Here is a 56,042-nt window from a genome sequence, read left to right as displayed (position 1 = left end):
CCCTGCTGTCGCGCGCGCGCCTGCTGTTTGCCGTGCTGGCGCCGCACCGCTTCGGCGACCGTTTCTTCGTGCCGCTGGCCGGCATCACGGACGCCAACGGCCAGTCGCCATTCTGGGATGCGCTGGGCCGCAAGTTCTTCCAGATGGATTTCCTCGATGCCGAAAAAGTCATCGGCGGTGCGCGCAACCGTACCCTGATCGTCGAACTGATGCCGCATTACCCCGTGTATGTGCCGCTGTTGCCCGGCGACGCGCAGGCGGCCATGGGCCAGATCCACCCGAGCGGTGAACTGGCGTTCAATTTGCTGACGGAAGAAGGTTTCGAGGCAGACGACTACATCGATATCTTTGATGGCGGCCCGATTCTGCAGGCGCACAAGCATGCGCTGCGCTCGTTTACGGGTTCGCTCACGCGCCGCGTCGTCGCAGGCGTCACGCCCAGCCGTACGGGCCTGAAAGTGCATTACGCGGTCGCTTCGGGCGCGGAGCGCAACTTCCGCGCCGTCACCTTTACCTGCGATGCGCTTGAAGCACAGGACACCGTCGGCTTGCCGGCCGAGCTGCTTGAAGCGCTGGCCGTGGCCGAAGGCGACAGCGTCATTTGCGTGCGCATTTAACAGAGAGAACATTATGCTAGTAGTACGCGCCATCAACGCTTCTGACCTGGACGCCCTGTACGGCTTGGCCAGCCAGGTCGGCACCGGCATGACCACCCTCAAGCCGGACATGAAAATGCTGGGCGACCGCCTGGCCATCGCCTGCGCCTCGTTCGCCGAAACCATCGCGCCCGAAAAGCGCGACTACATGTTCGTCATGGAGGATACCGACACGGGCCGCCTGGCCGGCGTGTGCGCCATCAAGGGCGCCGTGGGCCTGGAAGAACCGTTCTATAACTACCGCATCGGCACCCTGGTCCATTCGAGCCGCGAGCTCGACGTGTTTACGCGCATGGAAACCCTGTACCTGTCGAACGATCTGACGGGCAGCACGGAACTGTGCTCGCTGTTTTTGCACCCCGATTACCGCAGCGGCAACAATGGCAAGCTGCTGTCGAAAAGCCGTTTCCTCTTCATCGCCCAGTTCCCGCACCTGTTCACGGAAAAGCTGATCGCCGAAATGCGCGGCTACCAGGCGCCGGACGGCAGCTCGCCGTTCTACGAGGGCCTGGGCCGCCACTTCTTCAAGATGGATTTCCACCACGTCGACGACTTGACGAGCCTGGGCAAGAAATCCTTCATCGCCGAATTGATGCCGCGCCAGCCCATGTACGTGGCCTACCTGCCCGACGAGGCGCAGGAAGTCATCGGCAAGGTGCATCTGAGCACGGCGCCCGCGCGCCGCCTGCTGGAACAGGAAGGCTTGCACTTCGAAGGCTATGTCGACATTTTCGACGCAGGTCCCGTGCTGCAGGCGCGCGTCTCCGAGCTGCGCGCGATGCGCGACAGCATGCCGGCCGTGCTGGACGCCGACGTTGTACCCGATGCCTGCGACGATGCGGCGCAAACCGAACCGTACATGGTGTCGAACACCGACTTGAAAGATTTCCGCATGATCGTCACCAGCGCCAACCCGCACAGCGGCAAGATGGCGCTGGACGACGATGAACTGCATCTGCTGCGTTGCCACAACGGCGACACCGTGCGCACGCTGTCACTCAACCCGAGAAAGCATCCCCATGTCTAATTCGAATACAACGCAATCGAACTTCATCAACGGCGCCTGGCTGCCAGGCACGGGCCGTGAACTGCTCACTATTGACCCATCGAACGGCAAGCAGACCTGGGCCAGCCTGGAAGCGACGGAAAACGAAGTCGAACAGGCTTGCCAGGCCGCCCGCGCCGCTTTCGAAGCGTGGGCCGATACGCCCGTCGAAGAACGCATCGCCATCTGCGTGCGCTTTCGCGAACTGCTCAAGGAACATGCCGAAGCGCTGGCGCTGCTGATCTCGGAAGAAGTGGGCAAACCGCTGTGGGAGTCGCGCACGGAAGTGGCTACCATGGCCAACAAGATCGATATCTCGGTACAGTCGTACAACGCGCGCACGGGTATCACGCAAAGCAGGATCGCCGATGGCGACGCCGTGCTGCGCCACCGCCCGCACGGCGTCTTCGGCGTCTTCGGCCCGTATAACTTCCCCGGCCACCTGCCCAACGGCCACATCGTGCCGGCCCTGATCGCCGGTAACACCGTCGTTTTCAAGCCCAGCGAATATGCGCCGCGCACGGCCATCAAAACCGTGCAGCTGTGGCAGCAGGCTGGCTTGCCAAATGGCGTCGTCAACCTCGTCAACGGCGGGCGCGACACTGGCGTGACGCTGGGCGCGAATGCCCTGCTCGACGGCGTGCTGTTTACGGGTTCCTGCCAGACGGGCATCAGCCTGCACCGCCAGTTTGGCGGCCAGCCGGGCAAGATGCTGGCGCTGGAAATGGGTGGCAACAACGCCCTGGTCATATGGGATGTGAAGGACGTGGACGCGGCCGTGCACCACGCGATCTTCTCCGCCTTTGTCTCCGCCGGCCAGCGCTGCACCTGCGCGCGCCGCCTGGTGGTGCAGGACAACGCCGCGGGTTCTGCTTTCGTCGCGCGCCTGGTGGAAGTGGCCGCGAAACTGGGCATTGGCGCCTCCGACGCCCAGCCGCAACCCTTCATGGGCCCTGTGGTGTCCAGTGCCGTGGCCGCGCGCCTGGTGCAGGCGCAGGCAGATATGGTTGCCAAGGGCGGCACCACCCTGCTGCAGATGCGCCAGTTGAATCCCGAAGCGGGCTTTGTCACGGCCGGCATCGTCGACGTGACCGATGCCGCCGGCATCCCCGACGAGGAATGGTTCGGCCCACTGCTGCAAGTGATCCGCGTGGCCGATTTCGATGCAGCCCTGAAGGTCGCCAACGCCACCGAATTTGGCCTGGCCGCAGCGCTCCTGTCCGACGATCCTGCCCTGTGGCAAACGTTCCAGACGCGCGCGCGCGCCGGCATCATCAACTGGAACCGTCCCACCACGGGCGCGGCCAGCACGGCGCCGTTCGGCGGTATCGGCAAGTCGGGCAACCATCGTCCGAGCGCCTATTACGCGGCCGATTACTGCGCCTATCCGGTCGCATCGATCGAGAACAGCGTATTGGAAATGCCGGCCAAGCTGTCGCCCGGCCTGAATTTTTAAGTTTTAAAGGACATACCCATGCACAGCACGCGCGAATACAATTTTGACGGCCTGGTCGGCCCATCGCATAACTATGCGGGGCTCTCGTTCGGCAACGTGGCCTCGTTCAGCAATGTGAAAAGCGCATCGAATCCGAAGCAGGCCGCCTTGCAAGGCCTGGCCAAGATGCGCGCGCTGGCCGCGCGCGGCTTTGCGCAAGCCTTGCTGCCACCGCAGGACCGGCCCAATTTCAGCCTGCTGCGCGCTATCGGTTTCACGGGCACGGACGCCGAAGTGCTGGCGCGGGCCTACAAGGAGTCGCCCGTCATCCTGGCCTGCGCCTATTCCGCCTCGCCCATGTGGACGGCGAATGCCGCCACGGTCAGCCCGTCGGCGGACACGCAGGATGGTCGCGTGCATTTCACTGCCGCCAACCTGAATAACAAGCTGCACCGCGCCTTCGAGCACGCGCAGTCGGCGCGCAGCCTGCGCGCTATTTTCAGCGACGACAAGCACTTTGCCGTGCATGACGCGCTGCCGTCGACGCCCGCCTTTGGCGACGAGGGCGCGGCCAACCACACGCGTTTGGGTGCGAACCACGGCGCGCCATCGGTGGAGTTGTTCGTGTATGGTCGGGTGGAGTTCGATCCTTCCGCGCCGTCGCCGAAGCGCTACCCGGCGCGCCAGACCCTGGAAGCGTCGCAAGCCGTGGCGCGCCTGCATGGCCTGGACGCCGGGCGCACCGTGTACGTGCAGCAGAATCCGGATGTGATCGACCAGGGCGTATTCCATAACGACGTCATCGCCGTCGGCAATGGCAATGTGCTGTTCTATCACGAGCAGGCGTTTGCCGATGAAGAGGAGAGCCTGTCGCAGCTGCGCCGCGCCGTTGCCGCCACGGGTGCGCAACTGGACGCGCTGCGCGTGGATACGGGTCAGGTGCCGATCGCGGATGCCGTCAGCAGCTATCTGTTCAACAGCCAGTTGCTGACGAAAGAGGGCGGCAAGATGGCGCTGGTGATACCGCAGGAGTGCCAGGAAAACCGCGCCGTGTCGCGCTACCTGGAAGGCCTGGTGGCCAGCGGTGGCCCCATCGATGAACTGATTCATTTCGACCTGCGCCAAAGCATGCGCAACGGCGGCGGGCCTGCCTGCCTGCGTTTGCGCGTGGCCCTGACGGAAATCGAAGCGCGCGCCATGCACCAGGGCGTGATCATGACGGAAGCGTTGTACCATCGGCTGGTGCAATGGGTGGAGAAACACTACCGCGACCATCTGGAGCCGGGTGACCTGGCCGACCCGCAACTGGCGCTGGAAGTGCATGCGGCGCTTGAAGAATTGACGATCATCCTCAACTTACCTGGATTGTACGACTTGTAGGCGATAGAAAAAACACAGAAAAAAATTCGAGACAGACTATCTGCAACACAGAATTGGACGGGCGACCCCCGTCTCTTGACACCGCTGCCGCCCAGCCACAAGCCCGAACGACAGCGTTGGACATTCACATTACCGTAATGGAGATGCAAGATGAATCACACGCCACAAGATTTGCGCACACAAACGCTGGAGCTGATTAACGCGGCTGGCAGTGCGAACAAGGCGGCAGCGCCTGTCGTGCAGCTGGTGCAGGCATGGCTGGACTCGCTCGACGCCGAAGACCTGGCCGATATCGCGCCCGACAGCCTGGCGCCCGTGCTGGTCGACGGCTTCACGCAAGCGGCCAAGCGCACCGGCGGCGGTTGCCAGATCGCCACCCTGCGTTATGCGGATGGCCGTGGCGGCATGGCGAGCGCCTTGCTGATCCTGAACGAAGACATGCCGTACCTGGTCGACTCCATCGTCATGGCCATGCGCCGCCAGCACCTGGCCGTGCGCGGCGTGATGAATACCGTGCTGCCGGTGCGCCGCGCCGCTGACGGCAGCGTGGAGGCGGTGCGCCAGCCGGGCGACCCGCTCGAATCGTATGTGCTGGTGCTGCTCGATGAAGAATTGGCGCCGGAAGCCCTGGCCGCGTTGGTCGCCGCATTGGAGATGGTCGCGCGTGACGCCGCCGTCGTGCGTCGCGACGCCGCCGCCATGAGCGAGCGCCTGGCCACCGTGGCCAAGGTTGTTGACACGGCCGCCGCCCAGCATGGCGAAGAAGGCGCAGAAGTCGCCGCCTTTTTGGAGTGGGCCCGCAGCGGCGGCTTTGAAGTGTTCGGCTACGCCTATTACCGCGTCAAACCGGGCGTGCGCGAACTCGAGCGCGATGTTCCTAGCCGCGTCGGCGTGTTGCAGGATACGGCGCACCCTGTGTATAGCACCTGCCTGGCGAATATCCCGGGTGACTTCGACACGCTGGCCAAGCGCCAATCGGCGCTGTCCATCGTCAAGGCCGACGTGGCAGGCACCCTGCACCGCGACCAGCAGCTGGACTTCATCGGCGTGCGCGACATGGATGCGCAAGGCGCGATCCTGGGCGAGCATTGCTTTGTCGGCCTGTTTACCCGTGCTGGCAACTCCACTCCGCTGGCAGCGCTGCCGTTTGCGCGTGGCCGCGTGGCCAAGGTATTGAGCCTGGCCGGCGTGCGCCAGCAAGGCTTTCGCGCCGAGAAATTCCGTGAAATCCTCGAATCGCTGCCGCGCACCGAAGCGCTGGAAGCGGACCTCGACTGGCTGGCGCAAGTATGCGGCGCCGTCGTCTCGCTGTACAAGCAGCCGCGCACCAAGGTCTTCGCGCGCCGCGACGTGTATGCGCGCCACTTGAATGTGCTGGTTTACCTGCCGCGCGAGCGCTACAGCGCCAGCGTCGCATCGAGCCTGGCGAAAGCCCTGCAAGCCAGTTCCGGCGCCACGCATGTGAGCACGCAAACCCTGGTGGCCGACGGTCCCCTGGCGCGCGTCTACCTGATCGCCCACGCCGCCCGTTACCCGCTGGACCTGGAAACGGATATCGAACAGCCGCTGCTGGGCGTGCTCGATGGCTGGCATAACGGCTTTGCCGCCGTGGCCGACGCCGTGCCCGACGTGGCCCTGCGCACCAGCCTGCGCAAGTTGTGCGCCACACTGCCGCTCGATTATGTGGCAGCCACCGCGCCGGCTGTCGCCTTCCGCGACCTCGACACCATCCTGCGCAACACCGATCCATCGCATGTGGCCGTGCGCATCGAGACGGGTGCCGTCACCACGATTCGCCTGTATTCTGCCAACAAGGTGCCGCCGCTGTCGGCCATCCTGCCGGCCCTGCACAATGCGGGCGTGGCCATTGACCGCGAACAGGCGTATTCGGTTTCGCTGTTCGACGGCACGCGCTATTTCGTCACCAGCCTGACGGTCGATGCCGCCAGTGCGGTGAAACTGGCGCAGCCATCCGTCGTCGCCGTGGCGCAGGAACTGTTTGCCGCCCTGTTCAACGACACTGCCGAAGATGGCCGCCTGAATGGCCTGGTCATCGAAGGCGGCTTGTCGACGCGCGAAGTGCAACTGGTGCGCGCCTACACCAGCTACTGGCGCCAGACGGGCAGCCGCTTCTCGGTGCGCTACATTGCCGAAAGCCTGCGCAAGCAGCCGGCCCAGGTCAAAGCCCTGGTCGAGGCTTTCCTGCAGCGTTTCGATCCCTCGCTGTCCGACGCACAGCACGCGGCCGCCCTGGAGGCGATCGCCACCATCAAGGCCGGCCTGCCATCCGTGAACCATGCCGATACCGAGGAAATCCTCGGTGCGCTGGCCGACCTGATGGCTGCCACCCTGCGCACCAGCTACTTCCAGAACAATCAAGAAGGCGACAAGATTATCTTCAAGTTCGACACCAGCAGCCTGGCGCTGGTGCCGGAACCGCGTCCTTACCGCGAGATTTTCGTCTTCTCGCGCCGTTTTGAAGGCGTGCACCTGCGCGGCGGCCCTGTCGCCCGTGGCGGCTTGCGCTGGTCCGACCGCATGGAAGACTACCGCACCGAAGTCCTGGGCCTCGTCAAAGCGCAGATGGTGAAGAATGCCGTCATCGTGCCGGCCGGCGCGAAGGGCGGTTTTGTCTGCAAGATGATGCCGAAGGACGCCGTGCGTGAAACCATCGCGGCCGAAGGCGAAGCCGTGTACCGCCTGTTCATTTCCAGCCTGCTGGAAGTGACAGACAACCGTTCCTTGGGCAATATCGTCCCGCCAGTCGATACCGTGTGTTTTGACGACGCCGATCCTTACCTGGTGGTGGCGGCCGACAAAGGCACGGCCACGTTCTCGGACATCGCCAACGGCATCGCCGTGCAGCGCGGTTTCTGGCTGGGTGACGCGTTCGCCTCGGGCGGCTCGAATGGCTACGACCACAAGAAACTGGGCATCACCGCCAAGGGCGCGTTCGAAGCCGTGAAGCGCCACTTCTATGAAATGGACCACGACCTCAATACCACCCCGATCACAATGGTCGGCGTGGGCGACATGTCGGGCGACGTGTTCGGCAATGGCGTATTGCTGTCGCGCCAGCTGAAACTGGTGGCCGCATTCGACCACCGCCACATCTTCCTCGACCCGACACCGGACGTCGCCGTCTCGTTCGACGAGCGCGCGCGCCTGTTTGCCTTGCCGCGTTCCTCGTGGGACGACTACAACAAGGACTTGATCTCGGCAGGCGGCGGCGTGTATCCGCGCTCCGCCCGCACGATCGAACTGTCGCCGCAGATCCGCGCCGCGCTCGATATTGCCGAGACCTCGCTGGCGCCGGAAGAGCTGATGCACCGCATCCTGAAGTCGCCCGTGGACCTGTTCTACAACGGCGGTATCGGCACCTACATCAAAGCTTCGACCGAGACGCACGCGCAAGTGAAGGACCGCGCAAATGACCATATCCGCGTCAGCGGCAATGAGCTGCGCGTAAAAGTCGTGGCCGAAGGGGGGAATTTGGGTGCGACGCAGGCAGGCCGCATCGAGTTCGCGCTGGCGGGCGGGCGCATCTTCACCGATGCGATCGACAACTCGGCCGGTGTGGATTGTTCGGACCATGAAGTGAACGTGAAAATCTGGCTGGACGTGGAAGTCAATGCCGGCAAGCTGACGGAAGCAGAACGCAATCGCGAGCTGTATGCGATGACGGATGACGTCGAGCGCCTGGTCTTGCGCGACAACACGCAGCAGACGCATTTGCTGGTGCGCGAGCTGCAGGCGCAAAGCGAGAGCGCCGTGCAGGATGGCTATGCTGCCCTGATTGCCAGCCTGGAAGAAGAAGGCGCCCTGTCGCGCGAACTGGAACAATTGCCGTCGGTGGCCGAACTGGCGCGCCGCAAGCTGGATAACCGTGGCTTGACCACGCCGGAACTGGCGGTGGTAATCGCCAACGTGAAAAACCGCTTCAAGCGCATTCTTTCCGCGCTGCCGTTGACGGATGAAACGTGGGCCGAGCCGGTGTTGAAACCGTACTTCCCGTCCTTGCTGGTGGAAACACGTTCGGCGCTCGACCACCCGCTGGCCAACGCCATCCTGGCGACCGTGCTGGCCAATGAAGTGATCAACCGCTGCGGCCCGCTGATGATCCGCAACCTGGCGGCAGAACATGGCGTGGACGAATCGGCCGTGATCCTGGCCTGGGGCCAGGCATGGGTGGCGCTGAACCTGGCACCCGTGTTTGACGCACTCGATGCCGATGCGCTGACGGTGCCGCGTGGCGTGTCGATCAAGGTCGATGCGCAAACGCGCGTGCTGCAGCAGACGATGATCGCCGGCGTGCTGTCCGTGCCGGCCGAGCAGCTGCGCGGTGCCGGCCTGGCCGAACTGACGCGTTTGTTTGGCGCGGAATCGAAGCGCGAGCTGCTGCAAGCCGTTGGCATTAAATCCGAGGCCGCGCTGGTACCTGGCCTGAAACCTGGCTTCGTGCAGGCGTGGGATGCGGTCGACGCGCTGGAAGTCGTGGCCGGCTTCCTGTTCCCGGCCCTGTCCGTGCCGCGTCCTGCCTCGATGGACCTGGCCGCCTTCCTGCAAGTGGGCCTGGCCCTGCGTAGCCAGGCAGGCATCGACACGCTGGAACGTGGCCTGAAGCTGGCCGCGCAAGGCAAGTCGCAGGAGCAGTTGCGCAACTACGCGCAGCAAGCCCTGCGTCGCACGCAACAGCGTCTGCTGACGCAGGTGCTGGCGCGTGCCGAGCAAGGCAATGCGGGCCAGGCCGTCGATGCAGTGACGGGCGCGCTGGGCTTGTCGGCCTATGTGGCGGCGACGGAACTGGAGCAAGCCATGCTGGACGTGTGGACGCTCTCCGAGGCTGTGAATAAAGTGACAGTGGAAGCGACGGTGTAATGACGCAAGAAGTACTACAAGTTGGACAGGGCGCTGGCGGCTTGCCGCCAGCCGTGCAGGCGCTGGCGCAGGCCGATTTCAGCGGCGTGGCGCAGCTGTTTGCCAACGCCGGTTTCACGGTGGCCTTGCCGGCGCCGGGCATGCTGCAGGTTGTCAAACCGCAGGCCGATGCGGGCCGCGCCAGCGTGGCCGTCTCGGTGGGCGTGCATGGCGACGAGACGGGGCCGATCGAAGTATTGGCGCATTTGCTCGACGCCCTGTCGCGCGATGCGGCGAAGCTGGCCGTCGACTTGCTCGTTTGCGTGGGCAATGTCGATGCGATCCGGGCCGGCAAGCGTTTTATCGACGCCGACCTGAATCGCATGTTCCGTCCCGTGCGGGGGAGTCTGGCGCAAGCGGCGGAAAGCGCGCGCGCCGATGAAATGATCGCTGCGACAAAAGCGTTCTTTGAAGCGGCGGGCCCCGTGCGCTGGCATCTGGATTTGCACACGGCCATCCGGCCTTCCGTGTACCCCACGTTTGCCATCGTGCCGGACCTGGTGGCCGACGACGCCAAGGCGCAGCTGATCGATTGGCTGGGTCAGGCGGCCATCGGCGCCATCATCATGAATCCGCAGTCGGCCGGTACGTACAGCTATTACTCGGCCGAGCATTTCGGCGCGGCCGCCAGCACGGTGGAGCTGGGCCGCGTGGGCACCCTGGGGCAGAACGACCTGAGCTTGTTCGACGATGTGTCGCGGGCGCTGGATGGCTTGCTGCGCGGCTTGCCCGCGCAGCCCGTCAAGGCGGCGCCGCATGTGTTCAAGGTGGCGCAGGAAATCATCAAGCACAGCGATGAATTCCGCATGGCGTTCGACCGCAGCACGCAGAATTTCACCTCGCTGCCGCAGCACGCGGTGATCGCCAGCGATGGCGATCATGTGTACACGGTGCAGCACGCGGAAGAGCTGGTGGTGTTTCCGAACCCGGACGTGCGCGTGGGCTTGCGCGCGGGGCTGATGGTCGTGCGTACCTCCTGATCGTCCAGCCATCACGCAGTATCAGGCGCCAGCCGGGGAAACCCGATTGGCGCTTTTTTTATGGAAAAAATGCCTCACAGAAATAATTATCCATTAAGCAATCAACTGGTTTAAAATATTTGCCCTTTTGCAATTTCTTGGACCGATCATGTTGAAACGCCTGCTGACAGCCCTGCTGTGCCTGACCCTCTCCGGTCTGACGGCTGCCGTCCCTGTCGATGAGAAGGCATCCGCGCCGGAAATGACAGCCGAGCAATTCCTTGCCCAGTTGCACCTGCAACGCGGCAAGATCACCTTGCCGGGCGGCATCGCCACCCTGGATTTGTCCGCCAACTTCCGTTATTTGTCGCCAACGGACGCCGAGCGCGTGCTGGTCGATGCCTGGGGCAATCCGCCTGGCATGGTATCGCTGGGCATGATCGTGCCGGCCAAGACCAGCGTGCTGGAGCGCGATAGCTGGGGTGTCATCGTCACGTATGAAAAGGAAGGGCATATCAAGGATGACGATGCGGACAGCATCAAGTATGACGAATTGCTCAAGGATATGCAGGCGTCCGTGCTGGAAAACAATGCGGAGCGCAAGAAGCGGGGCTATCCCGGCATTCAGCTGATGGGCTGGGCGGAAAAGCCCGGCTATGCCAAGGATACGCACAAGCTGTACTGGGCCAAGGACTTGATGGTCGATGGCGGCGAGCACTCGCTGAACTACAACGTGCGCGTGCTGGGCCGCGAAGGCGTGCTGAACCTGAACGCGATTGCCAGCATGCAGCAGATCGAGGCGATCAAGAAAGAAATGCAGCAAGTGACGGCATTCACGGAATTTACCGAGGGTAACCGCTACACGGATTTCGACAGCAAGACGGACAAGGTGGCCGAGTATGGTTTGGCGGCGCTGGTGGCGGGCGGCGTGGCCAGCAAGCTGGGCTTGTTTGGCAAGTTGCTGGCCCTGCTGCTGGCCTTCAAGAAAGTGTTGCTCCTGGCCGTGGTGGGCGGCGGTGCAGCCATCGTCAAGTTCCTGGGCGGCAAGCGCAAGAATAAGCAGGCGCCGCAGGCAGAACCGGTGGCACAGCCGGAGCGTGCACCCGATGGCAAGGTGAATCTGGACAAGTAAGAGCAACTGGGCCGCTCGGTGCGCTGGCGCACAGGAGTGGCATTGCGCGCGCTGCCGGAAAACAGCGCCTCGGGTACACTGGCGCATCGTTCACTAACAGGAGTTCGCCATGTCCGTGTCCATGTATCAGGCAACCATTCCCGTCTTCGTCCGCGGCTTGCGGGTCGTCTCGGCCCTGCTGGAAAAAGCGCAAGCGCATGTGGAGGAAGACGGCATCGTGCCCGAGATTTTACTGGGTGCGCAGCTGGCGCCCGACATGTTGGACTTGACGGCGCAGGTGCAGCGCGCCAGTGATACGTCGAAGATGTCGGTCGAGCGCCTGAGCGGCGTGCCGGCGCCGAAGTTCGAGGATAACGAAGCGTCGTTCGAACAGTTACAAGAGCGTATCGCCAACACCGTCGTCTATATCGACAGCGTGAATGCGGGCCAGATGGCGGGCAGCGCGCAGAGGGAAGTGGTGCTGAACTGGACGGACGAGGGAACGACATTCTCGGGCGACAATTACCTGCTCAGCTTTGCCTTGCCGAACTTCTATTTCCACGTCTCCATGGTCCACGCCATTTTGAGAAACAATGGCGTGGCCGTGGGCAAGCTCGACTATCTTGGCCCGTACGACTGACCTGGTTTAACGTTGTGGCGGCTGCTGGACCTGGTTCTGTACCGCATTGCCCAGCATGCCGCCGCCGATCACACCGGCCACCGTCGCCAGCGCCTTGCCGCGACCGCCACCCACCTGATTGCCGATCAAGCCGCCGATGACGGCGCCCGTGCCGATGCCCACGTAATTCGGTTGTGCCGGCGCCGGTGCTGGCACTGGCTGCTGCTGGCGTACGGGTTCGCGGTAGGCTGTCTCGCGGTAGCCATCATTGTTGTCATCGTAGGCGCGGCGCGCCGGCGCCACTTGCGTGTGGTGCACGACGCGCTTGTGCACGACAGGTGCCGGGGCCGGAGCGGGGGGCGCTTGCGCGACGACAGGCGCGGCGACCGGTGCTGCCACGGGAGCAGCCAGGGCTGCGGCGTTCGCCGGCGTCATGGCGGCTACATCGGCAGGTACATTCGCCCGCGAATTGGGCAGGATGCCGGCGATGGACGCCGCGCCCACCAGGCACAGGACTGTCACGGAAATGGCGGCGCCGGCCATCAAGGGGTGGATGCGGCTGGCGGTAGTCGTCGTGTTCATGTGTTCTCCTGGGTGGTAAGGTGTTGCCGTGTTGTTGATGTGTCCAGCTGATGTGTCCATTGATGTGTCCACATTAACGGCCGCGCCTGCGCAAGGCTAGCCCTTGCGCTGTATCAAACGTAAGCAGGTGTAAGCCGCGCTTTCCAAAGCACAGTAGAATCGGTGCTTCCCCTTTTCCGGAGTCCGCCATGAGCCAGCTATTCACGCCGTATGCACTGGGGCCGCTGCTCGTGGCCAACCGCATCGCCATCGCGCCCATGTGCCAGTACTCGGCCGACAACGGCAACGCCACCGACTGGCACATGATCCACCTGGGCCACCTGGCTCTGTCCGGCGCGGGCTTGCTGATGACGGAAGCGACGGCCGTCTCGCCCGAGGGACGCATCTCGGCCGAGGACCTGGGCCTGTGGTCGGATGCGAATCAAGCTGCGCTGGGAAACGTGGTGCAGGCGATCCGCCGTCACGCGCCGATTCCGCTGGTGGTGCAGCTGGGCCATGCGGGACGCAAGGCGTCGAGCCGCGCGCCTTGGCAGGGCGGTGCCTGCGTGCACATGGCCGACGGCGGCTGGCAAACGGTGGCGCCGTCGGCCATCGCCCACGCGCCCGGTGAAACGGTGCCGATCGCCCTGGACGAGATGGGCTTGTTGCAAATCAAGGGCGCCTTTGTGGCCGCCGCCCAGCGCGTGCATGCGCTGGGCATCGAGGGTATCGAACTGCACGCCGCGCATGGCTACCTGCTGCACCAGTTCCTGTCGCCCCTGTCCAATCACCGCACCGATGCGTATGGCGGCAGCCTGGACAACCGCATGCGTTTTCCGCTGGAAGTCTATGAAGCCGTGCGCGCCGCCGTACCCGCCAGCGTGGCCGTGGGCGTGCGCCTTTCCGCCACCGACTGGGTCGAGGGCGGCTGGGAAATTGAACAAAGCGTGCGTTTCGCGCAGGAACTCAAGCAGCTGGGCGCCGACTTCATCCACGTCTCCAGCGGCGGCATTTCGCCGCAGCAGCAAATTCCCGTGGGACCCGGCTACCAGGTGGCGTTTGCCGAACGCATCAAGCGCGACAGCGGCTTGCCGACCATCAGCGTCGGCTTGATTACGGAGGCGCAGCAGGCGGAAGACATCATTGCCAACGGCCAGTCCGACATGGTGGCGCTGGCGCGGGCCATTTTGTTCGACCCGCGCTGGCCCTGGCATGCGGCGGCCCAGCTGGGCGCGCAAGTGTCGGCGCCACCGCAGTACTGGCGCTCGCAGCCGCGCGAGTACAAGAACCTGTTTGGCGACACGACTCTGGGTCAGCGCTAAAGGACCTCGTCTGCTACACTGACGCCTCTTCCCCATTTCTCCAGGACGCTTCGACATGCGCCATTGATACTGCCGTGCTGTGCACGGCCTTGCCCTTCCCGCCAGCGCATCATTGCGCCGCGCGGGTTCGCCAGCCCTGTCTGCACGTACAAGGAGTATCCATGCCCGCATTCCTACAACTCGACCGTCTTTCCTTTGTGCTGCCCGATGGCCGCGCCTTGTTTTCCGATTTGCAATTCACTTTTGCCTCGCAACGTATCGGCCTCGTCGGCGATAACGGCGTGGGCAAGAGCATCTTGGCGCGCCTGCTGGCGGGCCAGGTGCAGCCGTCTTCTGGCGCCGTGCGCTGTGACGGGGCCATGCATTACGTGGCGCAGGAACTCGATCCGCAACACTATCCCAGCGTGGCAGCGCTCGCCGGCATGGAGGACTTGCTGGCCGCGCTGGCGCGCATCGCCGCCGGCAGCATCGACGAGGCTGATTACGCACTGGTGGGCGAACGCTGGGATGCCCACGCCCGCCTGCGCCAGGCGCTCGATGCGCTCGATTTACGCCATGTCGATGCCGATACCCGCTCGGCTAGCCTCAGCGGCGGCGAACGCCAGCGCATCGCCCTGCAAGGCGCCTGGCTGTCGCAGGCGGACTGGCTGGTGCTCGATGAACCGAGTAACCATCTCGATGCGCAGCAGCGCGCCCGCCTGGTGGCGCAGATGGCGCGCTGGCCGGGCGGCTTGCTGTTGATCAGCCATGACCGCGCCCTGCTGGAGCACGTCGATGCAATCGTCGAGTTGTCGCCGCAGGGCTTGCGCAGCTATGGCGGCAATTACCCCTTGTATGCGCAGCAGCGCGCGCTGGAGCAGGCTGGCTACGCCGCCGCCCTGCAGGCGGAAAAGGCCGGTGCCAGACGCGAACAGCGCGAGGCGCAGCAGCAAGCCGAGCGTCAGCAGCGCAGGATCGGACGTGGAGAGCGCGAGGGGCGCGAAGGCAATCAAAGCAAGCTTTTGCTCGATGCGAAAAAGGAGAAAAGCCAGGATAGCCAGGGCAAGCTGCGCCTGCGCGCGCAGGAGGCGCAGCAGGCGCGTCAGCAAAGGGTGATGGATGCCAGCGCCCGCTGCGCGCCCGAGGCGGAACGGCTGCTGCTGGCGCCCGAGAGCCTGGTGCCCAACGGCAAATTGCTGCTGGAATTGCGCGATGTGGTCTTGCCGCATGGCCAGGCGCACGCCATCAACTTGCTGCTCAGCGGGCCGCGCCGGCTGGCCGTGACGGGTGACAATGGCAGCGGCAAGTCGACCCTGCTGCGCGTGATCGCCGGACAGCTGGCGCCAGCCAGCGGCGAGCTGCGCTGCCATGCGCAGGTGGCCTGGCTGGACCAGCATGCGGGACTGCAAGATGGCGAGTGGAGCGCCGTGCAACGCTTGCAAGCACGCAATAGCACTGTGGCGGAAGGGGCCTTGCGCACGCGGCTGGCGCTGCTGGGCATTGCCGGTGCGCGCGCCACCATGCCCAGCCGTTTGCTCAGCGGGGGCGAGCGCATGAAGGTGGCCTTGGCGGCCGAACTGTATGCGCAGGCGCCGCCGCAACTGCTGCTGCTTGACGAACCCGACAATCATCTGGACCTGGCCAGCCTGCAGGCGCTGGAGCAGATGCTGCTGCAATATCAGGGGGCGTTACTTGTGGTATCGCACGACCGCGCATTTCTGGATGGCCTGAACCTTGACCCAGAGGGCTTGACAATGCATAAAAGATAATCAAGTGAAAAAAGTCACGCTCAATGCCTGTAGAGCATGCTTTATGAACCGATGCTGAATTTTGTTTGATTGTCGGTATAATCCACTGAATAACCGGGCCTATTTGTGAACTAAAACTGCTGGTTCACCAATATGATGACGTTTAATCTGGCGCTGTTGTCGCTCACTACCGCGCGACCAGGGTGCCGTCATCCCGCCATCATCCTTTTTCTGCTGCTGATGAATTTCGGTTTCGTTTATATTGTTTTCTTGGAGAAATAGCATGTCGTTTTACGAAAAACTCAAGGCCCTCGACATCGAATTGCCAGTCGTTGCTGCGCCAGCTGCCGCCTACGTGATGCATGCCCGCACGGGCAACACCGTCTTCCTGTCCGGCCACCTGGCCAAGAAGGATGGCAAGGTCTGGGTCGGTCAACTGGGCAAGGACGTCACCACGGAAGAAGGCAAGATTGCTGCGCGCGGCATCGCCATCGAACTGATTGCCACCCTGCAAGACGCATGCGGCGGCGACCTGAACAAGGTCAAGCGCATCGTCAAGGTCATGAGCCTGGTCAACTCCACCTCTGCATTCACGGAACAGCACCTGGTGACCAATGGCGCCTCGGAGCTGTTCGTCGAAGTCTTCGGCGACAGCGGCAAGCATGCCCGCTCCGCCTTCGGCGTGGCGCAAATCCCGCTGGGCGCTTGCGTCGAGATCGAGCTGATCGCCGAACTGGCCTGATCATCTGAGCATGCTGGCGATTGCCGCCGGCTCGCCCTTTCTTCCTGTCCAGCAAGAGCGGAACCGCCATTGGGGTGGAGGGATTGGTGTATTCAAGAAAAAAACGGAGACATGTAATGAAAACGAGTGAACAAGGCTTGCACCGCGGCCTGGGCGAGCGGCAGATACGCCTGATGGCGCTGGGCGCTGCGATTGGCGTGGGCCTGTTTTTGGGTTCTGGCAACGCCATCAAGATGGCCGGTCCCGGCATCATGCTGTCGTATATCATCGGTGGCGCGGTCATCTTCATGATCATGCGCGCCCTGGGCGAAATGGCCGTGCACAATCCCGTAGCCGGCTCTTTCAGTCGCTATGCCCAGGATTACCTGGGCCCCCTGCAAGGCTATCTGACGGGCTGGAATTACTGGTTCCTGTGGCTGGTCACGTGCGTGGCGGAAATTACCGCCGTCGCCATCTACATGGGCATCTGGTTCCCCGACGTGCCGCGCTGGATCTGGGCCCTGGCGGCCCTCGGTTCCATGGGCGCCATCAACCTGCTGGCCGTGAAAGCCTACGGCGAGTTCGAGTTCTGGTTCGCCCTGATCAAGGTCGTCACCATCATCCTGATGATCGTCGGCGGTACGGGCATGATCATCTTCGGTCTCGGCAACGACGGCGTGGCCATCGGCATCTCGAACCTGTGGACGCATGGCGGTTTCTTCCCGAATGGCGCGCAGGGCGTGCTGATGTCGCTGCAGATGGTGATGTTTGCCTACCTGGGCGTGGAAATGATCGGTCTGACAGCCGGCGAGGCGGAAAACCCGAAGAAATCGATTCCCGACGCCATCAATTCGGTGTTCTGGCGCATCCTGATTTTCTATGTCGGCGCGCTGTTCGTCATCCTGTCGATTTACCCATGGAATGAAATCGGCACCACCGGCAGCCCCTTCGTGATGACGTTTGAACGCCTGGGCATCAAGACGGCCGCCGGCATCATCAACTTCGTCGTGCTGACGGCAGCTCTGTCGTCGTGCAATGGCGGTATCTTCAGCACGGGCCGCATGCTGTACAACCTGGCGCTGCAAGGCCAGGCACCGAAGGCGTTTGCGGAAACCACGGCCAGCGGCGTGCCGCGCCGCGCCATCCTGGTGTCCGTGTTTGCCCTGCTGCTGGGCGTGTTGCTGAACTACCTGGTGCCGGAAAAAGTGTTTATCTGGGTCACGTCGATTTCCACCTTCGGCGCCGTCTGGACCTGGGGCGTGATCCTGGTCACGCATATCCAGTTCCGCAAGACCTTGAGCCCGCAGGAAATCAAGAACCTGGCCTTCCGCATGCCGTTCGCGCCGTACGGTTCCTGGATTTCGCTGGCTTTCCTGGCGCTGGTGATCGGCCTGATGGCGTATTTTCCCGATACGCGCATCGCCCTGATGGTGGGACCAGCCTGGCTGATCCTGCTGACGGTGCTGTACTACGTGCTGGGCCTGGCGCCGAAAGAGCGCCGCGATGACGTGCCGCAAGGCTACGAGGCAGGCTGGCCGGCGGCCGATGCGCCACACGTCAAGAAGTAAACCAGCGTAGTTGAGCTGAGACAGAAGCGCGCCGCTGCCCCTGCAGCGGCGCGCTTTTTATTTCATGAAAGCAATTTCTTCTTCGCCAGCACGCTGGCGGGTTTACCGGCGCACGTCTGGCGTTGTTTCCTTGCATCAAAGTTCTGTTTAGTTGAGCCGATGAAAGCCCTATAATCGCTTAGTTTTGAAAATGGACGCGATCTTTCCGGTTTTTTTCCAGGTAGGGCCGGAGCGCTATTTGTTTTTACCCGTCATGTTCCTAACAACACCTGACAAAACCGTAGCGAGCGGAAGTGAGTTGTGGCTAAGAAGCGCAGCTGTGCGAATGCACAGTGAGCATCGCAGGCCGCGAATCGCGACGCGCAGTAGGTTTTGGCAGGTGTTCAAGTGCATGCCTCATAAAGGAATGCTAGTGAGCCAAACCCTGGTCCAGAAACTTTGCCGCACCAAGCCGATCAATACCACGGTCGAATATGGTGAAGGCCTCAGCAGCAGTGGCTTGAGCCGGTCCATCGGCCTGTTTTCCCTCACCATGATCGGCGTTGGCGCCACCATCGGCACGGGCATTTTCTTTACCATGGTCGAAGCCGTGCCTAAGGCGGGCCCATCGGTCATTCTGTCTTTCCTGATCGCCGCCATCACGGCCGGCTTGACGGCCTTGTGCTATGCGGAATTGTCGTTCCGCATTCCCGCCTCTGGCTCTTCGTATTCGTTTGCTTACGCCACCGTGGGCGAGTTTCTTGCCTTTATCATGGCTGCCTGTTTGCTGCTTGAATACGGTTTGGCGGGCAGTGCCGTGGCCATCGGCTGGTCGTCCTACCTGAATAACTTCCTGGAAAATGCCTTCGGCTGGCATATTCCCGAGATGTTGCGCACGCCGATGATCGTTTCCGGCCCGCATGGCATGGAGTTTCATGCCGGCCACATCAACCTGCCGCCGATCTTTTTGATCTGCATGTGCGGCTTTTTGCTGCTGCGCGGTGCCAAGGAATCGGCCCTGATGAACGCCATCATGGTCATCATCAAGCTGGCGATCCTGGTGTTTTTCATCGTCATCGCGTTTTCCGGTTTTAATGCCGACAATTTCTTCCCCTTCTTCAATTCCGACAACAGCAAGGGCTTTGCCGGCATGACGGGCGTGACGGCCGCCGCCGGCACTGTGTTCTTCTCCTTCATCGGTCTCGATACGGTGGCGACGGCGGGCGATGAAGTGAAAAATCCCACGCGCAATGTGCCGCGCGGCATCCTTGGCGCCCTGCTCATCGTGACCGTGTTTTATCTGTTGGTGGCCGTGGCCGCCCTCGGTGCGCAACAGGCGAAATTGTTCGAAGGCCAGGAAGCTGGCCTGGCGGTGATTCTGCAAAACGTCACGGGCAAGACCTGGCCCGCGCTGGTGCTGTCGGCCGGCGCCGTCATTTCCGTCTTCAGCGTGACCCTGGTGACGATTTACGGCCAGACGCGCATCCTGTTTGCCGTCAGCCGCGACGGCCTGATCCCGAAGTCGTTCCAGAAGATACACCCGCGTACCCTGGTGCCGGTCAACAATACCATCATCGTTTGCCTGGTGGTGGCCGTGGTGGCCGGCTCCGTCGATGCCACTTACTTGTGGGACATGGTCAGCATCGGTACCCTGACAGCCTTCATGGTGGTGTCGATCGCCGTGCCCGTGCTGCGCCACAAGCAGGGCGCCAACCGCATCGAAGGCTTTAGCGTGCCGTTCGGACCGTACGTGATTCCTGGCCTGAGCATATTGGCTTGCCTGTACATCATGCGCGATTTGCCGCATACGACGTTTGTCGTGTTCAGCGTGTGGATGGCGGTGACTGTGGCCATTTACTTCTTGTACAGCATGCGGCATTCGCACTTGGGCAAGAAGGCCCGCTAATGCAGTCTGCTCCATCCAAAACCGCCGCTCTTGCCGGCGGTTTTTTTTATTCTTAACCGGAATTTACATGATGAAAATAACTGATCTGGCCGCCTGCGGCTTGCTGGCAAGCAGCCTTCTGGGGAGCGTGGCGCAGGCCGCCCCTGCAACCGAGCCGGCATTGCGCGATTACCGCGCCGTGGCCCTGTCGGCCAATGGCCAGCGCATCGCCGCCATCGAATCGAGCAAGGTGGGCGAACAGCCGCAGCGTCCGCATGCAGCCATCGTCGTGCGCGACGCCGCCAACGGCGCCATCGTGCAGCAATTCGACCCGTGTGCCATGTGCTCCTATGACAAGCCCAGCTGGTCGCCCGATGGCAGGCAGCTGGCCTTTGTCGGCTACGACGCCAAGGCGGGCATGGCGCATCTATACCTGGCCACGATGACACAGGCGCAGGCGCGGGTGTTGACCAGTATTAAAGGCGTGGCCAGCACGGCGCGCTGGTCGCCGGACGGCAAGCAGCTGGCCCTGCTCGCGACGGTGGGCGCGCGCAAGCTGGCCGGCGCCGTGGAAGCGGGTGTGCGCCAGGTGGGTGAAGTGGGCAGCGAAGACGATGCCCAGCGCATTGCCGTCGTGCCTGCCAGCGGCGGAGAAGCGCGTCTGCTGTCACCAAACGACACCTATGTGTATGAATACAGCTGGACGCCCGATGGCCGTGGCTTCGTCGCCACCAGCGCGCAGGGCAATGGCGACAGCAACTGGTGGGTCGCCAAGCTCAGTCATATTGAGGCGGCCACGGGCGCCCTGCGCGTGATCGCCGCGCCAGCCATGCAGTTGAACCTGCCTTCCGTCTCGTCGGATGGCAAGACGGTGGTGTTCATCGGCGGCCTGATGAGCGACTTCGGCTCCATCGGCGGCGACCTGTACACGGTGCCCCTGGCCGGCGGCACGCCGCGCAATCTCACACAAGACTATCGCGGCACCTTCAATGGCGTCGTCTGGCGCGGCGCCGGCTTGCTGGCAACGGCCCTGATCGATTCGCAGCTGGCGCTGGTGCCTGTCGATGCGCAAACTGGTCCGGCTCAACCGGTAATGCTTGGTGAACTCAGCAGTAGCGGTAGCGATGGCCGTCTGTCGTTCAGCGCCGACGGCTTGCAAGCCGCTGCCGCACAGGAAGACTTTACGGACGCCAGCTACCTGGTGGCGGGACCGGTGGGCCAACTGAAAAAGATCACGCGCGACAATGACGGCTTTGCGCCGCAGCTGACGGTGCAGAACGTGGGCTGGAACAACGAGCAATACAAGGTGCAAGGTTGGCTGCTGGGGCCGTTGAAGGTGGAGGCCGGCAAGCGCTACCCGATGATCGTCAACGTGCACGGCGGCCCAGGCGCCGCCGCCTCGCCCCGTTATGTGGCAGCGAGCACCGTGATCGAGGAATTGACGCAAAAAGGCTATTTCGTCTTCCTGCCCAATCCGCGCGGCAGCTTTGGCCAGGGCCAGGCATTTACGCGTGCCAACATGGCCGACTTTGGCGGCGGCGACTGGCGCGACATCCTGGCCGGCATCGATGCGGTGGAAAAAGTGGCGCCCGTCGACGGCCAGCGCCTGGGCCTGATTGGCCATTCGTATGGCGGCTTCATGACCATGTGGGGCGTCACGCACAGCGACCGTTTCAAGGCGGCCGTGGCGGGGGCGGGCGTGTCGAACTGGATCAGTTACTACGGCCAGAACGGCATCAACCAGTGGATGATCCCGTTCTTTGGCGCCTCCGCATATGACAATCCGGCCGTCTACCGCAAGGCTTCGCCCATCGAATCGATCAAGGCGGCCAAGACGCCCACACTGATCTATGTGGGCGAGCGCGACGTGGAAACGCCGGCCGCCCAGTCGTTGGAATTCTGGCACGGCTTGCGCGCCATGGGTGTGCCGTCCAGCCTGTTCATCTACGATGGCGAAGGCCATTCCTTCCGCAAGCCCGAGCACCAGCGCGATTTGCAGCGGCGCACCGTGGGCTGGTTCGAGCAGTATCTGAAGTAAATCGCAGGTATTTAGCGCGGTGTCACAATATGCACGATTGCCGCGCTATGTATCACGATCTTGTCGGCATCTGCATGCAAAAGGCGGATGCGTCTTTTGACCAGCGGCCAGCCCGACCAGGCCACGTCGCTGACGGGTGGTGCGGCAGGGGCGGCCAGCGGGGCGCTGATGCTGGCCTTGTTGTCGAGCTGCTCCAGCGCGCGCGACAGGGTCAGGCACACTTGCGTGTGGCTGTGGCTGAGCAAGGCGTTGACGGGCGCGACAGGCAGCTGGCTGGCATGGCGTCCCAGGATCGAACGCAGCGCCGCCACGTGGGCGACCAACAGGTAATTTTGCACGATGAACAGGTTGATGTCTTCCACGGCCCGCTGCTTGCTGGCCGGTTCATCGAGCATGCGCACCAGTGCCGAGCTGAGCGCGGCCAGACTGTCCATCAGGCGCTTGCGCTCGATGCGGTAGGCGAAATCATCGAAGCATTTCCCCTGCAGCAGCGCGAAGCTGGTCTGCATATAGCTGAGGTTCACATTCAGTACCTGGCGCACGAGGCGCGGCAGGCTCTGGTATTCCCAGTTGGCCAGGACAAAGCTGAAGATGGTCGCCACCGCGGCGCCGATCAGGGTATCGATCAGGCGCTCACTGACCAGGTTCGGGTTGCTGGGCGCCACCAGGTGCATTTGCAACAAGATCATCAGGCTCACGGCGATGGCCGTGTAGCGGTAGCGCAAATAAATGAAGGTGGGCGTGGCCACGATGGAGAGAAATAAAATGGCCATCAGCACGATATTGCTGTGGATGAAGCGGATCACGATGGCCGTGATGACGCAGCCGATGATGGTGCCGATGATGCGGTCGGCGCGGCGCTGGCGCGTCATGCTGAACGTGGGGCGCAGGATGATGACGATGGTGAGCACGATCCAGTAGCTGTGCGCTGTGTACGGCAGCCAGTGGCCTACAGCCAAGCCCACGGAAATGGCCATCGAGACGCGCAGGGCGAAGCGGAACACGGGCGAGTCCAGGCGCAGATTCGACAGCAGGGTTTTCAGTTCGTATTTTTGCTGCGACAAAAACGGCGCCATGTCCGCGCCGCTCCAGAACGGCACGTCGGCGTAGACTGTTTGCGTGGCCAGGTGCAATTCGACTATCATTTTCAAGATGGCACGGATCTTGTTGCGCTGCGCGCGCAAGGTGGCCAGCGCTTCTTGCGTGTTGTTTCCCTTCGTTTGCAGGCGGGCAATTTCTGCTTCAATCTCGGCCCATTCCTTGTCATAGCTGATCTGCGCATACGAGGCGCGCTTGCGCGTGACGGCGTAGGCCACGGATTCGATATCGCGCGCCGCCTTGTAGGCCAGGTCGTGCAAGGATTTGAGCACGTCGGAGTCGGCCAGGTGCTGGCGCAGCAGCGCGTAATCCGTGTGCGTGGAGAGAATCAGTTCATATAAATCCAGCATGCACACATGGACCTGCACGACGATAGCATCCTTGCTGTTCTTGTGGCTGCGCAAGATCAAGTCGCGCGACGCTTGCTGGCGGTCGGCCAGGATGCTTTGATGGCGCACCAGCTTGTTGAACTGCTCCGTCAAATTAAAACGCGTGTCGTAGAAATCGGCCTTGATGTCGATGTAGGCGGCTAACTCGAACAGAGCTTCGGCCAGCACTTGCTGCTTGATGCGGTGGCGCAAGACCCAGGCGATGGCCATGGCATAGGCCAGATAAATCAAGCCGCCCAGCATGAACAGGCCTGCGTGGTGGAACGATTGCTGCCACGTCATTTGATGCTCCATCGACATGGTCATGATGAACAGGGCGGCCAGTTGCAAGGGCATGGATTTCTTGCCGTACACCACCATCATGCTGGCGAGGAAACTCACGAGCACAAGTACCGTCATCAAGAGCCACTGCACGGGGCCGCACAGGCTGATCAATAAAGTGACGGCGCTGCACAGCAGCACGGAAGCCAGCATTTCGTTGAATTTGTGGCGCAGCGGGCTGGGCATGTCCATCAGGGTCGTGCACAGGGCGCCGATGCACACCGTCATGGCGGTAGTGCTGTCGCTGATTTCCAGGGTCAGCAAGGTCAGGCCGACCAGGCCGATGGCCACGCGCAAGCCCAGGTAAAAATAATGGCTGTAAATAAAGGTGCGCAGGTTCAGTGCGTAGTGCATGGGTTTACCTTGTGGGTAGGGCACAGAAAGAGGCGCCGCACCGGGGTCTCCGATGCGGCGCCAGGATGTTGCATTCGCTACAGCCCCGAGTTACATGAGGGCAATGACGGGATAGCGCCGCCATTCCGGCTCGGCGAAGCGCTGGCAGTTGGCGAAGATGAAATTGAGCACGGCTTCCTGATCGCTCAGCAAGGCCGGGTTGGCTGCCTTCCAGTCGGCAAACTTGGCCGCCAGCGCTGGTTCGTCGCGCAGCAGTTCGGACGCCATGTCTTCGAACACATAATCGGAAAACGCTTCTTTCTTCTCCAGCACGCTGTTGAAGAAACCCCAGCGGAAGAAGCTGTCGTGCGCCTGCGGCTCCAGGGTTTCCACGGCGTAGCGGGCATTGTCTTGCTCCAGGCTGATGACATAATCGCCCGCCTGCACGGTGAATTCGCCCGTGCGCGCTTCGAGTTCGAGCGTGTCGTGGAGCATGTGGCCTTCGTAAGCCGTGGCGCGCGTGCCGACGGAAACTATGTGGTAGTAGCGCGCCGTTAGCGTCTGTTCGGCGGTGATGCGGCTCATTTCCACGCCGTTCCAGCGTAGACGCTCGATCACTTCGCGCCAGGCTTGCGGCACCACATAGGCTTTCGGCGCGGTGACGGTGACGTCCGCATCGAAGCGGTTGTAGTAGGCGATATCGCGTTCCCACGGCTGCGAGCGGTCGTACGACAGGCGCTGGTAGTCGCCCAGCACGCTCGGCGTGTATTGGGCTGCATAACCCTTGAAGGGGAAGGTCGACGGCTGTTCTTCATTCATGGTCCAGTGGATCGGCCACTCGGCTTGCGTGCGTCCGGCAGCCTTGGCCTGCGCGCGCAGCTGTTTGATCTGCTCGCCATGCTCGATGGTAAACGCCATGGTGATGTCGAGCAGGGCGCGCATGGAGGCGTAGCGGTCGGCAAACGGTTTTAGCATATGCGTTTCCGGCATGAAACCGATGACGTGATGCAGGGCCGCAAAACCGGTCGAGAAACGGGGCACTTCGAGGAATTCGGCGATGCCGTGGTCGGGGCTGTCCTTGACGGGATTCACATATGGGCAGGTGGGCCAGCCAGCGTTTTCCATGCGCGCAAAGATGTGCGGCAGCATGGTGTCTTGCAGGAAGGGGCCCAGGCCATTGCCCAGCTTATCCGTCTGCGTATGGATCAGGGTCATCGTGTACGGGTAGTCGGCGCCGTTCGACGTATGCGTGTCGACCATCACGTCCGGGTCCCAGCTGGCCAGCAAGCGGTTGAACACTTGCGCGTTCAGGCTGTCGCACTTGATGAAATCGCGGTTCAGGTCCAGGTGGCGGCTGTTGCCGCGGAAACCGAATTGCTCCGGGCCATCCTGGTTCACACGCGATGTATTGGCGCGGTTCAGGCTGCCATCGACGTTGTAGATCGGAATGAACAGCAGGACGGTGCTGCCCAGCGCCGCCAGGCGCTCCGGCTGCGTGCAGAGGTCGCGCACGATGGCCATGCAGGCGTCGATGCCTTCCGGTTCACCCGGGTGGATGCCGTTGTTGTTGAAGAAAACGGTGCGGCCTTCGCGCTTGATCTGCTCACGGTCAAACACGCCGTCCGCGCTGACGACGCCAGCGTGGATGGGCACGCCCGAATCGGACAGGCCGATCTGTTCGAAATGCAGCACCTGCGGGTAGCGTGCGGCGAGTTCCTGGTAGAAAGTGATGCATTCCAGCCAGGTCGTGGTCTGGTTGTGGTTACCGAGTTCGTAGGTCGTGCGCAAGTCTGGTGGCATAGCGGTCTGAGTCTGGGAGGGGGAAGGCGCGCTGGGTAAGTACGCCCGCTAGGGGCCAATTGTAGCACCGGCGCTCCTGCCTTGATGCGCAGCAGCGGGCGAATGCCGGACTTGTGTTATGAATACGTTTCACGCGCAAGGGGAGGCAGCATGGGCAAGACGGCGATGGCGGCGCTGGTGTGGTGGGCTTGCCTGGCGGCACAGGCGGCGCCATTGCGCTTGCCGGCGGGCAAGGAGCCGGTGGCGCAGGGCGGGTCCGTCACGGCCGCCGCGCAGGGTGCATTGATACGCTACCGGGGCTGGCTGCTGGCCGTCGATGGCGCAGTGCCGGAAGAACGGCCCGACGTCTTGCTGACGTCGGCCGATGCGGGCCACGCGCCGCAACTGCAGATCGGCTCCACGCAGCGCACTTTGCCCCCGTGGTCAGCCTTGGAGCTCGTCAAGGGAAGCACGCGCCTGCGCATCACGGCGCTGCCGGGACCGGAGGCTCCCGCGCTGCTGCTGGACTTTGGCGATGCCGATTACCGCATCGTGATTCCCGCCGCTACCATAGCCCGGCCAGCCTATCGGCTACTGGCGCAGCGCTTTCCCGGCGCCGACCTGGCCTTGCTGCTGCGGGATGGCCGGCGCGTGATGCTGCCTTTGGGAGGCAGTCGAGCGCAGGTGTTTGGCGCGGAGCAAGCCGTGCCTTACCGATTTTCAAAGATCAAACGCCAAACGAAAAAAAGCCACTCCCGCAGGAGTGGCTCAGCTGACAAGCGCCCGTTGCCGGGTTATTGCTTCTTGTTATTCAGCGCCCATTTCTTTCAGCAGGTTATCTGCGTGGTCGATGTGTTTCATGTTCCACAGCATGTAGCGCAGGTCGACCTGGATCGAACGGGTGTTGGCCTTGTTGTAGTCCCAATCGGAAATGATCGAGTCCAGCGTGCCGTCGAAGGCCAGGCCGATGAATTCGCCTTTGGCGTTCAGGGCAGCCGAACCGGAGTTGCCGCCCGTGATGTCCAAAGTGGCCAGGTAGTCGACCGGTACGGTTTTCAACTTCGGATCGACGAATTTACCGAAGTCCTTGGCTTTGATCGCGGCCAGTTGATTCGCCGGTGCATTGAACTCGCCCTGGCCCGTGGCTTTGGCAACGACGCCATTGACGGTGGTGAAGGCGGTCCAGGTGGTGCCGTCGGCGCCGTGGTCACGGCCGGCAACTTTGCCGAACGTCACGCGCAAGGTGCTGTTGGCGTCAGGATACACAGCTAGTCCTTTGCTCTTCATGAAGGCGATCTTGGCTTTCATGTAGTTGGCGTAGGCTTGCTGGATCTTGCCTGCCAGTTCTTCGTCTTCCGCTTCGTTTTTCAGCGAATCCGGATACATGGCGACGGCTGCCTGGATGAAGCTGTCCTTGCTGGCCTGGAATTCGGCTGGCGTGCGTTTCAGCCATGCTGCGCGCTCGGCCTTGTCGCCCAGCTTGCTGCCCGCATACAGTTTGTCCAGGGCGGCGGACAGGTCGGCTGGCGACATGCCATCCTTGATGCCGATGGCGGCGTCGAAGCTGGCGCGGCGTTGTGCAGCTGGTTGCGCGGCGTACTTGGTCAGGCTGTTCAGTACCAGCGCCTTGTCGACTTTTTCATCGTAGGTGCGCTCGACCGAAGTGATGCCCGCTTCCATGCGTGGCAAATCGCGCGTCTGGTAGCCGGACTTGCGTTCCGTATCGGCCTTGGTGCTTTCGTTGGACAAACGATACAGGCTGCGTGCCGTGTTCAGCAGGCGTGGCTGTGCGTAGCCCAGGAAGAAGTCGCGCTTGGTGTCGGCATCGCGTTCGGCGATCAGCTTTTCCACTTGCTCGATGTCGCCGGCAAATTCAGCCTTGCGTGCTGGCGTGGCGTTGACCCATGCTTTCAAGGCGTCGTGTTCCGTCGTCTTGCGCGCCAGGAAATCGCTGCCGGCGTAGGAATCGAGCATGCCTTGGCGGTTCTTGTAGTAATTGTTGACGCCAGCAACTTGACCCGCGTATTTCAGGGCAACATCCTTGTTGTCTTTGGTTTCGCGCGCGATGATGGCCAGGGTTTCGCCCGACGCTTTCACGAAGGCCGGGTAGTTCCAGTCAAACGTGTACGCCACTTCCGATGGCAGACGGTGACGGTTGGTGCGGCCAGGGTAGCCCAGGACCATCACGAAATCGCCTTCTTTCAAGCCATCCTTGGCCAGTTTCAGCACATGTTTTGGCTGGTAAGGCACGTTGTCCTTGCTGAAGTCGGCAGCTTTGCCGTCGCGGCTGACGTAGGCGCGGTAGAAACCGTAGTCGCCCGTGTGGCGTGGCCACATCCAGTTGTCGGTGTCGCCGCCGAACTTGCCCACGCCCGCTGGTGGCGCGTGTACCAGGCGCACGTCGCGGATTTCCAGTTGCTTGATCAGGTAGAACTCCAGGCCGCCGTAGTAGGCCGACACGGTGCAGCGGAAACCAGCTTCTTTTTCGCATTCGGCGACCAGTTTTTTCTGGTTTTTCTCGATCGCGTCGATGCGTGCCTTGCCTTGCAGCTTGGCTACGTCGGCGGTGATGATCTTGTCGCTGACATTGGTCACGGCCGAGGTGACGAAGATGCGGCTGCCTGGGGCGGCCGGCAATTCTTCAGCGAAGGTCTTGGCCAGGAAGCCGTTGGCCAGCAAATCGCGTTCCTTGGTCGAATTGACCGCCACGCTGTTGTAGACGCAATGGTGGTTGGTGGCAACCAGGCCTTGTGGCGAGACGAACGAGGCCGAGCAACCGCCCAGGCTGACGATGGCGCCCATCGGGAACTCGGTCAGTTTGGTCAGAGTGGTCGGATCGAGTTTCAGTCCGGCCGCTTTCAGTTCCTTGGCTACTTGTGGCAGCTGTTGGGGCATCCACATGCCTTCGTCGGCGTGTGCGAAGTTGCTCAGGATGGCGAGCGCGATTAAAGATTTTTTCATTCGAGTTCTAGTCTTTTTACATGGTGGGAAGTCGGAACCAACGTGTACCCAGTGTTTTTCTCAGCGGGCGACCTAGAGTATCCTTATCGAACTCGCACTAGTCAATCACATTTTCCGGGCGGCATATTTGTATATCATTGCTTAAATAACATAATTTTCAGTGATGCAGGGACAGGAACTGGCTGCCAGCGCGCATTTTTCCGTGCGGCGGCTGTGGTATTTGTCCATACATGTCTTGGCGGTAATGAAAAATGGCCGGGCGCTTGCGCGGCCCGGCCACCTCGTGAGGCACGGCGTGTTGCCGCTCTAGCGTATTTTGCCGCGGCGCAAAAGATTCACGATGCCCAGCAGGACCACGGCGCCCAGGAACGAGACCAGCAGCGAAGACACGCTGAAATTGTCGCTATTGATGGTGCCCGTGCCGAACAGGGGCGCCAGCAGCCAGCCGCCCAGGAAGGCGCCTACGATGCCGACGACGATATTGAGAAAGATGCCCTGTTGTGCATCGGTTTTCATGACCATGCTGGCTAGCCAGCCGATGACGCCGCCAATAACGATCCAGATAATGAAATTCATGTGGTCCTCCGCGCGATGGGTGAGTGGGGTGTCATGTTAGAAAAACATCATGCCCAGTGATACTGATGCCGCACGATAGAAAAGTCCAGCGGATTCGCGTCGAGCATGCAAAAGCCCGCCTGGCTGCGGGCAGCGAGGCGGGCTTGTCAGGCGGCAAGGCCGTGTTTAGTCGGCCTTGATCGCTTCGACCTGGATGGCCAGCTTGACTTCCGGCGAGAACGCCGGCATGCCGTAGTTCAGGCCAAAGTCGCTGCGCTTGAATTCTGCCGTGGCATCGGCGCCGCACACTTCGCGCTTGTAGCGCGGGTGCATGATGCACTTGAATTTGCTCACGTTCAATTTGATGGGCTTGGTCACGCCCAGCAGGGTCAGTTCGCCATCGACTTCCACCAGCTGATCACCGTTGAACTTGAACGACTTGCTCTTGTAGGTGATTGCCGGGAATTTTTCCACATTGAACATGTCTGCTTTTTTCGCGTGCGTGTTCATGGCGTCGAGGCCGAAATCGATCGAATCGGCATCGATTACCAGGTCCAGGCTGCCCGTCTTGGCGGCACGGTCCAGGGTCACGGTTCCCTTGGTCTTGTTGAACTTGCCGCGCCAGACTGACATGCCCATGTGATCGGCTTCAAAGCTGGGGAAGGTGTGCGTCGGGTCGAGGTTGTAGGTGTCGGTAGCGGCCATGGCCGAACCCGCGCCGGCGGCTGCCAGCACGGCGATCATCAAATGCTTGAATTTCATTGAGTTCCTAGAGTTAAACAACGAGAAATAAAACGATTATTGGGTTGTGACGTGGAATTTGATGGTGACTTCATCGGCGACCATGCTCGTGTCTTTCCATTCGCCTTCGCCGATGTTGTAGGTCAGGCGTTTGATCGGCAGGGCGCCGTCAAATGCATATTTGCCGCCGTCGGCTTTCACCGTCAGGGGGAAAGTCACGTCGGTGGTCTTGCCTTTGATGCTCAGCTTGCCGCTTACCGTCAGCTTGCCCGCGCCGGCGGCCTTGATGCTGCTCGAGACAAAGGTGGCTTTCGGGAACTGGGCCGCGTTGAACCATTCTTTCTTGGCCACTTCCTTGTTGTACTCGGGGTCACCGATATCGATACTGGCCGTGTCGATTTCCACCGACGCTTTCGAGGCGTCTGGCGCGGCCGGGTTGTAATCGATGGCGATATTGAATTTCTTGAACTTCGCTTCCACGGGCACGTTCATTTGCTTGAACACGGCCGACACGCTGGTCTTGGCGGGATCGACTTTCAGCAAGGTGGCGGCGGTGGCGGCCACGGACAGGCCCAGCAGGGAAGCGAGGACGATGCGTTGGGTGGTTTTCATCTTATTTTTCCTGTGTTTCAGTGAGCAAGGGAGACGTTAAGGCAGCATGCGCTTGAGCACGCCATCGCGGTCGATGAACTGGTGCTTCAGCGCCGCCAGCACATGGGCAGCCACGGCGGCGGCCATCGTCATGTTCAGAACATAATGAATCTCTTTTAAAAGTGGCTTAAGTTCCGGGTTCGGCGCCATGATGACCGGCAGCTGGAACAGGCCCAGATAGACCACCGGCACGCCGGCGGCCAGGGTGTACAGGTAGCCGGAGATGGGCACGGCGAAGATCAGCAGGTACAGCAGCACGTGCATGGCGTCGGCCGCCTTCTTTTGCCAGACAAGCATGCTGGCCGGGTGCGGCGGCGGCACGTTGGCCTTGCGCCACAGCAGGCGGATGGCGGCGATGGTCAGCACGGTCACACCCAGCCATTTGTGCCACGAAAAATATTTGAGTTTGGTGGGCGTCAGGCCGGGAATGTCGGTCATGACCAGACCCATGACAAAGGCGCTGATGATCAGCAGGGCCGTCAGCCAGTGCAGGATGATGGCGGTGGTGGTGTAGCGTTGCATCGGCGGCTTTCTTGAAAGTAGTACGCATTAGGACTAATTCGGCCTAATATACCAAAGAAAAGCAAATTGCGCTGCGTGCTGCAGATTCTACAAGAAAGATTGCCGGAAAAACCGCGGGGCGGGCAGCATTTGTGTGCTGGCCGCCCCGCGGGAGTGGATCTGCTTGATCCAGGTACAGATTGTGGCTTAGATTGCCTTGGCCAGTTGCGCTGCGATACCGATGTAGTTGCCCGGCGTCATGGTCAGCAGGACTTCCTTGGCATCCTGTGGGATGGCCAGGCCGTTGACGAATTCCTGCAGCGCTTCTTTCGAGATGCCCTTGCCGCGCGTCAGCTCTTTCAGTTGCTCGTACGGATTTTCGATGCCATAGCGGCGCATCACGGTTTGTACAGGCTCGGCCAGCACTTCCCAGGTGGCATCCAGGTCTTGCGCCAGGCGCGCGTGGTTCACTTCCAGCTTGTTCAAGCCGCGCAGGCAGCTGTCATAGGCCAGCAGGGTGTAGCCCAGGCCCACGCCGATGTTGCGCAGCACGGTCGAATCGGTCAGGTCGCGCTGCATGCGCGAGACGGGCAGTTTTTCCGACAGGTGTTTCAGGACGGCGTTGGCCAGGCCCAGGTTGCCTTCCGAATTTTCAAAGTCGATCGGGTTGACCTTGTGCGGCATGGTTGACGAGCCGATTTCGCCCGCTTTCAGCTTTTGCTTGAAGTAGCCCAGCGAGACATACGTCCAGATGTCGCGGTTCAGGTCCAGCAAGATCGTGTTGGCGCGCGCGAAGGCATCGAACAGTTCGGCCATGTAGTCGTGCGGTTCGATCTGGATGGTGTACGGGTTGAACACCAGGCCCAGGCGCTGTTCGATGACGGCCTGGGAGAATGCCGGCCAGTCGAAGCCTGGGTAGGCCGACAGGTGGGCGTTATAGTTGCCGACGGCGCCATTCATCTTGCCGAGGATTTCCACTTGCTCGATGCGTTTTACCGCGCGCTGCAAGCGGGCCACGACGTTGGCCATTTCCTTGCCCAGGGTGGTCGGGCTGGCCGTCTGGCCGTGCGTGCGCGACAGCATCGGCACGTCGGCATTGTCGTGCGCGATCTGCGTCAGCTTGGCTACCAGGCCGTTCAATGCCGGCAGCATCACGCCATCACGTGCGGCTTTCAGCATCATGCCGTGCGAAGTGTTGTTGATATCTTCCGAGGTGCAGGCGAAATGGATGAATTCCGACGCTGCTACCAGTTCCGGCACATCCGCCACTTGTTCCTTCAGCCAGTATTCGACAGCCTTGACGTCATGGTTGGTGACCGCTTCGATGGCCTTGATGCGGGCCGCGTCGGCTTCCGAGAAATCCGCCGCCATCTTGTCGAGCAGGGTGCTCGCTTCTGCCGAGAACGGCTTGATTTCAGCGAAACCGGCTTGTGACAGCGCTTGCAGCCAGGAGATTTCCACTTTCACGCGGTGGTGCATGAAACCGGCTTCGGACAGGATCGGGCGCAGCAGATCGGTCTTGCTGGCGTAGCGGCCATCGAGCGGAGACAGGGCCGACAGCGTGGAATACGGAGTAGTAGAAGTCATGAGAGCGGACGCAAGTTAAAGAAACGGTTGGCGTGTGGCGCGCGGGGAGGGCAGGGTTATTGCAATACAGCAACACTGACGGCGCCACAGTAAAGGGCGATTTTACCACCGCTGGCCGCTGGCCAGCCGCCCGTTGGCCGCCGGCACGCCGCATTTTGACCGAATCCGGCCCCGATGCGGCGTGCCTGCCACACCCTGGGGACCGCAGGGCGCGTGCTGCCAAACGCCGCTGCCGCCGATGCTATACTGCTTGCTGCTCCTTTACCTTAAAGTACCTATGAAACTGATCGGTTCCCTCGCCAGCCCGTATGTCCGCAAAGCCCGTATCGTGCTGGCGGAAAAAAAGCTCGACTATGTCTTCGAGCTGGAAAACGTGTGGGTGCCGGAAACCCGCATCGCCCAGGCCAATCCGCTGGGCAAGGTGCCCTGCCTGGTAATGGAAGATGGCAGCACGCTGATCGATTCGAAAGTCATCGTCGAATACCTCGACACGCTCACGCCCGTGTGCAAGCTGCTGCCGGCCGGCGGCAATGGCCGCGAGCGGGCCGACATCAAGAACTGGGAAGCGCTGGCCGACGGCATTCTCGACGCGGGCGTGCTGGTGCGCCTGGAGCGCACGCAGCGCCCGCCCGAGCAGCAAAGCGCGGCCTGGATCGCGCGCCAGCTCGACAAGATCACGCTGGGCCTGGCGGCGCTGGAAGCACGCCTGGGCGAGAGCGCGTATTGCGCCGGCAAGAACTACACCTTGGCCGACGTGGCCGTGGGTTGCACGCTCGGCTGGCTCAGCTTCCGCTTCCCGGAAATCGACTGGCGCGCAGACCATTCGGCGCTGGCGCGCCTGTTCGACAAACTGTCCGAGCGGCCATCGTTCAAGGACACCGTGCCGCAATAAGGCACAGACGTAAAAAAACCGGCACACATGCCGGTTTTTTTTCGATGCTGCGAAAGGATTACTCTTCCACGGCCATCTGGCTCTGCAGGTAGTTCTGGATGCCGACTTTGGCGATCAGGTCGATCTGCGTTTCGAGCCAGTCGATATGCTCTTCCGTGTCTTCCAGGATCATCAGGAACAGGTCGCGCGAGACGTAGTCGCCCGCTTTTTCGCTGATGGCGATGCCTTCCTTGACGGTGGCGTGCGCGGCGCGTTCCAGCTTCAAGTCGCATTCCAGCATTTCCGGCGTGTTCTCGCCGATCAGCAGCTTGTGCAGCGCTTGCAGGTTAGGCAGGCCGTCGAGCATCAGGATGCGGTCGATCAGCTTGTCGGCGTGTTTCATTTCGCCGATCGATTCTTCGTACTCCTTCTTGCCCAGCTTTTCCAGGCCCCAGTGCTTGTACATGCGCGCATGCAGGAAGTACTGGTTGATGGCCGACAGTTCGTTGGTGAGCTGTGCGTTGAGCATGCGGATGACTTCTTTATCGCCCTTCATGGGATGTCCTTTGTTCTGTGTTGCGTTCGATGATGAAACCGGAGGCTGCTGGCGTTCACTGCCGGGTGGCGCAGGCTGCCTGGTGGCGCGCAGGTTGCCGGTTTCGCTATGCCCGCATGATAGCGCAAAATATGGGCGCTTTTTGCTGCAAAACGGTGTTTTTCCGTCTTTTTAACGTAAATATCGTGCGAATAAAACCCATTCTCAAATGGATTGCCACAATTTTCCGTTTTTTATTTGTTAAGGAAAATGAAGGCCATTCTCATTCGCGTTCCCGGTGCTATTTTGCTGCCGCTGGCGCGCGCGTGGCCGCTCTAAAAAGGCGGGAAATGTTTGGCCGTTCTTGCTTTTGTGTCTTCTTGGCCGCTGGCGGCGATGCGATAATTAGCGGGGAACTCACTACAAAGGATAGCAAGATGATGCTGCATATACCCGGCGTACTGACGCCGGAACAGGTGACGCAGTTTCGCCAGCGCCTGGCGCAGACGGACTGGGTCGACGGGCGCGCCAGCGTCGGGGCGCAAGGGGCGCAAGTCAAGCGCAACCGCCAGTTGGCCGAGGGTTCGCCGCTGGCGCTGGAACTGGGCGAAATCGTCAGCCGCGCGCTGATGGCCAATCCGCTGTTCTTTGCCGCCGTGCTGCCGCTGCGCATCTTGCCGCCGTTTTTCAACAGCTATGCGGGCGGCGAGCACTATGGCCTGCATATCGACGGCGCCATCCGCACGCCGAAAAACGGCATGCAGTCGATGCGCGCCGACGTCTCGTCTACCGTGTTCCTGAGCGAGCCGGATGAATACGAAGGCGGCGAGCTGGTGGTGGTCGATTCCTACGGCACGCATGAGGTGAAACTGCCGGCCGGCGACGTGATCGTGTATCCCTCGAGCAGCGTGCACCAGGTGCTGCCCGTCACCAGCGGCGAGCGCATCTGCTCCTTCCTGTGGACGCAAAGCATGGTGCGCGAGGACTGGAAGCGCAGCATGCTGTTCGAACTCGATCAGAACATCCAGAGCGTGCGCGCAGAGCACGGCGATTCGCCCGCGACGGTGGGCTTGACGGGGCATTATCACAACCTGTTGCGGATGTGGGCGGAGATGTGAGGCTGGGGTCAGACCCCCGGCGACGTTGGCGCTGAGCTTGGCGTTGGCGGTGTTGAGGGTCTGACCCCATAGCGGGCAAAAAAAAGTCTGCCTGGCCCGGGGATGTAGGCTGGCAGACTGAAACAAGCAGTTGCTTGACTGGCACAGAAAACAGGGCGCAAAAAAGCAAGCAGGGCACATGGTGCGGTGCTTGCGGGCTGGCAGCGGCGCAAGGGCCGCCGGAAGGCTAGCTCAGTTGGAAGGTCAGCGGTACTAAAACGTAGACGGGAACAGGCTTGCCGTTTTCGATCATGGGCTTGAACAGCGCGCGCTGCGCCGCCTGGCGGCCCGCTTCATCGAGGTTGCCGTAGCCGGTCGATTTATGGATCAGGATTTGCTCCGGCAAGCCTTTTTCATTGATCAGGATGCGCAATACCACGGTGCCGCTTTCGCCCAGGCGGCGCGACAAATTCGGGTAGATCAGTTGCGGTGCCTTGATGTATTCGACGCTGCTGACGGTGCGCGGCGTCGACGGTGCCGGTGGTGTCGGCGACGGTGTCGATGGCGCCGTCGGCGCGGCAGTGGCAACGGGTGCCGCTTCGGCGCGCGTCGGCTGCGGCGGCGTGATCGTCGGTTCGCTCGGCGCCACGGCGATCAGCGGCAGCGGCGGGATCACGGCGCGCGGCACGGGAGCGCTCAGTTCCACGGTTTTTGGCACCGACGGTGCCGGTGGCTTGGGCGGCGCCGGCGGGGCGATGATGCTGATGGTGGTGATGGTCGGCATGGCCGCCGTGACGACGCGGCTCAGCAGGCCGCTCTGGATGGCGTAAAAGCCGGCGATATGCAGGACGACGATGGCCATCAGCGGCGCGAACTTGTTGCGCTTCTTGTCGAAGTCGGCAAATTGTTGCACGGCCTGCACCGTTACGGGCGGGGGCATCATCGTCATGGCGTTCATCGCTTTCTTTAGTTTGTCAGTACAGCTCGCATCAATACGGTTTCTTGCAACACTACCGTGGCGTTCAGGTGATCATTCAGCACTTCCCGCGCGCAGGTATGGCATTTGCCGCAGCAGGTGGCCACGCCCAGGTCGCGGCGCAATTCGGCCATGCTGGACAGGCCAAGATCGACGGCTTGCCGGATTTCACGATCAGATATGTTGTTGCAGACACATACAATCATTGATGCACCTTCTGGGTGGAGGATGAACAGACACTAGCGCTGAGAAGCATTGTTGTTAGTGTTTTAATGAGAATCATTATCATTACGTTTCATTGTCGCGCAAAGTGCAGGACAATGCAAGCGATTTTGATCAAGTGTGGGCGCTTGGCGGCCTGGCGCTGCAGCTTGATATGCGATTCGCGCGCATGACGCAGCCCTTGATGGGGGCGGCTCTCCGGGCTAAATAAAAACTATTCGCATTCATGTTTATAATGCTGGTATTGTCTCGGACGGTCGCCGTCTGGACAGATTGAATGGCCGCTTGTCGGTAATGCGCAACAGTTGCGTTTTACCTCACAAACCTGAGACCAGTGCAAGGCGCCCCGCGCCGCAGCCTGTTTCAGGTGTTCTTAATTTGAACGGAATTTGCTCATGACTCTAGTTCCACCCTTGATGACGCTCGATGCGCTGGCAGTCGGCCAGAGCGGCACGGTGTTGCATATCACGCCCCACGCGGCAGGACAGACGGAGGACGGCGTCGACCTGGCCCGCCGCTTGATGGAGCTGGGGTTCGTTCCCGGCGAACGACTCCGCATGCTCAAGCGCGGCATGCCCGGCGGCGATCCGCTGGCCATCAAGGTCGGCAATGCCACGTTCGCACTGCGCCGCTTCGAAGCGGCGCTGATCACGATTCAACCGCTGCTTCAACCGGAATAACCATGGGTGCTGTCGAAACTATCGTCGATGCGGGCGTGCACAAGCCGCCGCATCAGCCACAAATTGCCCTGCTGGGCAATCCGAACTGCGGCAAGACCGCCCTGTTCAACCGTTTGACGGGCGCGCGCCAGAAAGTGGCGAACTACGCCGGCGTGACCATCGAGCGCAAGGAAGGCCATTTCACCTCGCCCGCCGGCAAACCCGTGCGCGTGCTCGATTTGCCGGGTGCCTACAGCCTGTCTGCCACCACGCCCGATGAAGCCATCACGCGCGACGTGGTGGGGGGATTGCGCAAGGGCGACCCGCGCCCGGACGCCATCATCTGCGTGGTCGATGCGACCAATCTGCGCCTGAACTTGCGCCTGGTACTGGAAGTCAAGCGCCTGGGTCTGCCCATGCTGCTGGCGCTGAACATGACGGACGTGGCGCGCAAGCGCGGCATGCTGATCGACACGGTCAAGCTGTCGCAGGAACTGGGCATGCCCGTGGTGGAAACCGTGGCGGTGCAGCACGATGGCGAAAAAGCCTTGCTGAACGCCATCGACGCCATGCTGCCGCTGCCGGCCGTGGACGCCAAACCGCTGGCGGCCATCGATGCCGTTACCGTCGAAGAAACCCAGCGCGAAGTGCGCCGCATCCTGGCCGCCGTCAGCAATGACACCAGTGACACGGGCAACCTGACGGAAAAAATCGACGACGTGGTGCTGCACCCCGTGTTCGGCCCCATCATCCTGGCCGTGCTGATGTTCCTGATCTTTCAGGCCGTGTTTGCCTGGGCCGCCACGCCGATGGAAATGATCACCGATGGCGTGGGCCACCTGGGCGCCTTGCTGACGGCGAACATGCCAGACGGTCACCTGAAAAGCTTGCTGGTGGAAGGCATCATCGGCGGCGTTGGCAGCGTGCTGGTATTCCTGCCGCAGATCCTGATTCTGTTCTTCTTTATCCTGAGCCTGGAAGACTGCGGCTACCTGCCGCGCGCGGCCTTCTTGCTGGACCGCCTGATGGGCGGCGTGGGCCTGTCCGGCCGCGCCTTCATCCCGCTGCTGTCGAGCTTTGCCTGCGCCATTCCCGGCGTGATGGCGGCGCGCACCATCCAGAACCCACGCGACCGCCTGGTCACCATCATGATCGCGCCGCTGATGACGTGCTCGGCGCGCCTGCCCGTGTATGCGCTGATCATCGCCGCCTTTATCCCGGAACGCCAGGTGTGGGGCTATCTGAGCCTGCAAGGCCTGGTGCTGTTTGTCCTGTACTTCGCCGGTATCATCTCGGCCATGGCCGTGGCCTGGGTCATGAAGCGCGGCATGGGCGTGCGCGGCAACCAGCCGCTGATGCTGGAACTGCCGGCCTATCACTGGCCGCACTTGCGCAACCTGGCCGTGAGCCTGTGGGAGCGCGCGAAGATCTTCCTGACGCGCGTCGGTACCATCATCCTGAGCCTGATGATCATCCTGTGGTTCCTCAGCACCTTCCCCGGCGCGCCGGACAACGCGATCCATCCGCCGATCTATTACAGCCTGGCCGGCATCCTGGGCCGCGGCCTGGAAGTGATCTTCGCGCCCATCGGTTTCAACTGGCAGATCTGCATCGCGCTGGTACCGGGCATGGCGGCGCGTGAAGTGGCCGTCGGTGCCCTGGGTACCGTGTACGCGCTGTCGCAAACGGGCGACGCGCTGGCCACCACCCTGGAACCGCTGATCGCCCATTCGTGGTCGATGGCCACCGCGCTCTCCTTGCTGGCCTGGTATGTGTTCGCGCCGCAGTGCCTGTCGACCCTCTCCGTGGTGAAACGGGAAACGGGCGGCTGGCGCTATCCGCTGCTGATGGCCGGCTACATGTTTGCGCTGGCTTACGCCGCTTCGTTCATCACGTATCGCGTCGCCCTGATGCTGGGCGCTTAGGAGCACACCATGTGGCAAACCATTATCGTCGCCCTGATCGTCGCAGCCGCGCTGCTGCATTTTTCGACCAAGTACCTGCCGGCGGGCGTGCGCCGCGCCATCGTGCGTGGCCTGGTGCGCTGCGGCCTCGACGAGGCGAAGATGTCGACCTTGTTCAAGGTGGCGCCGGGTTGCGGTAGCGGTTGCGGTTCCTGCGGCTCCTGCGACAATCCGCCGCCGCCATCCGCCACGCCGCCGGCCGATGGCAGCAGCAAGCGCGTGATCCTGATGCAGGTGCAGCGCTAAGGTTGATGTACGTCTGGCCACGGGCGCGCCCGTGGGCTACACTGTGCTTTCTGCATGGCAAGGAGTGGCAATGGCGATACTGTTGATCTTCATGTTTTTGTTTGCGATCGCTTCCTGGCTGCTGGCCAGCCGGCGCGGCCGTCACGGGGGACTCTGGTTCGGCATCGGCCTGTTCCTCGGACCGTTTGCCTTGCTGGCAGTGGCGGCCCTGCCGCCCGTGCCGGCACGCTGACCCTGTATTTTAAAAACCCGCAAGCGCGGGTTTTTTTACGCCTGCGCCTGCGCGTGGCGCAGCCGGTACTGGCGCGGCGAGCAGGCCATGACGCGTTTGAAGGCGTGGCTGAAGGCGCTGTCCGAATCGTAGCCCAGCGCCTGCGCAATCGACGTCACGGTCGCGGCGCTGTCCTTCAGGCGCCGCACGGCCAGGCGCATGCGCCAGCGCAGCAGGTAATCGAGCGGCGTCACGCCCACCTTGCTCTTGAAATGCAGGGCAAAGGCGGAGCGCGACTGCCCTGCGACGGCGGCCAGCTGCAGCAAGGTCCAGCGCCGTGCCGGTTGCGCATGCATGGCTTCGATGGCGGCGCGCAGCCGGGGATCGGCCAGCGCGAACAGCCAGCCTGCCGGATGCGAAGCCTGCGCTGCCAGGTACTGGCGCAGCATTTGCAGCAGCATCATGTGGCCCAGGTGGCGCGTCATCAGCGCCGCGCCGGGTGCCGTCGCCTGCAGTTCCTGCGCCAGCCGTTGCAAGGCCCAGTGCAGCACGCTGGCCTGGTCCGTATCGCCGCGCACGTGCAGCAGCGGCGGCAGGCAGTCGAGCAGGATGGCCGCCTCGTCGCCAAAGCTGAAGCGTCCGCCGATGAGGAAAAAATCGTGCTGCGGCGCGCCGTAGCGGGCCACGCCCTGCTGCGCGTGCCGGTACACTTCCAGCGCCGGCGCGGCGGGCAAGCCGGGTGTGCTGGCCAGGGTGAACGCGCGCCCCGGCGCCAGCAGGAAACAGTCGCCAGTATGCAGTTGCAAGGGAGCGTCGATGCCCGCGACCGTCAGCCAGCAGCCGCCTTCGAGCACGGCGTTGAACTTGATGCCGTCCGGCGGCGGAAAGTCGATGGCCCAGTCGCCGCCCGCCTTCAGGCCGGCAAAGTAGGAGCTGCGTGTATCGAGCAGCGAGAGTACATCGGAGAGTAAATCCATGGTGGGGTTCAATTCTGGACGATGGCGATAGTATTACAGATTTTACGCCATTTGCAGTCCAGGGCCGCCCGCGCAAAATAGCCATGTCGCCAGCCGCCCCGCGCTGGCCACCCACATGCAGAGGCAGACATGACATACAGCGATCACAGGCAAACTCCCCTGCACTCCGGTTTTGGCGCGGCGACCACCGCCAGCGAAGCGCTGGCCGGGCGTGACCTGTCCGGCGTGCAGGCCATCGTCACGGGCGGCTATTCGGGCCTGGGACTGGAAACGGTACGCGTGCTGGCCGGCGCCGGCGCCACGGTGCTGGTACCGGCGCGCGATCCGCATCAGGCGCAAGCCGCCTTGAATGGCATGGCCGGCGTGGAGATCGCCACGCTCGACTTGCTCGATCCGCAGGCCATCGACAGCTTTGCCGCCGCCTTTCTTGCCACCGGCCGCGCTCTGCACGTGCTGGTCAACGGCGCCGGCATCATGGCCACGCCCTTGCTGCGCGATGTGCGTGGCTACGAGGCGCAGTTCGCGACCAATCACCTGGGGCATTTCCAGCTGACGGCGCGATTGTGGCCCGCCTTGCGACAGGCGCAGGGCGCGCGCGTGGTGTGCGTCTCGTCGCTGGGGCACCGGCAGGCAGGCGTCGACCTGGACGACGCCCATTTCGTGCGCCAGCCGTACGACAAATGGCGCGCGTATGCGCAGTCGAAAAGCGCTAACGCCCTGTTTGCCGTGGAGCTGGACCGGCGCGCTGCGGCGCACGGCGTGCGCGCCTTCTCGCTGCATCCGGGCGCCATCCTGACGCCGCTGGTGCGCCACCTGGACCTGGACGACATGCGCCGGGTGGGCGCGCTCGATGAACAGGGCCAGGTGAATCCGCCGCCGCAGTCGGGTTTCAAGAATGTGGCGCAGGGCGCCGCCACGGCCGTCTGGTGCGCCACCAGCGCGCAGCTCGATGGTATGGGGGGCGTATATTGCGAAGATTGCGATATCGCTACCCTGGTGGCGGACGACAGCACGGGGCCGGGCGTGCGGCGCTGGGCCAGCGACCCTGTGCAGGCACGCCAGCTATGGGTGCTGAGCGAGCAGATGACGGGCGTGCGTTTCGATTGCGACGCAGAATAGAAAATGCCGGGCAATGCCCGGCATGTGCAGGAGGCCGGCGTAGCTTTACGCCTTGCCCGCCAGCTTGTCCACGACCGGCACCAGCGCGGCCGGGCGGCAGCCGAAGGCGGCCAGGCGGCCTTGCGCTTGCGGCGCCAAGTCCAGGTCGTAGGGCAGGCGGCCCGCCACCAGCCACAGTTTATCTTGCGGCAGGGCCTCGACCAGGCGGCGCTGGCCAGCGACGAACATGGCGTTATACGTTTGCAGCACGATTTGCTGCGCGCCTTGTGTAAAGGCGATGGCGGCATCGACTTCTTCGTCCAGCGCTTCGGCCGATAGCGCATATTCGCGCACGTCCAGGCCCGCTTCGAGCAGTGCCGGCAGCATCGAGCTGCGCGCTTCCTTGTTGCGGCCCAGCGCCACTTCGTCGATTTCGCTGCGCGAACGCACTTCCACCGTCAGCAGGGTTACGGGCAGGCTGGGGTCGAGCGCGCGGTACTCGCCTTGCACGCGCAGGGCGGCCTTTTGCAGCAGCTGCGACAGGGCCATGGCGGCCGGCTGCATCAGTGCCGGTGGCGTGACCGGGCGGGCGCGCCAGTCGCGCACGGCGCGGTTGCGCTTGAGTTCAGCCACGCGCGCGACGGCTGCGTCGATGCGGGCCATGGCGATGTCACCCCGTTCCACGGCGGCGATGACGGCCTCGATGGCAGCCGTCTGCTGCGCTTCGCGGTGCGAGATGAGGACGATGTCGGCGCCCGCCTGCAAGGTGGCGATGGCGCCCTGGGCGATGCCGATGCCGTCGGCGATGGCCGCCATTTCCAGGCAATCGGTGATGACCACGCCCTTGTATTTCAACTCGCCGCGCAGCAGGTCCGTCAGCACGCCTTTGGAGAGGGTGGCCGGCACGCTGGTATCGGCCTCAAAAGCGGGAAAGACCACGTGCGCCGTCATGATGGCATCCACGCCGCCGGCGATCGCCGCGCGGAACGGCGCCAGTTCTACGGCGCGCAGGCGTTCCTTGTCGTGCGGGACCAGCGCCATGGCGTAATGCGTGTCGATGGCCGTGTCGCCGTGGCCGGGGAAGTGCTTGGCTGTCACGGCCACGCCGCTGGCGCGCTGGCCGCGCATGGCTGCCATGCCGTAGTCGATGACGGTGGCGGCATCCTCGCCATACGCGCGCACGCCGATGACGGGGTTGTTGCGGTTGTTGTTCACGTCCAGCACGGGCGCGAGCAGCATATTGATGCCCACCTGGCGCATTTCATCGCCGCTGATCTGGTTCATGCGTTCGCAATCCTCGATGGAGCCGGCCGCCTGGAAGGCCATCGCCGCGGGAATCGGCGTGACACCCTGCTCGATGCGCATCACCATGCCGCCTTCCTGGTCGATGGCGATGAGCAGCGGCGTGTCGGACACTTCCGCGTTGATTTCCTGCAGTTCGCGGCACAGGGCTGACACTTGCGCGGGCGTGTGCACGTTGCGGCGGAACAGGATCACGCCACCCACCTTCTTTTGGCGTATCAAAGTCTTGATATGCTCGTCCGCCTGCAGGGCGTCGAAGCCCACCATGAACAACTGTCCTACTTTTTCGCGCAAACCCTGCTCCATGCTGCAACTCCTCCGGTCTGTGATGATGGCATACGTATTGTGGCACCGTGGTGGCGCGTCTTGGCGATCACCGGAAAGTTGCCTGCGTTTTGTACTTATTTTGGTATTGTATTGGATTTGGATATTTGCGCAAGTGGTTATTAAGTGGTATTGCCACACTTGCGCAATGCAGGGCTTAATCCAAGCGTTGGAATGATACCGCCTGGGCCTTGGGCCAGTACAGGCCGAACACGGGCGGCAGTTGCGGCAGCTGGCTCGGGTCAAGTAGCTGGCCCGCTTCCAGGAAGGGCAGCAGGGCTGAGGCCAGTTTCACCTGATTCGGCGAGATGCGCCGCACCAGGTGGTGCGGGCGCAGTTCCTGCGGATGCGCCAGGCCGGCGGCGGCGATCAGTTCGGCCAGCGCCTTCATGGTGTTCTGGTGGAAGTGCGCCACGCGGGCGATCTTGTCGGGCACCACCAGCGCGCGCTGGCGCTGCGGGTCTTGCGTGGCCACGCCCGTGGGGCAGCGGTCCGTGTGGCAGCTTTGCGACTGGATGCAGCCCAGCGCGAACATGAAGCCGCGCGCCGAATTGCACCAGTCGGCGCCCAGCGCCAGCAGGCGGGCGATGTCGAAGGCCGTGATGATCTTGCCTGAGCAGCCGATCTTGATCCTGTCGCGCAGGTTGGCGCCTACCAGGGTGTTATGCACGAGCACCAGCGCTTCCTGCAGCGGCGTGCCCACATGGTCGGTAAATTCCAGGGGCGCCGCGCCCGTCCCGCCTTCGCTGCCGTCGACGACGATGAAGTCGGGCGTGATGCCTGTTGCCAGCATGGCCTTGACGATGGCGAAAAACTCCCACGGGTGGCCGATGGCCAGCTTGAAGCCCGTCGGCTTGCCCCCCGACAGGGTGCGCAGGCGGTCGATGAAGTGCAGCATTTCCAGCGGCGTGGAAAAGGCGCTGTGCGCGGCCGGCGAGACGCAATCCTCGCCCACCATCACGCCGCGCGTGGTGGCGATTTCGATGGTCACCTTGGGGCCGGGCAGCACGCCGCCGTGGCCCGGCTTGGCGCCCTGCGACATTTTCAGCTCGATCATTTTCACCTGCTCGGAGCTGGCGTTGGCGATGAAGCGTTCCTCGGAAAACGTGCCGTCCTGGTTGCGGCAGCCGAAGTAGCCGGAGCCGATTTCCCATACCAGGTCGCCGCCGTTTTCGCGGTGATAAGGACTGATGCTGCCTTCGCCCGTGTCGTGCATGAAGCCGCCGCTGCGCGCGCCGCCGTTCAGGGCCAGGATGGCGTTGGCAGACAGGGCGCCAAAGCTCATCGCCGAGATATTGAAGACGCTGGCCGAATACGGTTTTGCGCGCGGGCAGTCCGGGTGGTTGCCGATCTCGATGCGGAAATCGTGGCCCGTGACCTTGGCGGGGGCGATGGAATGGTTGATCCATTCGTAGCCCGCCTCATACACGTCGAGCTGGGTGCCGAACGGGCGCTTGTCCGTCTGCTCCTTGGCGCGCTGGTAGACGATGCTGCGCTGGCTGCGCGAGAACGGCGTCGCCTCGCTGTCGCTTTCCAGGAAGTACTGGCGGATTTCGGGGCGGATGCTTTCGAAGAAAAAGCGGAAATGCGCGAGGATGGGGTAGTTGCGGCGCAGGGCGCGCTTGGTTTGCAGCAGGTCGCTGATGCCGACCAGGGTCAGCGCACCGGCCAGCAGGGGCAGCCAGTAATGATCGTAGTAAAACAGGGACAGGACAAAAATGGCTGCCGTCGCAATGAAGGTCAGGTAGCGAAATGGTACTAGGTGCATGGGCACTCCGGTGAAGTCAGACTGATACTGCCGAGTCTACCTTCGATTTGCGGAACGTGCTGGCGGGAAAGAACGCGGCGCCCGGTGGACGCCGCGCGGGATCAACGCTGTGCGGCGCGGATGCGTTCGACGCGTTCGGCGCTGGCCGGATGGCTCGACAGATACGGCGTGCCGTGATCGAGTTTGCCCAGGGCGACAAACACTTGCGCCAGGTGTTCCAGCGGGATGCCGTTCTGGCGCAGCATGGCAATCGCGTAGTCGTCCGCGTCGCGTTCGACATCGCGCGAATACTTCAAGTCCAGCAGCAGCGGCGGCAGGGTCGCCACCACCGTCGAGACGTCGCCGAACAGCAGCGCGGCGCCGGCGCCCACGGCCGAGGTCTGGATGATGCGCCGCGTCAGGTGGCGCTGCTGCAAATGCCCCAGCTCATGCGCCAGCACGCCCATGATGGCCTGGTCGTCCGGCAGCAGTTCCACCATTTCATCGGTCAGCACGATGTCGCCGGATGGCAGGGCAAACGCGTTCGCACCGATTTTGCTCTTGCGGAAAACGATGCGGTGCTCTGGCGTGCTGTCGCCGGGCGTGGCCAGGCGCGCGAACTGGGCGCGCAAGGCTTGCTGGCGCCCGCCATCGAGCTGGCTAGGCGCGAATACATGGCGGTCCAGCATATCGAGCACGCCCTGGCCCAGCTGCCGTTCGACCGACTGCGGCAAGGCATACGCGATGCCTTTGGCCGCCAGCGGCAGCAGGTATTGATAGCTGAGCCACAGGGCCACGATGGTGGCCACGGTGGCCAGCAGGGCGCCGCGCCAGCTTTGCTGCAGCCGCACCACCCAGCCGTCGCGGTGTCCCGTAGCGTGCAGCACGTCGTTGAAGGCCGCCTGGTCGGCGATTTCCAGGTAGGCGCCGTCGGGAAAGCTGACCTTGCGCACGGCGTGGCTGCTGCGTTCGGACACGTGCAGTTCGCCCAGCGGGCAACTGCGCTCGATGTCGCCCGCCAGCACGGCCTGCCCATCGCGCACGGACAGTGTCACGTGGTACAGGCGCGAGGTCTGGCCGTCGAAATAGCGCGCGGGCACGGGGGCCGCGCCCGGCGCGTGGTGATCGAGCGTCATGCTACAGCGACAGGTCGAAGTCCAGCAGGTCGACCATGCCTTCGCCCGTGGCCGACACTTGCTGGCCCGTGGCGGCGACAAACTCGTCCAGGCTGCCATGCACCAGCATCGAGGTCGCTTCCAGGCGGTACTTCAGCCAGCGCACATGGGCGAATGGTGTAAACAGGCCCAGGGTGACGACGATGCCCAGCAGATTGCTCAGCATGACGAAGGTGGTGCGGCCCCACGTCAGCTGCGACTGGAACTGGTGCTGCTGCAAGCGCGTATGGTTCCAGATCAGGTTCTGGATCATGGTCAGGAACAGTGGCAGCACGGTGAATGCCCACAGGTACAAGGCACCGATGGCAAACAGCAGGCTGCCAACCTTGGTCTTGTCATTTGCATTGGCCGCAAACGAGGCGAACACGCTGCCGAAGACGACGAAAATCAGGACCAGCAAACCGCCCAGCAGCAACGCGAAGAACAGCAGATAGGTTTTGTAGAAGCTGCCGACCGTGGCGTCAAAGCTGAAATGGGTGGCGCCGAAACGGCTTTGCGTGTGCTGGAAGCGCTTCAGACGCTGGTGCAGGAAAGGCGTCATCAGGCCGCCCGTGAAGGTATTCAGGATGGGCAGCCACAGGAAGTACTTGTAGGCTTCCTTGGCGCTGCCGCCAAAGCCGAAGCGGATGCCGCGGTAGCTGGTGTTGTACAGCTTGAATTGCAGGCTTTTCCAGACCAGCCAGGGCAGGATGGCGGCCATCAGCACCAGCATGATCAGGCCGATGACGGGCGAAACCTGGAAGGCGATGTTATAGCCGGCGATCAGCACCACGGCGGCGATACGGCCTTTCAGGATGGCCACGGCGTTGCCATGGTATTCGAAGCTGCCACCCGCCAGGTGGGTGCTGGAATAGAAATAGCGGTTGCGGCGCACCTTGGCCCAGGCGGAATAAATGCCCAGGGTGACGATGCTCAGCAGCAGGTTGACGATCCAGATGCGGAAGTATTCGCTGCCGGTGGCGCTGAAGGTAATGGCTTCGCGCTGGGCGCTGTTGTTGTTGACGTCGACATCCACGGGGAAAGATCCTTACTTATTGGAAACAAAACAAGATAAGGGAATACGGAATAGTTATCAATTGAAAATACTGTTTTTCGCAATTTCTTTTTGCAGATCTTCATGCGCTGCCCGATCCGGCCGTCCCGGCTATACTGGAACTCAACCATCGCCTAACGGGAAACACCATGATCGTCGTCCACCATCTGAACAATTCGCGCTCGCAGCGCGTGCTCTGGCTGCTCGAGGAACTTGGCCTCGACTACGAGGTCAAGCGTTACCAGCGCGATCCGAAAACCATGCTGGCGCCCGCCTCCTTGAAAGCCGTGCATCCCTTGGGCAAGTCGCCCGTGATGACGGATGGCGCCAACACCATCGCCGAATCGGGCGCCATCATCGATTACCTGGTCGAGCGCTACGGCAATGGCCGATTGATACCGGCGGCGGGCACGCCGGAGAAGCTGCGCTGGACCTACTGGCTGCATTTCGCGGAAGGCTCGGCCATGCCGCCGCTGCTGATGAAGCTGGTGTTCGACAAGGTCGAATCGTCGCCGATGCCGTTTTTCGTCAAGCCGATCGCGCGCGGCATCGCCAGCAAGGTCAAGAGCAGCTTCATCATGCCCAATATCAACAGCCAGCTGGCCTACATGGAAGCGGAGCTGGAGAACACCAAATGGTTTGCCGGCAATGAATTCACGGCGGCCGACATCCAGATGAGCTTTCCGCTGGAAGCGGCCGCCATGCGCGGCGGACTCGACGAGCGCCTGCCGAAGCTGACGGCGTTCCTGCAGCGCATCCACGCGCGGCCCGCCTACCAGCGGGCGCTGGAACGGGGCGGGCCGTACGATTTCGCCAAGTAAAAGTGATGATTACGGAAGATGGTATGTGAGGAAATTAATATTACTTTTTTGCATGATTTTGCTATAAAATATTTTCTTTCATGTAACTATCTAACCGTGCTGCAATGCGCTCCTGCCATGCTCAAAAGAATCACGCTTGTCTCCGCCCTGATGCTGCTGTTCACGGGATGCGCCATTAAACAGACAGTCAAGCCGGTGGAGCATTTTGCCAGCAAAGAAGTATGCATTCTGGATAATCCCGATGTACGGGTCGGGTTTATTACATCGTACAAGCGCGCGCTCGAAGGCAAGGGATATATCGCTCGTCAACTGCCTGCTACCGCATCGATCATCGAATGCCCCCTGACGTCCACCTACACGGCAAACTGGCGCTGGGATCTGGCGATGTACATGAACTATGCGAATATCAAGGTGTACAACAATGGCAAAGTGGTGGGCGAAGTTGTATACGACGCCAAACGCGCCGGCATGAATACGGCGAAGTTCATTGACGCGGATCAAAAGATTGGCGAGCTGGTCAATCAGCTTTTCCCGGGCGGCGCAGGGATCTGAAACTGCTTTCGGGGCGGCCCATGCGGTAAAATGCCCGATTCAACCAGTATCCACTTACCGCATGGCCAGACTCCTCGCTATCGACGGCTTGAATATCGTACGCCGCGTCTACGAAGCCAGTCCTGAACCCGATTCCGACCTGAAGGCGGAGATCGCGCTGCGCCATGCGCTGTCGTCGTTCCGCACTCTCATCAACGACCACGAGCCGACCCACATCCTGCCGGCCTTCGATTTTGGCGGCCCCACCTGGCGCCACGCCCTGTATGCCGGCTACCGCGAAGGGCGCCAGCCCATGCCGCAGGTGCTGCGCGACGCCTTGCCCGGCTTTTACGCCACCCTGGCCAGCTTCGGCATGCACGTCGTGAGCATTCCCGAGGTCGAAGCCGACGACGTGATCGGCACGGCCGTCATGCGCTGGCTGCACGAGGGACGCGGCGCGGCCGTCATCGCCACCACCGACAAGGATTTGCATGGCCTGATCGCCCACGGCGCGCTGGTATGGGATCACTTCAAGGGGATCTGGCACGACCGCGCCTGGGTCGAGAAAAAGTTCGGCGTGCCGCCGGAACTGCTGCCCGACCTGCTGGCGCTGATGGGCGATGTCACCGACAGCATCCCCGGCGTGTCGAAGATCGGCTTGAAGACGGGCGCGAAACTGTTGCGCGGCTACGGCAATATCGACGCCGTGATGGCCGGCGCGGGAATTTTGCCCGGTGCGCTGGGTGAAAGCCTGCGAAAAGAGCGGGAAATACTGTATCTTTCAAGAAAGCTCGTCGAACTCAAAACCGACGTCAGGCTTGGGGTCACCTGGAATATGCTGACCTGGGAAAAGTAGAGACGCTTCAGGCAGTTACTCGCAATAATCAAGCAAGGAATGTGAATCATGATGTTAAAGGCAGTTCTGATCGATAGCAGCGCCGTGGCGCGCGGCCTGCTGAACACGGTCCTGTTGGATGGCGGCTACGATGTCTGCGGCCAGACGCATACCAGCGCGCTGGGGCTGGCGCTGCTGGTCAAGCACCACCCGCACTTCGTCTGCATCGCGCGCGAACAAGTGGAAGATGGCAGCAACGTGGTGCAAACCATCCGCGCCCAGTATCCCAAGACGCTCATTTTCATGATCTCGGGCGGCATCGACGCCGCTTCGCTGCAAGCGGCTCACGCCATGGGCGTGTCGGGTTTCATCGTCAAGCCTTTCATGGCCGACACGGTGCTGAAAACCGTGCGCAACACGGTGATTGCCATGGTGCGCAAGCAACAGCAGGCGCTGGCCGCCGCTGCGCAGGGCACTACCTAGGGAATCAGGCCAGGCCCGTTGAGCTGGCGATAATCCCGCCACCGAGGCAGACATCGCCGTCATACAGCACGGCCGACTGGCCCGGCGTGACGGCCCATTGCGCCTGGTCAAACGCCAGGCTGAAGTGTTCATTTCCATCCGGCAGCAGTTGGCAAGCCACGTCGGCCTGGCGGTAGCGCGTCTTGGCGGACAGGGCGCCCGCTTGCGGTGCCGTACCGGCAACCCAGCTGGCCTGGTCGGCCGTCAGGGCGGGCGACAGCAGCCACGGATGGTCATGGCCCTGCACCACCCACAGGGTGTTGTTGACGATATCCTTGCGCGCCACATACCAGGCGTCGCTGCTGCCATCGGCATTCTGGTACGACTTTACGCCGCCGATGCCGATGCCCTTGCGCTGGCCCAAGGTATAAAAACTCAGGCCCACGTGTTCGCCCACCGTCTTGCCGTCGGCCGTCTTCATGGGACCCGGCTTGTAGGACAGGTAGCGGTTCAAAAATTCGCGGAACGGGCGCTCGCCGATAAAACAGATGCCCGTCGAATCCTTCTTCTGTGCGTTCGGCAGGGCCAGTTGCTCGGCGATCTGGCGCACTTGCGTCTTCGGGATTTCACCGAGCGGAAACAGGGTTTTCGACAACTGCGCCTGGTTCAATCGGTGCAGGAAGTAGCTTTGATCCTTGCTGGCGTCGACGGCTTTCAGCAGTTCATAACGGCCAGCATCGGTGGGCGCCTGGCGCACGCGCGCGTAGTGGCCGGTGGCGATCAGGTCGGCGCCCAGGGTCATGGCGTGGTCGAGGAAAGCCTTGAACTTGATTTCGGCGTTGCACAGCACGTCCGGGTTCGGCGTGCGGCCGGCCTGGTATTCGCGCAAAAAATCGGCGAACACGCGGTCCTTGTATTCGGAGGCGAAATTGACGGCTTCGATATCGACGCCGATGACGTCGGCCACGCTGGCCGCGTCGATCCAGTCCTGGCGCGTGGAGCAGTATTGCGAATCGTCGTCATCTTCCCAGTTTTTCATGAACAGGCCGATGACTTCATAGCCTTGTTCCTTCAGCATCCATGCCGCGACCGAGGAATCGACCCCGCCCGACATGCCGATAACGACTTTCTTCTTGCTCATCTTGCCTTCCAGTGTACTTTAGATAATGTTGCTATGCGCTGTTAAAAACGGACGCATGCGTGTGCAGCAGGGCCAGCGGCGCGCGCCGGCCAGCCAGGTATTCGTCCACGCACTGCAGCACCAGCGGGCTGCGGTGGCGTTCCTGGCATGCCGCCAGCTCGTCGCGCGTCATCCACAGGGTGCGGATGATGCCTTCGTCCAGCGGGCGGTCATGCTCGGCGCCGGCCGTGCCGCAAAAGGTGAAGCGCAAATAGGTCACGTCCTCGCCCGTGCGCAGTGACTGGTAGCGCGACATGTACATGCCGACCAGTGCCGTGGGGACGAAATCGTAGGCCGCTTCTTCCAGGGTTTCGCGGATCACCGCCTGTTCCAGCGACTCGAACGGGTCGAGATGACCGGCCGGCTGATTCAGCTTGATGCCTTCGCTGGTCTCTTCTTCAATCAGTAAAAACAGGCCGTCGCGCTCGACGATGGCGGCAACGGTGACAGAGGGTTTCCAGATTCTCGGCATGATTCCATCCTTGAAAGAGCCGACATTTTATCTTGTTCTGCGCGCGCGGTTTGAACCAGGCCTTCTGTTGCGCGGACATATTGATAAATGACAACGTTTTAGCAAATAGCGGTGGGAGGTACTTACGTCTTTCCCGGGGAGCGCACTAGCATGGGGGGCTTAGTCGGCAAGATGGCAGGAAACGCCCGCTAATATAGGCTTTCCCTGTGGTCAAAACAAGCGCGCATGCAGGCTCGACTGTGGTGAGATTGACACACATTTTCCACAATATGGTCGCCGTGCCGCATGGTGAAACGAATCGGGGGATGCTGGTGAAATTAGTGTCGCACAACTAAAAGTTGCTGGTTCACAAACGTTTAACGCGCTGCTTTCCGTGTTAGATTCTAGTCAGTTTATCAATTAGCGGAGGCATCATGAGGATAGGCATACCGGCCGAAACACGGCCTGGTGAAACGCGGGTGGCAGCCACGCCCGAGACAGTCAAGAAGCTGGCAGCCAAGCATCAAGTCGTCGTGCAGGCGGGAGCGGGCTTGCAAGCGTCGATTCCCGACGATGCGTATGCCGCCGCCGGCGCGCAGATCGGCACCGCCCAGGAAGCCTACGGTTGCGCCATCGTGCTCAAGGTGCGCGCCCCCGATGCCGGTGAACGGGCCTTGATGGCCAGCGGCACGGTGCTGATCGGCATGCTCAACCCGTTTGACGCGGACAATATCGCCGCCATGGCCACGGCCGGCCTGTCCGCCTTTGCGCTCGAAGCCGTGCCGCGTATCACGCGCGCGCAGTCGATGGACGTGCTGTCGTCGCAGGCGAATATCGCCGGCTACAAGGCGGTGCTGGTGGCGGCCAATACGTATCAGCGCTTCATGCCCATGCTGATGACGGCGGCCGGCACCGTCAAGGCAGCCCGCGTGCTGATCATGGGCGTGGGCGTGGCCGGCCTGCAGGCGATCGCCACGGCCAAGCGCCTGGGCGCCGTCATCGAGGCGTCCGACGTGCGCCCGCCCGTCAAGGAGCAGGTGGAATCCTTGGGCGCCAAGTTCCTCGACGTGCCTTTCCTGACCGATGAAGAAAAGGAAATCGCCAAGGGCTCGGGCGGCTACGCGCGCGCCATGCCGGCCGACTGGATGCGCCGCCAGGCCGAACTGGTGCATGAACGGGCGAAACTGGCCGACATTATCATCACCACCGCCCTGATTCCCGGCCGCGCCGCGCCCGTGCTGATCTCCGAAGAAACGGTGAAAGCCATGAAACCGGGCTCCGTCATCGTCGACCTGGCCGTGGAACAGGGCGGCAACTGCCCCCTGTCCGAGCTGGGCAAGACGGTCGTCAAGCACGGCGTGTACATCGTGGGCGAACCGAACCTGGCGACCCTGGTGGCGGCCGATGCCTCGGCCCTGTATGCGCGCAACGTGCTGGACTTTTTAAAGCTCATCATCGACAAGGACGATCAGTTGCTGATCGACCGCGAGGATGAAATCATCAAGGCCAGCCTGGTGTGTGCAGGCAGTGAAATCTTACGTAAATAATACGGCGCCGGAGAGAACAACATCATGGAAATCAGTCACACCATCATTAACCTGATCATCTTCGTGCTGGCCATTTATGTCGGCTACCACGTCGTCTGGACCGTCACGCCGGCGCTGCACACGCCGCTGATGGCCGTTACCAATGCCATTTCCGCCATCATCATCGTCGGTGCCATGCTGGCGGCCGGCCTGACGCAGGGCCCGCTGGCGCAGGCGGCCGGAACCCTGGCCGTGGCGCTGGCCGCCGTCAACGTGTTTGGCGGCTTCCTCGTCACGCAGCGCATGCTCGAGATGTTCCGTAAAAAAGAACCGAAGGCCAAGCAAGGAGCAAAAGAATGAGTCACGCCATGAGCTTCGTCACCATGAACCTGGTGACGATGATGTACCTGATCGCCTCGGTGTGCTTCATCCAGGCCTTGAAAGGCTTGTCGTCGCCCTCGACGGCGCGCCGTGGCAATGCCTTTGGCATGAGCGGCATGGCGATTGCCGCCGTTACCACCGTGGCGCTGATCCTGAAACTGAAGGAGCAGCAAACGGGCGGCATGGGCCTGACCCTCGTCATCATCGGCATCGTCACGGGCGGCGCCATCGGTGCTTACCTGGCAAAAACCGTGGAAATGACGAAGATGCCGGAACTGGTGGCGGCCATGCACTCGCTGATCGGCCTGGCGGCCGTGTGCATCGCCGTGGCGGCCGTGTCCGAGCCATGGGCCTTCAATATCTCCCAGCAGGGCCAGGCGTTGCCTATCGGCAACCGCTTCGAACTGTTCATCGGCACCTTTGTCGGCGCCATCACGTTCTCCGGTTCGGTGATCGCCTTCGGCAAACTGTCGGGCAAATACAAGTTCCGCCTGTTCCAGGGCGCGCCCGTCAGCTTCAAGGGCCAGCACATGCTCAACCTGGTGCTGGCGCTGGTGATGGTCGCGCTGGGCCTGGTGTTCTGCTTCGCCGACGGGGTAGAGCCGGCCTGGACGCCGTTCATCGTCATGGCTGTCATCGCCTTTGCGCTGGGCGTGCTGATCATTATCCCGATTGGCGGCGCGGACATGCCGGTGGTGGTGTCGATGCTCAACAGTTACTCGGGCTGGGCCGCGGCCGGCATCGGTTTTTCGCTGAATAACTCGATGCTGATCATCGCCGGTTCGCTCGTTGGGTCCTCGGGCGCGATCCTGTCGTACATCATGTGCAAGGCGATGAACCGCTCGTTCTTCAACGTCATTCTCGGTGGCTTCGGCGGCGCCGCGCCAGCGGCCGGCGTGGCTGGCGCGCAGGAGCAGCGCCCCGTGAAATCGGGTTCGGCCGATGATGCCGCCTTCATCATGGGCAATGCGGAAACCGTCATCATCGTGCCCGGCTACGGCCTGGCCGTGGCGCGCGCGCAGCATTCGCTCAAGGAGCTGGTGGAAAGACTCACCGAGAAGGGCGTCACCGTCAAATATGCGATCCACCCCGTGGCGGGGCGCATGCCGGGCCACATGAACGTGCTGCTGGCCGAAGCCGAAGTGCCGTACGACCAGGTCTTCGAGATGGAAGACATCAACGGTGAATTCGGCCAGACGGACGTGGTGCTGGTGCTGGGCGCGAACGACGTGGTCAATCCGGCGGCGAAAGACCCGGCATCGCCGATCGCCGGCATGCCGATTCTGGAGGCCTACAAGGCCAAGAGCATCATCGTCAACAAGCGCTCGATGGCTTCCGGCTATGCGGGCCTGGACAATGAACTGTTCTACCAGCCGAACACGATGATGGTGTTTGGCGACGCCAAGAAGGTGATCGAGGATATGCTCAAAGCTGTCGAGTAAAGTCTCTCGCTGCTGGAGGAGCGGCCCGCCTTGCGCGGGCCGTTTTTATTGGTCGGCCGCTGCCGCGACGACCTGGTTGCGCCCCTGATGCTTGGCGACATACAGGGCCTTGTCGGCATCCGACATGGCCGCGTCCAGGCTGGCGCCGGTCATCAATGGGGCCACGCCGATGCTGATGGTCACCTGCAACTGGCGGCCATCGGGCAAGGGGGTGATGGCGGCGGCCACCGCTGCGCGGATGCGTTCGGCCACCTGGTGCGCCTGCTGCAGGCTGGCGTCGGGGAACAGCAGGCCGAATTCTTCGCCGCCGAGACGCGCTGCCACGTCGGTGATGCGTCCCGTGTCGCGCAGCGCCTGCGCCACCGTGCGCAGCACGGCGTCGCCCACCGCATGGCCATAGCGGTCGTTGATCTTCTTGAAATGGTCGAGGTCGGCCACGCCCACGGTCAGGGCGGCGCCGCTGCGCGCCGCGCGCGCCATGGCTTGCTCGGCCTGGGCTTCATAGGCGCGCCGGTTTGGCAGCGACGTCAGCGCATCGTGCAGCGCCTGCTGTTCCAGTTGCGCCAGCAGACTGGCGTTTTTTGCCGCCAGTTCGCGCCGTTCGCGCACGTCGAGCAAGAAGGCGCCGAAATAGCGCATGCCGTCGACCACACCCAGGTCCAGCGCCTTCATTTCGATGGGGATCATCTGCGTGTCGCGGTGGCGGATGGCGAATTCGCGTATCTTGCCCAGCACGCTGGAGGTGCGCGAGCTGCGGATGTAATTGATCACGTGATTGTCGTGCTGCGCGCCGACGGCATCGGGCAACAGGCCGTTCAGGGTCTGGCCCAGCAATTCCCCGCTGGCATAGCCCGACAGCGCCTGCATGGCGCCATTGATATAGCGGATGCGGCACTGCTCGTCGATGATGATGACGGCGTCGAGGGCATCTTCCAGCAGGCGGGAAAAAAGTACTGCGGGAAGAGCGGCAGGCGGTGCTGCGGGCAAAGCATCTGTCATGGAACGGTCGCCGAAAGCCAGGTGACAGCCATTGTCGCATCCGCGGGCGATTTACTCCATGCCGGATATGCTCCCTGTTTCTTTTTCGCCCGTGCCTGCCTGCATCGGGCTTAGCGGCGGCCGTACATCATCAATTCC

51 protein-coding genes (2 of these 51 running past the window's edge) are annotated in these 56,042 nt (G+C 62.3%); 28 read left to right on the top strand and 23 right to left on the bottom strand.

The features are described 5' to 3' along the window. The 8 genes from ACQ4WP_RS12165 to ACQ4WP_RS12130 all read left to right on the top strand — a co-directional run. On the top strand, positions 1–617 hold the 3' portion of the coding sequence (locus ACQ4WP_RS12165; RefSeq protein ID WP_436520880.1) for an arginine N-succinyltransferase. 415 nt of this gene lie to the left of the window's left edge; only the last 617 of its 1,032 coding nucleotides appear in the window; its start codon lies off the left edge, out of view; the stop codon is at positions 615–617. Between the two features lie 13 nt (positions 618–630). After that, positions 631–1,683, top strand: a complete 1,053-nt coding sequence (gene astA / locus ACQ4WP_RS12160) for an arginine N-succinyltransferase (RefSeq protein ID WP_436520878.1) — start codon at positions 631–633, stop codon at positions 1,681–1,683. Next, positions 1,676–3,157 carry a succinylglutamate-semialdehyde dehydrogenase gene (gene astD / locus ACQ4WP_RS12155; RefSeq protein ID WP_436520876.1) on the top strand — a complete coding sequence of 494 codons (1,482 nt, stop codon included), beginning with the start codon at positions 1,676–1,678 and terminating at the stop codon, positions 3,155–3,157. Before astA ends, astD begins: the two co-directional genes overlap by 8 nt. A gap of 18 nt (positions 3,158–3,175) precedes the next feature. Next, complete coding sequence (gene astB, locus ACQ4WP_RS12150; RefSeq protein WP_436520874.1) at positions 3,176–4,516, top strand: N-succinylarginine dihydrolase; 1,341 nt, start codon at positions 3,176–3,178, stop codon at positions 4,514–4,516. A gap of 150 nt (positions 4,517–4,666) precedes the next feature. Next, a complete protein-coding gene (locus ACQ4WP_RS12145; RefSeq protein WP_436520872.1) occupies positions 4,667–9,394 on the top strand; it encodes an NAD-glutamate dehydrogenase domain-containing protein in 4,728 nt (1,575 codons plus the stop codon). Next, entirely contained in the window at positions 9,394–10,413 is a 1,020-nt protein-coding gene (locus ACQ4WP_RS12140) for a succinylglutamate desuccinylase (protein ID WP_436520870.1), read from the top strand. Before ACQ4WP_RS12145 ends, ACQ4WP_RS12140 begins: the two co-directional genes overlap by 1 nt. A 148-nt stretch (positions 10,414–10,561) precedes the next feature. Then, entirely contained in the window at positions 10,562–11,524 is a 963-nt protein-coding gene (locus ACQ4WP_RS12135) for a DUF2167 domain-containing protein (RefSeq protein WP_436520868.1), read from the top strand. Between the two features lie 109 nt (positions 11,525–11,633). Further along, on the top strand, positions 11,634–12,143 hold the full coding sequence (locus ACQ4WP_RS12130) for a DUF1993 domain-containing protein (protein ID WP_436520866.1): 510 nt from the start codon (positions 11,634–11,636) through the stop codon (positions 12,141–12,143). Between the two features lie 6 nt (positions 12,144–12,149). Here the strand turns inward: ACQ4WP_RS12130 and ACQ4WP_RS12125 are convergent, their stop codons facing one another. After that, the gene (locus ACQ4WP_RS12125; protein ID WP_436520864.1) at positions 12,150–12,704 is read right to left on the bottom strand and encodes a glycine zipper 2TM domain-containing protein; all 555 of its coding nucleotides are present in this window, start codon (positions 12,702–12,704) and stop codon (positions 12,150–12,152) included. A 188-nt stretch (positions 12,705–12,892) separates the two neighbouring features. Between ACQ4WP_RS12125 and ACQ4WP_RS12120 the strand changes: the two genes are divergently transcribed. Further along, positions 12,893–14,005 carry an NADH:flavin oxidoreductase/NADH oxidase gene (locus tag ACQ4WP_RS12120; RefSeq protein WP_436520862.1) on the top strand — a complete coding sequence of 371 codons (1,113 nt, stop codon included), beginning with the start codon at positions 12,893–12,895 and terminating at the stop codon, positions 14,003–14,005. A 161-nt stretch (positions 14,006–14,166) separates the two neighbouring features. Then, a complete protein-coding gene (locus ACQ4WP_RS12115) occupies positions 14,167–15,753 on the top strand; it encodes an ATP-binding cassette domain-containing protein (protein ID WP_436520860.1) in 1,587 nt (528 codons plus the stop codon). Between the two features lie 99 nt (positions 15,754–15,852). On the opposite strand, the gene ACQ4WP_RS12110 is transcribed toward ACQ4WP_RS12115, so the two are convergent. Next, complete coding sequence (locus ACQ4WP_RS12110) at positions 15,853–16,017, bottom strand: hypothetical protein (protein WP_436520858.1); 165 nt, start codon at positions 16,015–16,017, stop codon at positions 15,853–15,855. Between ACQ4WP_RS12110 and ACQ4WP_RS12105 the strand changes: the two genes are divergently transcribed. The 4 genes from ACQ4WP_RS12105 to ACQ4WP_RS12090 all read left to right on the top strand — a co-directional run bounded on the left by ACQ4WP_RS12105 (position 16,016) and on the right by ACQ4WP_RS12090 (position 21,923). Further along, positions 16,016–16,474 (top strand): RidA family protein, encoded by a 459-nt coding sequence (locus tag ACQ4WP_RS12105; RefSeq protein WP_436520856.1) that lies wholly within the window; start codon positions 16,016–16,018, stop codon positions 16,472–16,474. The two genes, ACQ4WP_RS12110 and ACQ4WP_RS12105, sit on opposite strands and share 2 nt — an antisense overlap. A gap of 116 nt (positions 16,475–16,590) precedes the next feature. Then, positions 16,591–18,021 (top strand): amino acid permease, encoded by a 1,431-nt coding sequence (locus ACQ4WP_RS12100; RefSeq protein ID WP_436520854.1) that lies wholly within the window; start codon positions 16,591–16,593, stop codon positions 18,019–18,021. 412 nt (positions 18,022–18,433) lie between these two features. Further along, complete coding sequence (locus ACQ4WP_RS12095) at positions 18,434–19,906, top strand: amino acid permease (protein WP_436520852.1); 1,473 nt, start codon at positions 18,434–18,436, stop codon at positions 19,904–19,906. 67 nt (positions 19,907–19,973) lie between these two features. Beyond that, positions 19,974–21,923 carry a S9 family peptidase gene (locus tag ACQ4WP_RS12090; RefSeq protein ID WP_436520850.1) on the top strand — a complete coding sequence of 650 codons (1,950 nt, stop codon included), beginning with the start codon at positions 19,974–19,976 and terminating at the stop codon, positions 21,921–21,923. Between the two features lie 11 nt (positions 21,924–21,934). On the opposite strand, the gene ACQ4WP_RS12085 is transcribed toward ACQ4WP_RS12090, so the two are convergent. From ACQ4WP_RS12085 to purB, 9 genes are all read right to left on the bottom strand, one after another. Next, positions 21,935–24,085 carry an FUSC family protein gene (locus tag ACQ4WP_RS12085; RefSeq protein ID WP_436520848.1) on the bottom strand — a complete coding sequence of 717 codons (2,151 nt, stop codon included), beginning with the start codon at positions 24,083–24,085 and terminating at the stop codon, positions 21,935–21,937. A gap of 90 nt (positions 24,086–24,175) precedes the next feature. Then, the gene (locus tag ACQ4WP_RS12080; protein ID WP_436520846.1) at positions 24,176–25,864 is read right to left on the bottom strand and encodes a M14 family zinc carboxypeptidase; all 1,689 of its coding nucleotides are present in this window, start codon (positions 25,862–25,864) and stop codon (positions 24,176–24,178) included. 116 nt (positions 25,865–25,980) lie between these two features. Further along, complete coding sequence (locus ACQ4WP_RS12075; protein WP_436520844.1) at positions 25,981–26,127, bottom strand: hypothetical protein; 147 nt, start codon at positions 26,125–26,127, stop codon at positions 25,981–25,983. Positions 26,128–26,650: 523 nt separating this feature from the next. Next, positions 26,651–28,804 carry a S46 family peptidase gene (locus ACQ4WP_RS12070; RefSeq protein WP_436520842.1) on the bottom strand — a complete coding sequence of 718 codons (2,154 nt, stop codon included), beginning with the start codon at positions 28,802–28,804 and terminating at the stop codon, positions 26,651–26,653. 306 nt (positions 28,805–29,110) lie between these two features. Beyond that, a complete protein-coding gene (locus ACQ4WP_RS12065; protein ID WP_436520840.1) occupies positions 29,111–29,380 on the bottom strand; it encodes a GlsB/YeaQ/YmgE family stress response membrane protein in 270 nt (89 codons plus the stop codon). A 165-nt stretch (positions 29,381–29,545) separates the two neighbouring features. Continuing rightward, positions 29,546–30,121: a YceI family protein gene (locus tag ACQ4WP_RS12060; protein WP_436520838.1), complete on the bottom strand. Its 576-nt coding sequence runs from the start codon at positions 30,119–30,121 to the stop codon at positions 29,546–29,548. Positions 30,122–30,157: 36 nt separating this feature from the next. Then, on the bottom strand, positions 30,158–30,712 hold the full coding sequence (locus tag ACQ4WP_RS12055; RefSeq protein ID WP_436520836.1) for a YceI family protein: 555 nt from the start codon (positions 30,710–30,712) through the stop codon (positions 30,158–30,160). Positions 30,713–30,748: 36 nt separating this feature from the next. Beyond that, complete coding sequence (locus ACQ4WP_RS12050) at positions 30,749–31,273, bottom strand: cytochrome b (protein ID WP_436520834.1); 525 nt, start codon at positions 31,271–31,273, stop codon at positions 30,749–30,751. Positions 31,274–31,459: 186 nt separating this feature from the next. Beyond that, the gene (gene purB, locus ACQ4WP_RS12045; protein WP_436520832.1) at positions 31,460–32,839 is read right to left on the bottom strand and encodes an adenylosuccinate lyase; all 1,380 of its coding nucleotides are present in this window, start codon (positions 32,837–32,839) and stop codon (positions 31,460–31,462) included. 277 nt (positions 32,840–33,116) lie between these two features. On the opposite strand from purB, the gene ACQ4WP_RS12040 reads away from it, so the two are divergent. Further along, entirely contained in the window at positions 33,117–33,731 is a 615-nt protein-coding gene (locus ACQ4WP_RS12040; RefSeq protein WP_436520830.1) for a glutathione S-transferase N-terminal domain-containing protein, read from the top strand. Positions 33,732–33,789: 58 nt separating this feature from the next. Here ACQ4WP_RS12040 and bfr read toward each other — a convergent pair whose 3' ends face one another. Beyond that, positions 33,790–34,266, bottom strand: coding sequence for a bacterioferritin (bfr, locus tag ACQ4WP_RS12035; RefSeq protein ID WP_010401839.1), 477 nt, complete (start codon positions 34,264–34,266; stop codon positions 33,790–33,792). Between the two features lie 416 nt (positions 34,267–34,682). On the opposite strand from bfr, the gene ACQ4WP_RS12030 reads away from it, so the two are divergent. Then, positions 34,683–35,363: a Fe2+-dependent dioxygenase gene (locus tag ACQ4WP_RS12030; RefSeq protein WP_046684505.1), complete on the top strand. Its 681-nt coding sequence runs from the start codon at positions 34,683–34,685 to the stop codon at positions 35,361–35,363. Positions 35,364–35,589: 226 nt separating this feature from the next. On the opposite strand, the gene ACQ4WP_RS12025 is transcribed toward ACQ4WP_RS12030, so the two are convergent. Both ACQ4WP_RS12025 and ACQ4WP_RS12020 read right to left on the bottom strand, forming a co-directional pair. Beyond that, positions 35,590–36,291, bottom strand: coding sequence for an energy transducer TonB (locus ACQ4WP_RS12025; protein WP_077409313.1), 702 nt, complete (start codon positions 36,289–36,291; stop codon positions 35,590–35,592). 17 nt (positions 36,292–36,308) lie between these two features. After that, entirely contained in the window at positions 36,309–36,524 is a 216-nt protein-coding gene (locus tag ACQ4WP_RS12020; protein ID WP_131387646.1) for a (2Fe-2S)-binding protein, read from the bottom strand. A 411-nt stretch (positions 36,525–36,935) separates the two neighbouring features. On the opposite strand from ACQ4WP_RS12020, the gene ACQ4WP_RS12015 reads away from it, so the two are divergent. From ACQ4WP_RS12015 to ACQ4WP_RS12000, 4 genes are all read left to right on the top strand, one after another. Then, a complete protein-coding gene (locus tag ACQ4WP_RS12015; protein WP_101483044.1) occupies positions 36,936–37,220 on the top strand; it encodes a FeoA family protein in 285 nt (94 codons plus the stop codon). Between the two features lie 2 nt (positions 37,221–37,222). Continuing rightward, the gene (feoB, locus tag ACQ4WP_RS12010; protein ID WP_436520827.1) at positions 37,223–39,124 is read left to right on the top strand and encodes a ferrous iron transporter B; all 1,902 of its coding nucleotides are present in this window, start codon (positions 37,223–37,225) and stop codon (positions 39,122–39,124) included. Between the two features lie 9 nt (positions 39,125–39,133). Further along, positions 39,134–39,409, top strand: coding sequence for a DUF6587 family protein (locus tag ACQ4WP_RS12005; RefSeq protein WP_436520825.1), 276 nt, complete (start codon positions 39,134–39,136; stop codon positions 39,407–39,409). Between the two features lie 70 nt (positions 39,410–39,479). Then, positions 39,480–39,641 (top strand): hypothetical protein, encoded by a 162-nt coding sequence (locus tag ACQ4WP_RS12000; protein WP_193316916.1) that lies wholly within the window; start codon positions 39,480–39,482, stop codon positions 39,639–39,641. Positions 39,642–39,676: 35 nt separating this feature from the next. Here the strand turns inward: ACQ4WP_RS12000 and ACQ4WP_RS11995 are convergent, their stop codons facing one another. Beyond that, on the bottom strand, positions 39,677–40,597 hold the full coding sequence (locus tag ACQ4WP_RS11995; RefSeq protein ID WP_436520823.1) for an AraC family transcriptional regulator: 921 nt from the start codon (positions 40,595–40,597) through the stop codon (positions 39,677–39,679). A gap of 129 nt (positions 40,598–40,726) precedes the next feature. Between ACQ4WP_RS11995 and ACQ4WP_RS11990 the strand changes: the two genes are divergently transcribed. Beyond that, the gene (locus ACQ4WP_RS11990) at positions 40,727–41,716 is read left to right on the top strand and encodes an oxidoreductase (protein ID WP_436520821.1); all 990 of its coding nucleotides are present in this window, start codon (positions 40,727–40,729) and stop codon (positions 41,714–41,716) included. Positions 41,717–41,761: 45 nt separating this feature from the next. Here ACQ4WP_RS11990 and nagZ read toward each other — a convergent pair whose 3' ends face one another. The 4 genes from nagZ to ACQ4WP_RS11970 form a co-directional block, all read right to left on the bottom strand. After that, entirely contained in the window at positions 41,762–43,303 is a 1,542-nt protein-coding gene (nagZ, locus tag ACQ4WP_RS11985) for a beta-N-acetylhexosaminidase (RefSeq protein WP_436520819.1), read from the bottom strand. Between the two features lie 175 nt (positions 43,304–43,478). Beyond that, complete coding sequence (locus ACQ4WP_RS11980; protein ID WP_436520817.1) at positions 43,479–45,089, bottom strand: FMN-binding glutamate synthase family protein; 1,611 nt, start codon at positions 45,087–45,089, stop codon at positions 43,479–43,481. Positions 45,090–45,190: 101 nt separating this feature from the next. After that, positions 45,191–46,204, bottom strand: coding sequence for a M48 family metallopeptidase (locus ACQ4WP_RS11975; RefSeq protein ID WP_436520815.1), 1,014 nt, complete (start codon positions 46,202–46,204; stop codon positions 45,191–45,193). Between the two features lies 1 nt (position 46,205). Then, the gene (locus ACQ4WP_RS11970) at positions 46,206–47,258 is read right to left on the bottom strand and encodes a YjgN family protein (RefSeq protein WP_436520813.1); all 1,053 of its coding nucleotides are present in this window, start codon (positions 47,256–47,258) and stop codon (positions 46,206–46,208) included. Positions 47,259–47,425: 167 nt separating this feature from the next. On the opposite strand from ACQ4WP_RS11970, the gene ACQ4WP_RS11965 reads away from it, so the two are divergent. From ACQ4WP_RS11965 to ACQ4WP_RS11950, 4 genes are all read left to right on the top strand, one after another. Beyond that, the gene (locus ACQ4WP_RS11965) at positions 47,426–48,097 is read left to right on the top strand and encodes a glutathione S-transferase (protein WP_436520811.1); all 672 of its coding nucleotides are present in this window, start codon (positions 47,426–47,428) and stop codon (positions 48,095–48,097) included. A gap of 117 nt (positions 48,098–48,214) precedes the next feature. Continuing rightward, positions 48,215–48,649, top strand: a complete 435-nt coding sequence (locus ACQ4WP_RS11960; RefSeq protein WP_436520809.1) for an Sbal_3080 family lipoprotein — start codon at positions 48,215–48,217, stop codon at positions 48,647–48,649. A gap of 61 nt (positions 48,650–48,710) precedes the next feature. After that, positions 48,711–49,484 (top strand): 5'-3' exonuclease, encoded by a 774-nt coding sequence (locus ACQ4WP_RS11955; RefSeq protein WP_436520807.1) that lies wholly within the window; start codon positions 48,711–48,713, stop codon positions 49,482–49,484. A gap of 51 nt (positions 49,485–49,535) precedes the next feature. Then, a complete protein-coding gene (locus ACQ4WP_RS11950; protein WP_436520958.1) occupies positions 49,536–49,946 on the top strand; it encodes a response regulator in 411 nt (136 codons plus the stop codon). 4 nt (positions 49,947–49,950) lie between these two features. Here ACQ4WP_RS11950 and mnmA read toward each other — a convergent pair whose 3' ends face one another. Beyond that, a complete protein-coding gene (gene mnmA, locus ACQ4WP_RS11945) occupies positions 49,951–51,066 on the bottom strand; it encodes a tRNA 2-thiouridine(34) synthase MnmA (RefSeq protein ID WP_436520805.1) in 1,116 nt (371 codons plus the stop codon). Positions 51,067–51,097: 31 nt separating this feature from the next. Continuing rightward, positions 51,098–51,577: an NUDIX hydrolase gene (locus ACQ4WP_RS11940; protein WP_436520803.1), complete on the bottom strand. Its 480-nt coding sequence runs from the start codon at positions 51,575–51,577 to the stop codon at positions 51,098–51,100. A 413-nt stretch (positions 51,578–51,990) separates the two neighbouring features. On the opposite strand from ACQ4WP_RS11940, the gene ACQ4WP_RS11935 reads away from it, so the two are divergent. Genes ACQ4WP_RS11935 through ACQ4WP_RS11925 form a run of 3 tightly spaced genes read left to right on the top strand, consistent with a single transcriptional unit; the run spans position 51,991 to position 54,905 of the window. Then, positions 51,991–53,103: a Re/Si-specific NAD(P)(+) transhydrogenase subunit alpha gene (locus ACQ4WP_RS11935; RefSeq protein ID WP_436520801.1), complete on the top strand. Its 1,113-nt coding sequence runs from the start codon at positions 51,991–51,993 to the stop codon at positions 53,101–53,103. Positions 53,104–53,127: 24 nt separating this feature from the next. Further along, positions 53,128–53,442, top strand: a complete 315-nt coding sequence (locus tag ACQ4WP_RS11930) for an NAD(P) transhydrogenase subunit alpha part 2 (protein ID WP_034778841.1) — start codon at positions 53,128–53,130, stop codon at positions 53,440–53,442. Between the two features lie 8 nt (positions 53,443–53,450). Beyond that, positions 53,451–54,905: an NAD(P)(+) transhydrogenase (Re/Si-specific) subunit beta gene (locus ACQ4WP_RS11925; protein WP_436520956.1), complete on the top strand. Its 1,455-nt coding sequence runs from the start codon at positions 53,451–53,453 to the stop codon at positions 54,903–54,905. 45 nt (positions 54,906–54,950) lie between these two features. On the opposite strand, the gene ACQ4WP_RS11920 is transcribed toward ACQ4WP_RS11925, so the two are convergent. Next, the gene (locus ACQ4WP_RS11920; protein WP_436520799.1) at positions 54,951–55,904 is read right to left on the bottom strand and encodes a GGDEF domain-containing protein; all 954 of its coding nucleotides are present in this window, start codon (positions 55,902–55,904) and stop codon (positions 54,951–54,953) included. Between the two features lie 110 nt (positions 55,905–56,014). Then, positions 56,015–56,042 carry the end of a UbiH/UbiF/VisC/COQ6 family ubiquinone biosynthesis hydroxylase gene (locus ACQ4WP_RS11915; protein ID WP_436520797.1) on the bottom strand. It continues 1,115 nt past the right edge of the window, so the window shows 28 of its 1,143 coding nt (coding positions 1,116–1,143); the start codon falls outside the window, past its right edge; the stop codon is at positions 56,015–56,017.

It is taken from the genome of Janthinobacterium lyxosi (assembly GCF_051380665.1).
Taxonomy (GTDB): domain Bacteria; phylum Pseudomonadota; class Gammaproteobacteria; order Burkholderiales; family Burkholderiaceae_D; genus Janthinobacterium.
This window is presented reverse-complemented; position numbering and strand designations above follow the sequence as displayed.

What these genes read in the sequence shown, in the direction of transcription:
- astA (WP_436520878.1), top strand. Translation starts at nt 631, where the DNA reads ATGCTAGTAGTACGCGCCATCAACGCTTCTGACCTGGACGCCCTGTAC.
- astD (WP_436520876.1), top strand. Translation starts at nt 1,676, where the DNA reads ATGTCTAATTCGAATACAACGCAATCGAACTTCATCAACGGCGCCTGG.
- astB (WP_436520874.1), top strand. Translation starts at nt 3,176, where the DNA reads ATGCACAGCACGCGCGAATACAATTTTGACGGCCTGGTCGGCCCATCG.
- ACQ4WP_RS12145 (WP_436520872.1), top strand. Translation starts at nt 4,667, where the DNA reads ATGAATCACACGCCACAAGATTTGCGCACACAAACGCTGGAGCTGATT.
- ACQ4WP_RS12140 (WP_436520870.1), top strand. Translation starts at nt 9,394, where the DNA reads ATGACGCAAGAAGTACTACAAGTTGGACAGGGCGCTGGCGGCTTGCCG.
- ACQ4WP_RS12135 (WP_436520868.1), top strand. Translation starts at nt 10,562, where the DNA reads ATGTTGAAACGCCTGCTGACAGCCCTGCTGTGCCTGACCCTCTCCGGT.
- ACQ4WP_RS12130 (WP_436520866.1), top strand. Translation starts at nt 11,634, where the DNA reads ATGTCCGTGTCCATGTATCAGGCAACCATTCCCGTCTTCGTCCGCGGC.
- ACQ4WP_RS12125 (WP_436520864.1), bottom strand. Translation starts at nt 12,704, where the DNA reads ATGAACACGACGACTACCGCCAGCCGCATCCACCCCTTGATGGCCGGC.
- ACQ4WP_RS12120 (WP_436520862.1), top strand. Translation starts at nt 12,893, where the DNA reads ATGAGCCAGCTATTCACGCCGTATGCACTGGGGCCGCTGCTCGTGGCC.
- ACQ4WP_RS12115 (WP_436520860.1), top strand. Translation starts at nt 14,167, where the DNA reads ATGCCCGCATTCCTACAACTCGACCGTCTTTCCTTTGTGCTGCCCGAT.
- ACQ4WP_RS12105 (WP_436520856.1), top strand. Translation starts at nt 16,016, where the DNA reads ATGTCGTTTTACGAAAAACTCAAGGCCCTCGACATCGAATTGCCAGTC.
- ACQ4WP_RS12110 (WP_436520858.1), bottom strand. Translation starts at nt 16,017, where the DNA reads ATGCTATTTCTCCAAGAAAACAATATAAACGAAACCGAAATTCATCAG.
- ACQ4WP_RS12100 (WP_436520854.1), top strand. Translation starts at nt 16,591, where the DNA reads ATGAAAACGAGTGAACAAGGCTTGCACCGCGGCCTGGGCGAGCGGCAG.
- ACQ4WP_RS12090 (WP_436520850.1), top strand. Translation starts at nt 19,974, where the DNA reads ATGATGAAAATAACTGATCTGGCCGCCTGCGGCTTGCTGGCAAGCAGC.
- ACQ4WP_RS12085 (WP_436520848.1), bottom strand. Translation starts at nt 24,085, where the DNA reads ATGCACTACGCACTGAACCTGCGCACCTTTATTTACAGCCATTATTTT.
- ACQ4WP_RS12080 (WP_436520846.1), bottom strand. Translation starts at nt 25,864, where the DNA reads ATGCCACCAGACTTGCGCACGACCTACGAACTCGGTAACCACAACCAG.
- ACQ4WP_RS12070 (WP_436520842.1), bottom strand. Translation starts at nt 28,804, where the DNA reads ATGAAAAAATCTTTAATCGCGCTCGCCATCCTGAGCAACTTCGCACAC.
- ACQ4WP_RS12065 (WP_436520840.1), bottom strand. Translation starts at nt 29,380, where the DNA reads ATGAATTTCATTATCTGGATCGTTATTGGCGGCGTCATCGGCTGGCTA.
- ACQ4WP_RS12060 (WP_436520838.1), bottom strand. Translation starts at nt 30,121, where the DNA reads ATGAAATTCAAGCATTTGATGATCGCCGTGCTGGCAGCCGCCGGCGCG.
- ACQ4WP_RS12055 (WP_436520836.1), bottom strand. Translation starts at nt 30,712, where the DNA reads ATGAAAACCACCCAACGCATCGTCCTCGCTTCCCTGCTGGGCCTGTCC.
- ACQ4WP_RS12050 (WP_436520834.1), bottom strand. Translation starts at nt 31,273, where the DNA reads ATGCAACGCTACACCACCACCGCCATCATCCTGCACTGGCTGACGGCC.
- purB (WP_436520832.1), bottom strand. Translation starts at nt 32,839, where the DNA reads ATGACTTCTACTACTCCGTATTCCACGCTGTCGGCCCTGTCTCCGCTC.
- ACQ4WP_RS12040 (WP_436520830.1), top strand. Translation starts at nt 33,117, where the DNA reads ATGAAACTGATCGGTTCCCTCGCCAGCCCGTATGTCCGCAAAGCCCGT.
- bfr (WP_010401839.1), bottom strand. Translation starts at nt 34,266, where the DNA reads ATGAAGGGCGATAAAGAAGTCATCCGCATGCTCAACGCACAGCTCACC.
- ACQ4WP_RS12030 (WP_046684505.1), top strand. Translation starts at nt 34,683, where the DNA reads ATGATGCTGCATATACCCGGCGTACTGACGCCGGAACAGGTGACGCAG.
- ACQ4WP_RS12025 (WP_077409313.1), bottom strand. Translation starts at nt 36,291, where the DNA reads ATGACGATGATGCCCCCGCCCGTAACGGTGCAGGCCGTGCAACAATTT.
- ACQ4WP_RS12020 (WP_131387646.1), bottom strand. Translation starts at nt 36,524, where the DNA reads ATGATTGTATGTGTCTGCAACAACATATCTGATCGTGAAATCCGGCAA.
- ACQ4WP_RS12015 (WP_101483044.1), top strand. Translation starts at nt 36,936, where the DNA reads ATGACTCTAGTTCCACCCTTGATGACGCTCGATGCGCTGGCAGTCGGC.
- feoB (WP_436520827.1), top strand. Translation starts at nt 37,223, where the DNA reads ATGGGTGCTGTCGAAACTATCGTCGATGCGGGCGTGCACAAGCCGCCG.
- ACQ4WP_RS12005 (WP_436520825.1), top strand. Translation starts at nt 39,134, where the DNA reads ATGTGGCAAACCATTATCGTCGCCCTGATCGTCGCAGCCGCGCTGCTG.
- ACQ4WP_RS12000 (WP_193316916.1), top strand. Translation starts at nt 39,480, where the DNA reads ATGGCGATACTGTTGATCTTCATGTTTTTGTTTGCGATCGCTTCCTGG.
- ACQ4WP_RS11995 (WP_436520823.1), bottom strand. Translation starts at nt 40,597, where the DNA reads ATGGATTTACTCTCCGATGTACTCTCGCTGCTCGATACACGCAGCTCC.
- ACQ4WP_RS11990 (WP_436520821.1), top strand. Translation starts at nt 40,727, where the DNA reads ATGACATACAGCGATCACAGGCAAACTCCCCTGCACTCCGGTTTTGGC.
- nagZ (WP_436520819.1), bottom strand. Translation starts at nt 43,303, where the DNA reads ATGGAGCAGGGTTTGCGCGAAAAAGTAGGACAGTTGTTCATGGTGGGC.
- ACQ4WP_RS11980 (WP_436520817.1), bottom strand. Translation starts at nt 45,089, where the DNA reads ATGCACCTAGTACCATTTCGCTACCTGACCTTCATTGCGACGGCAGCC.
- ACQ4WP_RS11975 (WP_436520815.1), bottom strand. Translation starts at nt 46,204, where the DNA reads ATGACGCTCGATCACCACGCGCCGGGCGCGGCCCCCGTGCCCGCGCGC.
- ACQ4WP_RS11965 (WP_436520811.1), top strand. Translation starts at nt 47,426, where the DNA reads ATGATCGTCGTCCACCATCTGAACAATTCGCGCTCGCAGCGCGTGCTC.
- ACQ4WP_RS11960 (WP_436520809.1), top strand. Translation starts at nt 48,215, where the DNA reads ATGCTCAAAAGAATCACGCTTGTCTCCGCCCTGATGCTGCTGTTCACG.
- ACQ4WP_RS11955 (WP_436520807.1), top strand. Translation starts at nt 48,711, where the DNA reads ATGGCCAGACTCCTCGCTATCGACGGCTTGAATATCGTACGCCGCGTC.
- ACQ4WP_RS11950 (WP_436520958.1), top strand. Translation starts at nt 49,536, where the DNA reads ATGTTAAAGGCAGTTCTGATCGATAGCAGCGCCGTGGCGCGCGGCCTG.
- mnmA (WP_436520805.1), bottom strand. Translation starts at nt 51,066, where the DNA reads ATGAGCAAGAAGAAAGTCGTTATCGGCATGTCGGGCGGGGTCGATTCC.
- ACQ4WP_RS11940 (WP_436520803.1), bottom strand. Translation starts at nt 51,577, where the DNA reads ATGCCGAGAATCTGGAAACCCTCTGTCACCGTTGCCGCCATCGTCGAG.
- ACQ4WP_RS11935 (WP_436520801.1), top strand. Translation starts at nt 51,991, where the DNA reads ATGAGGATAGGCATACCGGCCGAAACACGGCCTGGTGAAACGCGGGTG.
- ACQ4WP_RS11930 (WP_034778841.1), top strand. Translation starts at nt 53,128, where the DNA reads ATGGAAATCAGTCACACCATCATTAACCTGATCATCTTCGTGCTGGCC.
- ACQ4WP_RS11925 (WP_436520956.1), top strand. Translation starts at nt 53,451, where the DNA reads ATGAGCTTCGTCACCATGAACCTGGTGACGATGATGTACCTGATCGCC.
- ACQ4WP_RS11920 (WP_436520799.1), bottom strand. Translation starts at nt 55,904, where the DNA reads ATGACAGATGCTTTGCCCGCAGCACCGCCTGCCGCTCTTCCCGCAGTA.